At 66.2% G+C, this 57,271-nt stretch carries 50 protein-coding genes and 1 tRNA gene (2 of these 51 only partly in view); 25 read left to right on the plus strand and 26 right to left on the minus strand.

The window, feature by feature from the left end; translation table 11 throughout:
• Positions 1-126, plus strand: the 3' end of a protein-coding gene (locus CRO01_RS02580) for a D-2-hydroxyacid dehydrogenase (protein ID WP_179747376.1). 843 nt of this gene lie to the left of the window's left edge; the window shows 126 of its 969 coding nt (coding positions 844-969); its start codon lies off the left edge, out of view; it ends in the stop codon at positions 124-126.
• Positions 127-131: 5 nt separating this feature from the next.
• Here the strand turns inward: CRO01_RS02580 and CRO01_RS02585 are convergent, their stop codons facing one another.
• From CRO01_RS02585 to CRO01_RS02620, 8 genes are all read right to left on the minus strand, one after another.
• Positions 132-989: a hypothetical protein gene (locus CRO01_RS02585; protein ID WP_097007551.1), complete on the minus strand. Its 858-nt coding sequence runs from the start codon at positions 987-989 to the stop codon at positions 132-134.
• Between the two features lie 60 nt (positions 990-1,049).
• Positions 1,050-2,084 carry an aspartate-semialdehyde dehydrogenase gene (asd, locus tag CRO01_RS02590; protein ID WP_097007552.1) on the minus strand — a complete coding sequence of 345 codons (1,035 nt, stop codon included), beginning with the start codon at positions 2,082-2,084 and terminating at the stop codon, positions 1,050-1,052.
• A 156-nt stretch (positions 2,085-2,240) separates the two neighbouring features.
• Positions 2,241-2,432, minus strand: coding sequence for a 30S ribosomal protein S17e (locus CRO01_RS02595; RefSeq protein WP_097007553.1), 192 nt, complete (start codon positions 2,430-2,432; stop codon positions 2,241-2,243).
• Positions 2,433-2,584: 152 nt separating this feature from the next.
• On the minus strand, positions 2,585-3,214 hold the full coding sequence (locus tag CRO01_RS02600; RefSeq protein WP_375097326.1) for a DUF447 domain-containing protein: 630 nt from the start codon (positions 3,212-3,214) through the stop codon (positions 2,585-2,587).
• Positions 3,211-4,050: a triphosphoribosyl-dephospho-CoA synthase gene (locus tag CRO01_RS02605; protein WP_097007554.1), complete on the minus strand. Its 840-nt coding sequence runs from the start codon at positions 4,048-4,050 to the stop codon at positions 3,211-3,213. The genes CRO01_RS02600 and CRO01_RS02605 overlap by 4 nt, the downstream gene beginning before the upstream one ends.
• Before the next feature lie 30 nt (positions 4,051-4,080).
• Entirely contained in the window at positions 4,081-4,857 is a 777-nt protein-coding gene (locus CRO01_RS02610) for a tRNA-dihydrouridine synthase (RefSeq protein WP_097007555.1), read from the minus strand.
• A gap of 4 nt (positions 4,858-4,861) precedes the next feature.
• Entirely contained in the window at positions 4,862-5,854 is a 993-nt protein-coding gene (gene cofD, locus CRO01_RS02615) for a 2-phospho-L-lactate transferase (RefSeq protein ID WP_097007556.1), read from the minus strand.
• Positions 5,855-5,955: 101 nt separating this feature from the next.
• The gene (locus CRO01_RS02620; RefSeq protein ID WP_097007557.1) at positions 5,956-7,530 is read right to left on the minus strand and encodes a hypothetical protein; all 1,575 of its coding nucleotides are present in this window, start codon (positions 7,528-7,530) and stop codon (positions 5,956-5,958) included.
• A gap of 131 nt (positions 7,531-7,661) precedes the next feature.
• On the opposite strand from CRO01_RS02620, the gene ligA reads away from it, so the two are divergent.
• The gene (ligA, locus tag CRO01_RS02625) at positions 7,662-9,362 is read left to right on the plus strand and encodes an ATP-dependent DNA ligase LigA (RefSeq protein WP_097007558.1); all 1,701 of its coding nucleotides are present in this window, start codon (positions 7,662-7,664) and stop codon (positions 9,360-9,362) included.
• Between the two features lie 138 nt (positions 9,363-9,500).
• Positions 9,501-10,247, plus strand: a complete 747-nt coding sequence (locus CRO01_RS02630; protein ID WP_097007559.1) for an MBL fold metallo-hydrolase — start codon at positions 9,501-9,503, stop codon at positions 10,245-10,247.
• 45 nt (positions 10,248-10,292) lie between these two features.
• Here the strand turns inward: CRO01_RS02630 and CRO01_RS02635 are convergent, their stop codons facing one another.
• A complete protein-coding gene (locus CRO01_RS02635; RefSeq protein WP_097007560.1) occupies positions 10,293-10,553 on the minus strand; it encodes a hypothetical protein in 261 nt (86 codons plus the stop codon).
• Between the two features lie 56 nt (positions 10,554-10,609).
• Complete coding sequence (locus CRO01_RS02640) at positions 10,610-11,311, minus strand: DUF2270 domain-containing protein (protein WP_097007561.1); 702 nt, start codon at positions 11,309-11,311, stop codon at positions 10,610-10,612.
• 163 nt (positions 11,312-11,474) lie between these two features.
• On the opposite strand from CRO01_RS02640, the gene CRO01_RS02645 reads away from it, so the two are divergent.
• The gene (locus tag CRO01_RS02645; RefSeq protein WP_097007562.1) at positions 11,475-12,818 is read left to right on the plus strand and encodes a bifunctional metallophosphatase/5'-nucleotidase; all 1,344 of its coding nucleotides are present in this window, start codon (positions 11,475-11,477) and stop codon (positions 12,816-12,818) included.
• An 84-nt stretch (positions 12,819-12,902) separates the two neighbouring features.
• Here the strand turns inward: CRO01_RS02645 and CRO01_RS02650 are convergent, their stop codons facing one another.
• Both CRO01_RS02650 and CRO01_RS02655 read right to left on the minus strand, forming a co-directional pair.
• Positions 12,903-13,994, minus strand: coding sequence for a DNA topoisomerase IV subunit A (locus tag CRO01_RS02650; RefSeq protein WP_097007563.1), 1,092 nt, complete (start codon positions 13,992-13,994; stop codon positions 12,903-12,905).
• Positions 13,991-16,471 carry a DNA topoisomerase VI subunit B gene (locus tag CRO01_RS02655; protein ID WP_097007564.1) on the minus strand — a complete coding sequence of 827 codons (2,481 nt, stop codon included), beginning with the start codon at positions 16,469-16,471 and terminating at the stop codon, positions 13,991-13,993. The genes CRO01_RS02650 and CRO01_RS02655 overlap by 4 nt, the downstream gene beginning before the upstream one ends.
• A gap of 304 nt (positions 16,472-16,775) precedes the next feature.
• Between CRO01_RS02655 and gyrB the strand changes: the two genes are divergently transcribed.
• The 3 genes from gyrB to CRO01_RS02670 all read left to right on the plus strand — a co-directional run bounded on the left by gyrB (position 16,776) and on the right by CRO01_RS02670 (position 21,456).
• Entirely contained in the window at positions 16,776-18,689 is a 1,914-nt protein-coding gene (gene gyrB, locus CRO01_RS02660) for a DNA topoisomerase (ATP-hydrolyzing) subunit B (protein ID WP_097008310.1), read from the plus strand.
• Between the two features lie 13 nt (positions 18,690-18,702).
• The gene (gene gyrA, locus CRO01_RS02665; RefSeq protein ID WP_097007565.1) at positions 18,703-21,162 is read left to right on the plus strand and encodes a DNA gyrase subunit A; all 2,460 of its coding nucleotides are present in this window, start codon (positions 18,703-18,705) and stop codon (positions 21,160-21,162) included.
• A 108-nt stretch (positions 21,163-21,270) separates the two neighbouring features.
• A complete protein-coding gene (locus CRO01_RS02670; RefSeq protein WP_097007566.1) occupies positions 21,271-21,456 on the plus strand; it encodes a hypothetical protein in 186 nt (61 codons plus the stop codon).
• A 40-nt stretch (positions 21,457-21,496) separates the two neighbouring features.
• Here CRO01_RS02670 and CRO01_RS02675 read toward each other — a convergent pair whose 3' ends face one another.
• The 3 genes from CRO01_RS02675 to rocF all read right to left on the minus strand — a co-directional run bounded on the left by CRO01_RS02675 (position 21,497) and on the right by rocF (position 24,204).
• Positions 21,497-21,973 carry a DUF3093 family protein gene (locus CRO01_RS02675; protein ID WP_097007567.1) on the minus strand — a complete coding sequence of 159 codons (477 nt, stop codon included), beginning with the start codon at positions 21,971-21,973 and terminating at the stop codon, positions 21,497-21,499.
• A 136-nt stretch (positions 21,974-22,109) separates the two neighbouring features.
• A complete protein-coding gene (locus CRO01_RS02680; RefSeq protein WP_179747377.1) occupies positions 22,110-23,237 on the minus strand; it encodes an outer membrane protein assembly factor BamB family protein in 1,128 nt (375 codons plus the stop codon).
• 46 nt (positions 23,238-23,283) lie between these two features.
• A complete protein-coding gene (rocF, locus tag CRO01_RS02685; RefSeq protein ID WP_097007569.1) occupies positions 23,284-24,204 on the minus strand; it encodes an arginase in 921 nt (306 codons plus the stop codon).
• 127 nt (positions 24,205-24,331) lie between these two features.
• Between rocF and CRO01_RS02690 the strand changes: the two genes are divergently transcribed.
• The 3 genes from CRO01_RS02690 to CRO01_RS02700 all read left to right on the plus strand — a co-directional run bounded on the left by CRO01_RS02690 (position 24,332) and on the right by CRO01_RS02700 (position 27,001).
• A complete protein-coding gene (locus CRO01_RS02690; protein WP_097007570.1) occupies positions 24,332-25,000 on the plus strand; it encodes a metal-dependent transcriptional regulator in 669 nt (222 codons plus the stop codon).
• A gap of 111 nt (positions 25,001-25,111) precedes the next feature.
• Positions 25,112-25,645 carry an Rrf2 family transcriptional regulator gene (locus CRO01_RS02695; RefSeq protein ID WP_097007571.1) on the plus strand — a complete coding sequence of 178 codons (534 nt, stop codon included), beginning with the start codon at positions 25,112-25,114 and terminating at the stop codon, positions 25,643-25,645.
• 177 nt (positions 25,646-25,822) lie between these two features.
• Entirely contained in the window at positions 25,823-27,001 is a 1,179-nt protein-coding gene (locus tag CRO01_RS02700; RefSeq protein ID WP_097007572.1) for an NAD(P)/FAD-dependent oxidoreductase, read from the plus strand.
• A 5-nt stretch (positions 27,002-27,006) separates the two neighbouring features.
• On the opposite strand, the gene CRO01_RS02705 is transcribed toward CRO01_RS02700, so the two are convergent.
• Positions 27,007-28,395: a cytochrome P450 gene (locus CRO01_RS02705; RefSeq protein ID WP_097007573.1), complete on the minus strand. Its 1,389-nt coding sequence runs from the start codon at positions 28,393-28,395 to the stop codon at positions 27,007-27,009.
• A gap of 83 nt (positions 28,396-28,478) precedes the next feature.
• Between CRO01_RS02705 and CRO01_RS02710 the strand changes: the two genes are divergently transcribed.
• Positions 28,479-29,129 carry a helix-turn-helix domain-containing protein gene (locus tag CRO01_RS02710; RefSeq protein ID WP_097007574.1) on the plus strand — a complete coding sequence of 217 codons (651 nt, stop codon included), beginning with the start codon at positions 28,479-28,481 and terminating at the stop codon, positions 29,127-29,129.
• A 13-nt stretch (positions 29,130-29,142) separates the two neighbouring features.
• On the opposite strand, the gene CRO01_RS02715 is transcribed toward CRO01_RS02710, so the two are convergent.
• Positions 29,143-29,988: a nucleoside phosphorylase gene (locus CRO01_RS02715; RefSeq protein ID WP_179747378.1), complete on the minus strand. Its 846-nt coding sequence runs from the start codon at positions 29,986-29,988 to the stop codon at positions 29,143-29,145.
• 113 nt (positions 29,989-30,101) lie between these two features.
• Here CRO01_RS02715 and CRO01_RS02720 point away from each other — a divergent pair, with 113 nt between their 5' ends.
• Positions 30,102-30,371, plus strand: a complete 270-nt coding sequence (locus tag CRO01_RS02720) for a PLDc N-terminal domain-containing protein (protein WP_097007575.1) — start codon at positions 30,102-30,104, stop codon at positions 30,369-30,371.
• A 3-nt stretch (positions 30,372-30,374) separates the two neighbouring features.
• Here the strand turns inward: CRO01_RS02720 and cdd are convergent, their stop codons facing one another.
• The 4 genes from cdd to CRO01_RS02740 form a co-directional block, all read right to left on the minus strand.
• The gene (gene cdd / locus CRO01_RS02725) at positions 30,375-30,761 is read right to left on the minus strand and encodes a cytidine deaminase (RefSeq protein WP_097007576.1); all 387 of its coding nucleotides are present in this window, start codon (positions 30,759-30,761) and stop codon (positions 30,375-30,377) included.
• 41 nt (positions 30,762-30,802) lie between these two features.
• The gene (locus CRO01_RS02730; RefSeq protein ID WP_218839112.1) at positions 30,803-31,840 is read right to left on the minus strand and encodes a two-component system sensor histidine kinase NtrB; all 1,038 of its coding nucleotides are present in this window, start codon (positions 31,838-31,840) and stop codon (positions 30,803-30,805) included.
• Positions 31,841-31,926: 86 nt separating this feature from the next.
• On the minus strand, positions 31,927-33,357 hold the full coding sequence (locus tag CRO01_RS02735; protein ID WP_097007578.1) for a phosphopentomutase/phosphoglucosamine mutase: 1,431 nt from the start codon (positions 33,355-33,357) through the stop codon (positions 31,927-31,929).
• A gap of 114 nt (positions 33,358-33,471) precedes the next feature.
• Positions 33,472-33,942 (minus strand): DUF5793 family protein, encoded by a 471-nt coding sequence (locus tag CRO01_RS02740; protein ID WP_097008312.1) that lies wholly within the window; start codon positions 33,940-33,942, stop codon positions 33,472-33,474.
• A gap of 126 nt (positions 33,943-34,068) precedes the next feature.
• On the opposite strand from CRO01_RS02740, the gene CRO01_RS02745 reads away from it, so the two are divergent.
• The 5 genes from CRO01_RS02745 to CRO01_RS02765 all read left to right on the plus strand — a co-directional run bounded on the left by CRO01_RS02745 (position 34,069) and on the right by CRO01_RS02765 (position 39,560).
• Positions 34,069-34,581 carry a DUF7549 family protein gene (locus tag CRO01_RS02745; RefSeq protein ID WP_097007579.1) on the plus strand — a complete coding sequence of 171 codons (513 nt, stop codon included), beginning with the start codon at positions 34,069-34,071 and terminating at the stop codon, positions 34,579-34,581.
• A gap of 106 nt (positions 34,582-34,687) precedes the next feature.
• On the plus strand, positions 34,688-36,373 hold the full coding sequence (locus tag CRO01_RS02750; RefSeq protein WP_097007580.1) for a type II/IV secretion system ATPase subunit: 1,686 nt from the start codon (positions 34,688-34,690) through the stop codon (positions 36,371-36,373).
• The gene (locus tag CRO01_RS02755) at positions 36,373-38,478 is read left to right on the plus strand and encodes a type II secretion system F family protein (RefSeq protein ID WP_097007581.1); all 2,106 of its coding nucleotides are present in this window, start codon (positions 36,373-36,375) and stop codon (positions 38,476-38,478) included. The genes CRO01_RS02750 and CRO01_RS02755 overlap by 1 nt, the downstream gene beginning before the upstream one ends.
• Before the next feature lie 48 nt (positions 38,479-38,526).
• A complete protein-coding gene (locus CRO01_RS02760; protein WP_097007582.1) occupies positions 38,527-39,171 on the plus strand; it encodes a class I SAM-dependent methyltransferase in 645 nt (214 codons plus the stop codon).
• Positions 39,172-39,489: 318 nt separating this feature from the next.
• Positions 39,490-39,560: transfer RNA gene (locus CRO01_RS02765), tRNA-Gly, on the plus strand.
• A gap of 362 nt (positions 39,561-39,922) precedes the next feature.
• On the opposite strand, the gene CRO01_RS02770 is transcribed toward CRO01_RS02765, so the two are convergent.
• Positions 39,923-41,419 carry a TrkH family potassium uptake protein gene (locus CRO01_RS02770; RefSeq protein WP_097007583.1) on the minus strand — a complete coding sequence of 499 codons (1,497 nt, stop codon included), beginning with the start codon at positions 41,417-41,419 and terminating at the stop codon, positions 39,923-39,925.
• Between the two features lie 213 nt (positions 41,420-41,632).
• On the opposite strand from CRO01_RS02770, the gene CRO01_RS02775 reads away from it, so the two are divergent.
• Together CRO01_RS02775 and CRO01_RS17135 are read left to right on the plus strand one after the other, a co-directional pair.
• On the plus strand, positions 41,633-43,168 hold the full coding sequence (locus CRO01_RS02775; RefSeq protein WP_097007584.1) for a TrkH family potassium uptake protein: 1,536 nt from the start codon (positions 41,633-41,635) through the stop codon (positions 43,166-43,168).
• A gap of 148 nt (positions 43,169-43,316) precedes the next feature.
• The gene (locus CRO01_RS17135) at positions 43,317-43,454 is read left to right on the plus strand and encodes a DUF7563 family protein (protein WP_449289583.1); all 138 of its coding nucleotides are present in this window, start codon (positions 43,317-43,319) and stop codon (positions 43,452-43,454) included.
• A gap of 9 nt (positions 43,455-43,463) precedes the next feature.
• On the opposite strand, the gene CRO01_RS02780 is transcribed toward CRO01_RS17135, so the two are convergent.
• The 3 genes from CRO01_RS02780 to CRO01_RS02790 all read right to left on the minus strand — a co-directional run bounded on the left by CRO01_RS02780 (position 43,464) and on the right by CRO01_RS02790 (position 50,107).
• Complete coding sequence (locus CRO01_RS02780) at positions 43,464-43,763, minus strand: PadR family transcriptional regulator (RefSeq protein ID WP_097007585.1); 300 nt, start codon at positions 43,761-43,763, stop codon at positions 43,464-43,466.
• A gap of 228 nt (positions 43,764-43,991) precedes the next feature.
• A complete protein-coding gene (gene malQ, locus CRO01_RS02785; protein WP_097007586.1) occupies positions 43,992-45,485 on the minus strand; it encodes a 4-alpha-glucanotransferase in 1,494 nt (497 codons plus the stop codon).
• Positions 45,486-45,595: 110 nt separating this feature from the next.
• A complete protein-coding gene (locus CRO01_RS02790; protein WP_097007587.1) occupies positions 45,596-50,107 on the minus strand; it encodes a glycoside hydrolase family 15 protein in 4,512 nt (1,503 codons plus the stop codon).
• Between the two features lie 320 nt (positions 50,108-50,427).
• Here CRO01_RS02790 and malA point away from each other — a divergent pair, with 320 nt between their 5' ends.
• From malA to CRO01_RS02805, 3 genes are all read left to right on the plus strand, one after another.
• Positions 50,428-52,362 (plus strand): alpha-amylase MalA, encoded by a 1,935-nt coding sequence (gene malA, locus CRO01_RS02795; protein ID WP_097007588.1) that lies wholly within the window; start codon positions 50,428-50,430, stop codon positions 52,360-52,362.
• A 92-nt stretch (positions 52,363-52,454) separates the two neighbouring features.
• The gene (locus CRO01_RS02800) at positions 52,455-52,856 is read left to right on the plus strand and encodes a fluoride efflux transporter FluC (protein WP_245838488.1); all 402 of its coding nucleotides are present in this window, start codon (positions 52,455-52,457) and stop codon (positions 52,854-52,856) included.
• The gene (locus tag CRO01_RS02805; protein WP_245838489.1) at positions 52,856-53,209 is read left to right on the plus strand and encodes a fluoride efflux transporter FluC; all 354 of its coding nucleotides are present in this window, start codon (positions 52,856-52,858) and stop codon (positions 53,207-53,209) included. Before CRO01_RS02800 ends, CRO01_RS02805 begins: the two co-directional genes overlap by 1 nt.
• 169 nt (positions 53,210-53,378) lie before the next feature.
• Here the strand turns inward: CRO01_RS02805 and CRO01_RS02810 are convergent, their stop codons facing one another.
• On the minus strand, positions 53,379-53,588 hold the full coding sequence (locus tag CRO01_RS02810; protein WP_097007589.1) for a DUF7550 family protein: 210 nt from the start codon (positions 53,586-53,588) through the stop codon (positions 53,379-53,381).
• 114 nt (positions 53,589-53,702) lie between these two features.
• Between CRO01_RS02810 and CRO01_RS02815 the strand changes: the two genes are divergently transcribed.
• The 3 genes from CRO01_RS02815 to hisF all read left to right on the plus strand — a co-directional run.
• Positions 53,703-55,388: a glycoside hydrolase family 13 protein gene (locus CRO01_RS02815; protein WP_097007590.1), complete on the plus strand. Its 1,686-nt coding sequence runs from the start codon at positions 53,703-53,705 to the stop codon at positions 55,386-55,388.
• A gap of 174 nt (positions 55,389-55,562) precedes the next feature.
• Complete coding sequence (locus CRO01_RS02820; RefSeq protein ID WP_097007591.1) at positions 55,563-56,411, plus strand: hypothetical protein; 849 nt, start codon at positions 55,563-55,565, stop codon at positions 56,409-56,411.
• An 80-nt stretch (positions 56,412-56,491) separates the two neighbouring features.
• On the plus strand, positions 56,492-57,271 hold the 5' portion of the coding sequence (gene hisF / locus CRO01_RS02825; protein ID WP_097007592.1) for an imidazole glycerol phosphate synthase subunit HisF. 36 nt of this gene lie beyond the right edge of the window; the window shows 780 of its 816 coding nt (coding positions 1-780); its start codon is at positions 56,492-56,494; the stop codon falls past the right edge of the window.

Raw genomic sequence — 57,271 nt, forward strand, 5'->3', positions numbered from 1 at the left:
ACGCCCCACAACGCGGGCTACACGCCGAACTACTACGAGCGGCTGGCCGACATCGTCGCCGGAAACGTCCGACAGATCGACGAGACGGGCGAGTACGATGATCTAGAGAACGAAGTGTCGCTGTAGGAGATTCACACCGCGAGGTACAACACCAGCACGCCGAACAGACCGGGCATCGACGCCAGCGCGTAGAGTGCGACCGCGTTTTCGGTCCCGTGCCCGACGACAGCGAGCACTGCGGCTAGCCCGAGAAATATCGCTGCCGTCCCGACCAGCGCGATACGCTCGACAGGTGGACGACGATCTTCGGCTTCGACTGGCTCGTCGGGCACCGCGGCGACGGCGGCGTCAGCAACCGCGCTCGGGACGGCGATCAGCCGGGGCTGATCCAAGTCGTTCGGTCCGGGATAAGAGAGCCAGAGGGCGGCGTAGCCGTGCAGGTCGATCCGACGAACGTCGGCCACGGCGTCGAGGTCGACCTCGCGGTCCTGCACGACGAGTCGGCCGGCCGTTGCGTCGAGGGTTCCGTCGGCGTCGATCATCCCGGCGACGCTGGACGTGACTGCTGGAACTAGCATGATCGCCAGAAGTAGCGCCCACGAGCCCGCGTAGACAGCTGAAAGGATGCCGACGGAGCCCAGAACGGCCGCGAGCATCATGGCCGCCCGGTTCAAATCCCCGTACTGGGGAAGATCTGCCGAGAGCGACCGACGCGCATCCCGATCGGAGACGACCGGAAGCAGGTACAAAAGCGAGAACGGACCACCGACCAGCGCCAGCAGTGTGACGAGTGCGAGGACGCCGAATTCGCCCGTTCGGATCGACCGGACGGCCAGCAGTGCGACGAGCGCGGCGAGTACCACCACGAGACCGCCGAAAAACGCCACCTGCAGGTACAGACAGAGCCGTCCGACCGTCGAGACGGTGGCGTCGCCCTGCCACGTCGTGCTGCCATCGCCGTTCCACGTCGTGTTGGCGTCGCCGGACACAGGCGACGCTACGAGTCAGAAATATATCAAGATGACGCCGGTCGAAACGGGACGGCCGACTTAGAGGTAGCCTTCCTCGACCAGCAACTCGCCGTTGAGCACGCTGGCGCCGGCGGCGCCGCGGATCGTGTTGTGAGCTAGGCAGTCGTACTGGACGCCGTCGCTGGTCTCTTGGACAGGGCCGGTTGCGACGCCCTGCCCGCCGGCGACGTTGCGGTCGAGGCGGGGCTGGGGTCGGCTGGGGTCCTCGAAGACCTTGATCAGTTCGTCGGGTGCGCTGTGGAGGTCGATCGTCGGCGCGTCGCGGAAGGCGGCCTCGACATCCTCGGGTGCGGCGTCCTCGCGCAGGGAGGCGAACACGTTTTCGAGGTGGCCGTCGAGCGTCGCCACGCGGTTACACGACGCCGTCACGTCGACATCGTGCCACGAAAGCTCGGCGCCGTCGAACTCGCCGAGCAGCTTGCGGGACTCGGTCTCCATCTTCTCTTCCTCGCCGCCGATGTGGGGCAGGACGTTGTCGATGATCTCCATCGAGGTGACGCCGTCGTAGCCCGCGCCGGAGACGGCCTGCAGCGTCGAGACGTACGCCCGTTCGAGGCCGAACTGATCGAGCTGGGCCAGCGTCGGCACCATCGTGATCGTCGAGCAGTTGGGGTTCTTGATCAGCGCGCCGTCCCAGCCCCGCTCGTCTCGCTGGACCTCGATCAGGTCGAGGTGGTCGTGGTTGACCTCCGGGATGACGAGGGGCACGTCCTCTGCGAGCCGGGAGTTCGAGGAGTTCGAGGAGACGACGTAGCCGTCCTCGACGAACTCGGGTTCGACCTGCTCGCCGACGCTGGAGGGCAGCGACGAGAAGATCAGGTCCACGTCGTTGTCGACCTCGTCGGGGTCGGTCGCCGAGACGGTGATGTCGGCCACGTCGGCCGGGATCGGCGTGTTGACGCGCCACTTCGCGGCATCGCTGTAGGACCGGCCCGCGCTCGACTCGCTGGCGGTCAGGGCCGCGATCTCGAACTGCGGGTGGGGATCGAGTAGCTGGATCAGGCGCTGTCCGACTGCGCCGGTCGCTCCGAGAATACCGACTCGTACTGACATTGTGGTAGGGGTGGTATCGGGGAGCAAAAACGGTTTGGATAGCTCTTCGTCACTGGCCTCGGCGCCCGGACCGATCGGTCGGTGGCCGAGTCGCGGCCGGCCGACAGCGACGCCACTGCTCGGCGTCGAGGACGGCCAGAGAATCGGAGAACCGAGTTACGCTTCGGCGTTGCCGCTCTTCTTGCGCACGATGTAGCCCGCGACGCGGTTGCGCACGTCCTTGGACTCGATGTTGGTCAGCGTGTCGACGCCGTCTTTGTTGTGCTCGAAGTCGGTCGAGAATGCGTCGGGATAGCGCTCCAGCAGCACGTTACCGGTCTTCTTCACGTACCCAGGTTTGATTGGCATGTTCGAATCGTTGTCCGACCGCCGCCTAAAAGGGTTCGATGTTCGACGCACGGTTGCGGCGTGCGACGCCGTCGTCGAGCCAGCACCGACGGGCTATTTCGGACCCAGATCGCGGCGTCGCAGGCGAGAGATCCGACCCCCCGAGGGTGGCGTCACAGCCGATCGCGCCAGCCGGTCCGCTCGGTGAGTAGCTCGAACGCCGCGCGCTCGCGCTCGCCGCCGCAGGTCTCGACGACCTCGGCGAAGTACGCGAGCCGATCGAGCAACGCATCGGTGTCGTAGGCATCGACATCCAGCCGCGAGGCCGCCACGGTCGCCTCGATCACTGCGTAGTAGCCGCGGTTCGTCGTCGGCGTCGCACCCTCCCGACGGCCCGATTCGATCGGCGTCAGCACCCACTCTTCCCAGCGCGTCCCGCCGTCTTCACCGGCATCGACGCGCTCGGCGTCGACGCGAACCCACGCATCGGCGTCGGGGTGAACGGGCTCCTCGCGCTCGTGGATCGTGAGGGCGGCCTCGACGAACAGCATGGGATCGCGGACGAACTGGACGTACCCCGCGCCGCGCTCCTCGAAGTTTCGCCGCGTTCTGGTCGCCCCCCACGTCGTCGCGGTGACAGGGTCGCCCGCGTGCAGGCCGAGCGCGGCGAAGTTCCACAAGTCATTCGGCCCGAGCGTGGCGACGACGGACTCGGTGACGCCCCGAAGTTCGGCGGGCCACGAAGCGTCGCCGTCGGCGTCGTGCTGCTGTTCGGCGTTCGAGTCGGCGTCCGGCACGCTCACACCTCCAGCCCGTCGCGTTCGAGCGCGACAAAGAGCGCGCCAGCCGTCACGTCGGCGGTCGTCCCGGGGTTGATCCCCGATTCGACGAGCGAGTCGGCGAAAGCCCGAACGTGATCCGGCCCGCCCTCGCGGGCCTCCTGTGCCCGGACCATCACGCTTCTGGCGGTCGATTCGCCGTGTTTCTTGGCGACGTGCGTGTCGGGCTCGTGGGCGAGCAGCCAGAGGAACGTCTCGGCCGCCCGTGCGGGGAGCGGCCCGTCGAGCGCCGCGATTCGGTCGGCGGCCTCGAACGTCTGTTCGAATCCGTCGGTCCACTCTCTGGCGATGCCATCGCGGTCGGCGCTTCGCTCCATCAGATCCGCCAGCGTTAGCCCGCGAGTTCGGATCGCCTCGGCGGCGTCGCTCCCGCGGCGCACGTCCAGCGGCTCCATCTCCTCGGGCGGGTCGCCGGCGCGCACGTCGACGTGGTCGAACGCCCGGTAGAAGTCGACGGCGTCCTCGACTGTGGTGGCAGCGACCGTCCCCGCGGCGGCCTCGGGCGTCAGCTCTCCCTCGCCCGCCGTCCGGACGAGTGGCATCGAGAGGAGTAACGCGCCGAACTGGGTGTTGCCGCCGCGCTGGTCGGCCATCCCTTCGACGGCGCGCTCGAAGGCGGCGCCGACGCGCTCGCCGCGCTCGGCGGCGCGAAGCCCGCCTTGGGCGCCGACGGCGCCGGCCAGAAAGTGCTCGAAGCGCAGCCCAGGAAGGTCGCGCTCGCGGTCCACGTTGCCGGGCTTTGGCGTCCCAGCGACTTCGATCAACAGCGCGAGTTCGGCGTTCTGTGCGGCGGTTCGCATCGTCTTCCTGAATCTCGACGCCGCTGGTACTTAGGACTGGGGCTCCGGCGGCCGGTTGTCAGGTCGTTCCTCGGCGTCGCCGTCGAACCACTCGTCGACGGCGTCGCGGACGCGTCTGAGAACGGCTGGCTCGGTGCTCGGACGACCGACGCTGACCGCGTCGGCGCCGTAGCGCAGGTACTCGCGGACCGACGCCCGGTCTCGAACCTCGTTGTTGGCGACGACGAACAGATCGGCGGCGTCGACGACATCCCGGACGACCGCCTCCGAGTCCATCGCGTCGACGTGGATCGCGTCGGCGCCAGCGCTCTCGATCCGGCGGGCTGTCTCGGGCAGGTCGACGCCCTCGACTTCCGCCCGAACCTTCACGCTCACTTGTGCGCCCACATCGGACGCCGCGGCGACGTACTCGCAGAGCCGATCGGTGTCCGCCAGCAGGGCCTCGCCACAGCCGGCGGCACACAGTTCGGATTGGCGGCAGTGGGCGTTGATCTCCACTATGGCGTCCTGCCGCGCACAAATTTCGGCGGCCTCGCGGATCGGTTCTACAGTGGCACTTCGGACGTTCATCGCCGGGGAGAGCGGGGCGTCGTCGAGCGCGGCCAGTTGCTCGTCGACGAACGCGAGGGGATCGTCGGGCAGGAACTCCTCGCGGTCACGGGCGACCAGCTCGCGGGCGGCTTGGCGCGAGCGCTCGTCGAGTGCGACTCCCCCGAGCACGGCGGTATCGGCGTGCTCGGCGGCGGCTGCTGCCCACTCGGCGTCGGATTGGCCGCTCAGGCTCGCCAAGACGACGCGGCCGAACACGGCGCTAGCGGACCTCCTCTAAGGCGGCCTCGACGGCGCTCGTGACGCGCGCGGCGTCCTCCGGGCCGTCGATCGAAATATCGGTCCGGACGACCGGCACGTCGAACTCGGTGTCGTCGTCTTCGTCGACGACCAGCGCGTCGGCGAAGGGGTAGGCCGTCTCCAACCCGGCAGAGCTGGGATCGGCGCCGACGGCCTCCATCAACTGAGCGACCGGCCCAGAGAACGCTTCGCCCTCGATGAACGGCGAGACGGCGACGACGTTGGTCGTCCACAGCGCGTCGCCGAAGCCGGGCACCGCCAGCATCGGCCCGATGCTCGTGACGGGGTTCGACGGCCCGATCACGACGTCGTCACTGAGTGCGTCGAGCACGCCGGGCGCCGGTTCGGCCTTCGAGGAACCCCGGAACTCGACGCTCTCGACCTCCGGTTCGCCGCCGTGGCCGACCCAGAACTCCTGAAAGTGCATCACGCCGTCGGGCGTGTGGAGCAGGCTCGCAACGGGGTCGTCGCTCATCGGCAACAGATCGAGCGTCAGGCCGAACCCCTCGGCCAGCCGTGCGGTGACCTCCGAGAGGCTGTGGCCCTGATCGAGCAGGCTCGTCCGGGTGATATGCACCGCTCGGTCGCGGTCGCCGATCTCCATGAACTCGGCGGCGCCCGAGAAGCGACGCCACTCGGCGATGTCGCGGCCCTCGGTCTGTTTGTCCTCCGGCAGGAACGTCGGTTCGGCGTCGATCCCCATCGCCTCGCCGATGTCGCCCAGCGCGCTGTGGGTCCGGGTGGTGTCGCCTTTGATCCCCCACCAGTCCTCGCGGTCGAGGATGCCACCGCCCTGAAAGAGCAGCGTGTCGACGTCCGGCGAGACCAGCAAACCGCCGAGTTCCACGTCGTCGCCGGTGTTCGCTATCACCGTCGTCTCGTCGGGCGAGAAAGAGCCCCCGGCGCCGTCGAGCAGCTTCGGCGTTCCGGTGCCGCCCGAGAGGAACGTGACCATACCACTCCTACTGGACGGGGGGACTATAGTCCTGACGAGGATTTACGCGGAAACGATCGTCGGGAGACCGTCTGTCCGCGTTTGGTCGTCCTTCGGCGTCGCTACCACTCCCGATCGTCGACCCACTCGGTGAAGCTCCCGCCGATCAGCGAGTCGTGCTGGCGTTCGAGGTAGCGTCGCTGCATGCCGTACACCGCGTCCTCGAAGCTCGCGCCGTCGTCGAGTCGGCGCTTGACCTCCCGGCGCTTCCAGCGCGCCGGCGTCAGTTCGTGGCGGGCGCGCTGTCGGAGCGGCCAGAGGTACTCCTCGATCTCGGTGTCCGAGAGGCCGCGCAGTTCGAGGCCGTCGGCGGCGTGGGCCAACAGGTCGGCGTACAGCGTCTCGGTGTCGGTGGTCTCCTCGCCCGAGTTGGTGATCCACTGGAGGTCGGCGTCGAGCCCGTCGCGCATCGCCGCGTAGAAGTTCTCGCGGGCGACCTCCCAGTCGAGGTCGGCGACGGGGTGTTCGACCCGCGGCAGGCTCTCCATGAGACCGGCGAGGACGGCCTGAAAGGCGATGGCGTCGCTGACGGTCGGCTGGGCGGGCAACGGTCGGAACTCGATGCGGGCGTTGGCCTGCGAGCGCGTCGAGCCGCCGAAGACCGGCCGGACCCAGCGCCAGTAGGTGCCGTGCTTGAGCCGGAAGTGGGCGAACTCGTCGTCGAACCGGTCGCCCTCGTCGACCGGCATCGGCACGATCGTGTCGTCGCGGGCGATCCGGTCGACGGCCTGTTCGACGTGCTCCAGATCGTGGGGGAACCGGACCTTCCCCTCGCCGCGGTCGGCGTTCGGCGGATTGAGCGAGGTCTCGAACGCGCTGATCCGGTGTTCCATCCAGCCGTCCGCGAGGATGTCCTCGGCGGTCGCGTCGGCGTCGTACAGATCCGGCGGGAAGAACGGCGAGTTGACGCCGAGCGCGAGCAGCGGCCCGGCGATCCGCAGCGCGTACCGGAAGTACGTCGGCAGGTCGATCGCCTGGGGTACCTGATAGTGGGGCTGGATCGAGGTGATGAGGCTTTCTGGCATCACTGTGTCGCCCTCCAGCGTGACGTGGGGCGCGTCGATGCGCAACCCGACATCGTCGGCGGCGTCGGTGTTTGCCATCGCGTGATACCGCACCGAGTCGCTCATGTTCGAGGCGATCCGGACGCCCTGATCCTCGACGCTGTCGGTGAGGTACTCGCGGGCGGTTTCGCCCTCCGGCGGGATCGTCCAGAGGCCGTCGCTGACCAGTTGCATCCCCTCGGCGCGGGTGCGTTCTTGGGCGGCCGTGAGCCGGGCGTTGACTTCGGCCTCCTGTGCCGCGAGCCCGTAGGAGTTCAGCGGTTGGGGACTGACCGTCATCTCGGCGTTGTGAAGGCCGAGCTCTTTCTCGAAGCCGATGAGTTCGAGCAGGCGCCGCGGGACGCGCTTGAGCGCGCCGCCGTCCTCGGCGCCGGTCGACCACGGATCGTCGGCTGGGTTCTCGACCGCGTAGAACTCGTACTCCAGCCCGACGATCGCTTGGGAGTTGTCGAAGGTCCCATCGCGCAACTCGGACTTGATCACCTCCGCGTCGGCGTCGACCGCCGACTGGAACTCATCGGGATCGATCGACGACACGTCGTCTACCGCCGCTGCGAGATCGGCCTCCGGCATGGTGTGGGTATCTGTGCGACCGAGTTCCTTGAAACCGACGACTGCGAGAGACGGCGGGCCTTCTCGACCCGCCGCCGGACGCCGACGGCGCTTCGGACGGTTTATTGACCTCACTCGTCTACCGACTGTCGATGGAGTTCCGGGAGTTCGCAGCACGCGCCGCCAGTATCGAGGCCGAACCCGCGGACCTCGAAGTCGTCGGACTGGTCACCGACCTGCTCGACGCCGCCGACGAGGAGCTACCGATCGTCGCGCGATTCGTCCAGGGGCGGGTCGTCCCCGACCACGACTCGACGACGCTGGATGTCGGGCCGAGTTACCTCTACGAGGCGATCGCCCGCGCGGCCGGACAGAACGTCGACGCCGACGACGTCGAGGACGATCTGGCCGAACTGGGCGAGATCGGCGCCGTCGCGGCGAGCTACGACTTCGGCGGCCAGACCGGTCTGGGCGCGTTCGGCGCGGGCGCGGGAGAGGGAAGCGACGATCTCACTGTCAGCGAGGTCGCCGACGAACTCGAAGCTCTCGCCGAGACCGAGGGCGACGGCAGTCAGGACGCCAAGATCGACCTCCTCTTTGGGCTGCTCAATCGCTGCTCGCCCGAGGAAGCCAAGTATCTCGTCCGGATCGTCCTCTCGGAGATGCGCATCGGCGTCGGCGAGGGCGCGGTCAGAGACGCCGTCGCCGAGGCGTTCGACGTGCCGGTCGAGGCGGTCGAGCGCGCGCTGCAGGTCTCGAACGACTACGGTCTCGTCGCCGAGGTGGCCCGCGACGAGGGCGTCGACGGGCTCGCCGAGCTCACGCTGGAGATCGGCCGTCCAGTGCAGGCGATGCTCGCGCAGGCCGGTAGCGTGACCGACGCCATGGAGGACTGGGACGACGCCGCAGTCGAGTGGAAGTACGACGGCGCGCGCGTCCAGTTGCACCACGAACCGGACGGGCTCACCCGCGTCTACTCCAGGAACATGGAGGACGTTACCGACGCCCTGCCGGAGGTCGTCGAGTTCGCCCACGACCGAATCGACGTACCCGTGATCCTCGACGGCGAGGTCGTCGCGGTCGACGACGACGGCAGCCCGCTCGCGTTCCAAAACGTCCTGCGCCGATTCCGGCGCAAGCACGACATCGCGGCGGCCCGCGAGGACGTGTCCGTTCGGCCGGTATTTTTCGACTGCCTGCACGCGGGAGGGGATGATCTGCTCGACGCCCCGCTGGCCGAGCGCCACGATCGGCTCACGGACGTGCTCGACGGCGGCGAGTCGCCCGACGACACCGCGGCCGCTGTCGAGGGGCTCTCGAAGCTCTGGATCTCGGCCGACCCCGACGAGATCGAGTCGATCGACGCCGACGCGCTGGACGCCGGCCACGAGGGGATCATGCTCAAGAATCCCGATTCGACGTACTCGCCGGGACGGCGCGGGAAGAACTGGCTCAAGCGAAAGCCCGACGTGGAGACGCTCGATCTCGTCGTGACCGGCGCGGAGTGGGGTGAAGGCCGGCGCGCGAGCGTTCTCGGCACGTTCTTGCTGTCCGCCAGAACGAGCGGCGGCGAGTACGAGACGATCGGCAAGGTGGCGACGGGGATCACCGACGAGGAACTCGACGACCTGACCGAACTGCTCGAACCCCACATTCGATCGGAGGACGGACAGGACATCGACATCGAACCGGCGGTCGTGTTCGAGGTCGGCTACGAGGAGATCCAAGCGTCGCCGACGTACTCCTCGGGCTACGCGCTCCGATTCCCCCGATTCGTCGGCGTCCGCGAGGATCTCGACGCCGCGGACGCCGACAGTCTCGAGCGCGTCGAGCGACTGGCAGAGACGCAGTAGGACCGAGGCCGCGCTCGGGCCGCTTCGGCGTCACGCCGCACCGCGGGAAGACCTCGGCACGCCGCACCCGCGAACAGACGCCGGAGCGCAACGCCCGCGAACAGAACGCTTGAATCCGGGGGGTGCGAACAACAGTTCATGACGATAAGCCACGGCGACCTGACGATCGACTGGCTCGGCTACGCGACCGTTCGCATCGAGGACGGCGACGGCACCGTCGTCTACCTCGATCCCGGCCGGTACGGTACGCTGACCGGCGAGTGGACGCCGGACACCGAAGGCGTCGGCCATCCGCCCGCGCAGGACTACGACGCCCGCGACGGCGATCTAGTCTGTGTGACCCACGACCACCACTACGACTCCGACGGCGTTCGGCGCGTCGCCCGCGAGGACGCCACCGTGCTCGCCTACGACGCCGTCTACGCACCCGGAATCGGCCGTGACGTCGAGCGACTCGGCGATCTTTCTCAGGAAGTTGTCCGCGTCGACGAACACGAGGACCGACTCGTCGAGGACGTGATCGTCCGGACCATCGCGGCGTACAACGAGCCCGACGGCCCGCACGTCGACGACTCGGGCGAACCGTATCACCCCGAAGGGTTCGGCGTCGGCTTCCACCTGACGTTCGGCGACACCACCGTGTTCTGGCCGGGCGACTCGGACGTGCTCGACGGACACGAAGAACTCGACGTGGACGTGTTCCTGCCGTCGATCAGCGGCAACTTCACGATGGATCGCCACGAGGCCGCCGACCTCGCCGCTGCGCTCGACCCCGATCTGGTCGTCCCGATCCACTACAACACGTTCGCGGGGCTCGAAGCCGATTCCGAGGCGTTCGCGCTCGACCTCGCAGAGCGTGGCATTCCCGTCGCGCTCGACGAGTAACCCGACCGTCCCCGGACCGGTCGCTTCCGGGCCGCAACCGGCGAATCACCCCCAGTCGATCGAGAACCGTCGAACGCCTCTGGACTCGTCGTCGAGTTCCTCGGCGACGTGCTCGCGGAACTCCTCGTAGGTGCCCTCGAAGATGAGTCGCTGGTGGGCGACGCTGCCGCTGGCGTACGTCGAGCGCTCGTGAGCGTCTGCCAGCGATTCGGCGGGCACAAAGTCGCAACTACCAGCGTAGCCGTTCTCCTCGCACCAGTAGATCACGTACAGTTCCTCGCCGGCCTCCTCGTTTGTTGCTGTCATCTCTCGTGTCATTCGTTCGCAATCGGCGTAAACGTATGCGTGAGTGATGGTCGGCGTCACTTCTTGCGCTTCCAGTCGCCGACCTCCTCGTCGTGGAACTCGCCTTTGGCTTTCCGCTCTGTTGGCCAGTAGGCGACCGCCACGACAGTAGCGTAGAACAGGACGACGCCGAGAATCACGTACTCTCCCGGAAGTGCGGGAAGCGCAGCGGCTTCGATCGTCGACTCTTCGCCGGCAAACAGCGTGATCTTCACCAGCCACGCGACGCCGAGGACGGTCAGCAAGGGTCCGTAGACCCGCTTGAGCCGCCGGGAAAGCGCCTCCCGAAACGTGATCTTCAGCGTCGGGCGCCGGAGGTCGTCGCCCATCTCGGTGCGCCAGTCTTCGTGCTCGGCGCCCGACGGATCGAACGCGTTGGCGAACACGTTCTCTTCGAGCAGGCGAACGCGCGAGCGCCACGCGTCGTAGGTCCGGTACCGGCGGCTCTCGAAGACGAGAAACACGCACGTCGCCGCGATGCCGACGAAAAGCAGGTACGCCGGCGTGTTGCGGCCCGAAAAGGTCAGCGTGATGATCGCCGCCATCACCGCGACCGCCCAGTCGCTGGTCTGGTCGATCCGGCGCAACTCGGTGGTCAACTGCGACACCTCGCCCCGGTAGTAGTGGGGCAAGAGCCCGAGAAACCGCTCCTCGTCGGCCGCCGCGGACTGTGCCACCTCGCGTTCGGATTCGTCTTCGGGATCGAAGTCGTCCGGCATAGGAACGATACGACGATCACGACGAAAAACGGCGGGCGAAACGCGGCGTCGTCACGGCGGCCGCCCGACGAGGAGCCGAAAACCTTTCGCAGGAGAGCCAGCACCGTCACGGTATGCTCGACACTGCGAACTCCTCCACACGCGTCCACCCGGTGTCTCGCTCGTGACCCGATTACTCCACTACACCGACCTCGAAGGCGTGTACGACGATCCCGAATCGTTCGGACGACTGGTCGGCTGTCTCGATACCCTCCGCGAGGACGCGCTCGTGGTGGGGGCGGGCGACGACATGGCCCCAAGCGTCTCGACGACGGTGATCGGCGCCACTGCGCCGTCGGCCGCACTCGGGGCGCTCGACCCGGACATCGAGACGTTCGGCAACCACGACTTCGATCACGGCGTCGACTTCGCGCTGACGGTCGCAAGCGAAACGCCCGCAACCTACGTCAGCGCGAACCTCCGCGTCGATGGTCACCGGTTCGGTCACGGTCACGGCGTCGAACCGTGGACCGTCCGGGACGTCGACGGAACGCGCGTCGGTGTCTTCGGCGTCACTACGACCGAACTCGCGGCCGTCTCGGACGGGACGCTCCCGATCGAGGTCACCGACCCGGTCGCGGCGTCGCGTGACGCCGTCGCCGCCCTGCGCGAGGCCGGTGCGGAGGTGGTCGTCTGCCTCGCACATCTCGGGGACGACCAGCAGATCGCTCGGGAGACCGAAGTCGACGTGATCTGTGGCGGCCACGTCGCGCCGGCGCGCTCGGAGCGAATCGACGGCACGCTGCTGGTCCGCCCGGACATCGAAGGGCGATCGGTTTTCGAGATCGACCTCGACGACCGCGAGGCGACGCTGCACGACACCGACGCGTTTCCGCCTGCAGAGCGGGGCGTCGACGCGATTCACTCGTTTCGCCGGGAGGCTGGGCTGGACGAGCCCGTCGCCCGACTCGACGCGCCGGTCGAACTCCCCGAGTACAACGGCGCGGGCGAGACTCGGATCGGGAACTTCGTCGCGGATGCGATCCGGTGGGACGGCGACGCCGATGTTGGAATCTACCACGACGGCGGCCTGCGCGGCGACCGGTTTCCGGCGGGCGAGGTGACCGCGTTCGACCTTGCGAGTACGGTGCCGTTTACCGACTCGCTCTGCATCCTCGACGTTTCAGGCGATCGCCTTCGGGCAGTGCTGCGCCAACTGGACGGCCGCTGTCTCGGCTTGGCCGACGAACGGTCGTGGTTCGGCAACGTCTCGGGAGCGCGGATCGTCCGCAACGCGTCCGACGGAACGCTCGTCGAGGCCACCGTCGACGGCGCTCCGATCGACGACGATCGGCACTACTCGCTGGCGCTCCCCAGCTACCTCTCGACGTCGGATCACGTCATCGACGCCGTCGGCGAGGACGATGTCGTTCGTCGTACCGACGTGCCAGTCTACGAGTCGGTGATCGAGTACGCCCGTGAGTTCGGCGTCGCGCCGGAGGTAGAGGGCCGGATGCGGGAACGGTAGGCGGGGTGTCGGGTCGGTTCTACAGGACACCCATCTCGCTGAGACGCTCTTCTACATCTTCCCGACCCTCGGCTCGATGCGCGTTCAGAGAACGCCCATCTCGCTGAGACGCTCGGGAAGATACGTCTCGGTCACGAAGTCCAACCCGTGGGAGGCGAGTGCCTGCTGCTCGGACTTCTTGCCGATATCCAGTTGGAGCTCGATCTGCTCCTCCCAATAGTCGGTCTGGAAGCGCGGGTCCTCCAGTTCGCTCTCTAAGGCGTTGATGTCCGAGTCGCTGAGCGGGTCGGTCGGCAGATCGTACTCGACGATGTCCTCGGGCTGGACGCCGATGAACTTCGCCTCCGGCGTGGCGAGATACTCCGAGAGATGCGCGGACTTGATCGAGCCGTACGCGACCGAGCCGTAGATCCGGTAGGACCACGGGTCACCGTCAGTGAACACCGTGACCGGCAGGCCGAGCTCGTCGTGGAAGCGCTTGGTCAGCCGGCGCGTGGCGCGGGCGGGCTGGCCGCCGAGGTGGACGACGATCGCGTCGTGCTCGTCGTCGAAGCCGTTCTCGACGAGTCGGTCGCGCATGCCGCCGGTCTCGACGGCCAGCACGAACTCGGCGTCGTTCTCCAGAAACTCGATCGTGTCGGGGTTGTTCGGGATCTGGTAGCCCCCCTGCCCGACGTCTTTCTGACAGTGGATCTCGCGGTCGCCGCGGCGGGTCTGCTCGCGGAGCAGCAGCGGGCCCATCACCTTCGCGCCCGACTCCTCGGGGCGCATGTGGAAGTCCTCGCGTCGAACGTCCGAGACGATCTCTAAGTCCTCGATGAGCTGATTGGACTCGTCCTGATCGGAGAACTGCGCCTCGTTCGAGTCCCACGATTCGGAAAGGTAGTACAGTTCACGCAGGGTCGACGAGCGGTCCTCCTCTAACTGGTTGTCGAGGAACTCGATCGTGTAGATCGCCTTCAGGAGCTTTCGCGCGCCGCGGATGCTGTTGGCCGAGCGGGTGCTCTCGCGCTCGCCGTACACCCACACGTCTTCGTCCTCGTCGAAGACGATGTTGCTCTTCGTCCGGGTCGGGATGGACATCTCGGGGATCTCCCCGCGGTCCATCTGGTCGTAGAACTCCGCCGCCAGATCGATCAGTTTCTCCTGGGCCTCGGAATCGGTGTCGCTGCTCATTGGTTATCGTTGATTGTGAGTTTGGCGTCCTCGACGCCCTCGACGCTCAGATCGAACTCGGCGCCGTCGGCCGTCGCGTACGAAAGCGTCGCTTCGTCGCCGCTCGATACCTCCGCGCTCCACTTGACGAACCACTCGCCGTCCATCTCGACGACGGTCGCGTCGTCGGGGAGGCCGGTCGGCTCGGCCGTCACGATGTCGGTCACGTCGAGCGATTCGTTGGTGCTCGCGTTGTTCTCGACGGTGAGGGTGACCTCGCTGCCCGCACCGTTGGCTTTCACCTCGCGCTCGACGAGCACGTTGTTCATGATGCGCGCGAGCGCATCGTCGAAGTTCGGCTCGTCGTTGTCGGTCACTTCGGCGACTTTCTCGGCCATCTCCGGCAGAATGTCCGCGAGCACGTTCTGCTTGCGCTGGCGCTTTTCGAGCGACCGGCGCTTTTTCAGGTAGCTCTTGAGTTCGCGGGCCGCCTCGCGGATCGCCAGTTCGATCTCGTCTTCGATCTCGGGGACGTTGGCGACGGCGTCTTTCGATTCGCTGGTGAAGGGCACGTTCGTCGACGCGACGTGGACCATGATCACCGCGGGCCCGTTCGGGACGCCGCTGCCGCCCGGCTGGTCGAGGTTGTAGTTGCGCCAGCCGATCTGCTTGATCACGTCCGTCGTCGCGCAGGCGCCGCGCTGGTAGACCAGCGGAACGCGGTTGGCAAAGCGGAGCACGTCGGCTTTCCCTTCGGCTTCCAGTTCGCCGCCGTAGGCGATGCCGGCCTCGACGATGAAGGGGTCACCGCCGTGGACTTCGGCGTCCCGCGTCGCCGCCGCGTAGAAGTCGGCGTCGAACTCCTTCCGGAGTCCGGCCTCGACGAGGTCGGCCTCGATCGGCGCCAGACAGTTCGTCGGCGGCGCCATGATGTCGGTCGTCCGCATCGCCTCTAACAGGTCGCTGGCGGCGTCGCGGTTGTCCGCGAGTTCGCGGACAAGCGGCGGGTCGTCGGGAACGGTTCGAGCGCGCGTCCACAGCGCCTCGATCACGTTCTCTCTGGCCGTGTCGCCGAAGGCAACGTCCTCGTCGGTCTTCTGGAACATCTCGACCGAGCGATCGAGGTACTCGCGCAGGGTGGATCGAGTCACCCGATCGCGGTGGTCTTCTGCCGTCTCGAACTTCTCGGCGAGGCGCTCGGCGACGCCGCGGACCGTCGCGTCGTCCTTCCGGGTGCTGGTCGCCTCGTCGACGATCCGGTAGAGGCTGTCGGCACGGCGTCCGCCCGCGGTCGTGTCTGCGTCGGCGTCCATCGCGTCGTCAGCGGCGTCCTCTCCGGTCGCACCCTCCGTAATTGCCGTCCACGCCGCATCGACCGCGTTCTCCCGGACGGTGTCGCCGAGCGTGACGCCGTGGTCCTCGGCGACCGCCTCGGCCGCGGCGTCGACGGCGTCGACGACGTGGTAGTACGCGACCCGATCGTGGGCGTCGAGCTGCTCGACGACGGCGTCGCCGAACGCAGCGGTGGCCTCGGGGCCTTTCCCGTTGGTCGCCTCGGCAACGGCCTCAGCAACATCGGCGTCCTCACGGGGCCGCGGGAGCGTCCACGTCATCTCCCGGCCGTAGTGCTTGTCGCGGAAGTTGTCGACGACGCTGTCAGCGGTCTTCTTGCCCACGCGTGTGAACTCCTCCTGCAGGAACCCCGACATCGAATGGGAGTCGGTCGCCGCCAGCATCTTCAGCACGGTACCGAGTTCGACACCGTGGGGGTGCGGCCGGATCTCCTCGGTCTCGGCTGGGAGCTCTGCTTCCTCAGCGCGCTCGCCCTTGAAGTGATTCTTGGGCTCCTTGAGTTCGATTCGCGCGTGGGGGTTGACGACCGCGGTGTGCTTGATGTAGTCGTGGAGCTGCTGGCGCGCCCGCATGTTGGCCTCCATCTCCAACTCGATCCGTGTGCCGTGGGTTCGGTCCCACGAGGTCGTCTCGTCGGTCCTGATCTCGGGCTCGTTGGTGTCGGTGTCGATGATCAGCTCGAAGTACTGGGCGTCCGCGGAGCCTTGCGTTCGGCTGGTGATCTTGGCGGGCTTCCCGCTGGTAAGCTGGGAATACAGGACTGCGGCGGAGATCCCGATCCCCTGCTGGCCGCGGGACTGCTCGCGTGCGTGGAATCGAGAGCCATAGAGGAGCTTCCCGAACACCTTGGGGAGCTGTTCTTTGGTGATGCCCGGCCCGTTGTCCTCGACGATCAGCGTGTAGTAGTCGCCGGACTCGCGGATCTCGACGTAGATATCGGGTAGAATGCCGGCCTCCTCGGCGGCGTCGAGCGAGTTGTCGACGGCCTCCTTGACGGCGGTGACCAGCCCTCGGGCCCCGCTGTCGAACCCGAGCATGTGCTTGTTCTTCTCGAAGAACTCGGCGATGGAGATCGACTGCTGGCTTTCTGCCAGCTCCTCTGCGATCCCCTCCTCGTCGCCGAGCGTCGACTGAAACGAGGTCATTACGGATACGAAAGCGCGGTGGGCTTAAAAGCCGTGCGCTACCGTGGTGAAAGTGAAACGCGCGCCGCGTGGCCGCGGATGGACGCCGAATATCGGCGGCCGTTCGACGGCGTCTGCGTGCTGGTAGGCGCCGCCAAAACGACGGCGTGGAAGGCCGTTAGGTCGCCCACTCCGATCGGCACGCTTGCCGATGGGGTAGCTGGTAGCCTCGTCCTTGTAGCGGTACGGTTCGGTTACCTTTTCGCGCGCGAGCGCGCGTACGTGACCTTTATCAACCCGGGTGGCCTACGTCGAGACAGATTTTATGTCCGAGGAAACGGAGTACGGTGCCGGACAAATCCAGGTACTCGAAGGACTGCAGGCGGTGCGTAAGCGTCCGGCGATGTACATCGGTTCTACTGACTCTCGCGGGTTGCATCATCTCGTCTACGAGGTGGTCGACAACTCCATCGACGAGGCGCTGGCTGGTCACTGTGACTCGATCGGCGTGACGATTCACGAGGACGGATCGGTGAGCGTCTCCGACGACGGTCGGGGCATCCCGGTCGACACCCACGAAGAACACGACAAGCCCGCCCTAGAGGTGATCATGACGGTGCTTCACGCCGGCGGGAAGTTCGACAACAAGTCCTATCAGGTGTCGGGCGGCCTCCACGGCGTCGGCGTCAGCGTCGTCAACGCCCTCTCCGGAACACTCGAAGTCGAGGTTCGACGCGACGGCGCCGTCTGGACCCAGCGCTTCGACGCCGGAGAGCCCGCGACCGACCTCGAACGCGTCCGCGACATGGACCCCGAGGAAGACACCGGCACGCAGATCCGTTTCTGGCCGGACGAGGACATCTTCGAGACGACGACCTTCGAGTTCTCGACGCTGGAAAGTCGGCTTCGGGAACTCGCTTTCCTCAACTCCGGCGTCGAGATCACGCTCGCCGACGAGCGCGACGACACCGCCGAGAACTTCCGCTACGAGGGCGGCATCCGCGAGTTCGTCGAGTATCTCAACGAGACCAAGACCGAACTCCACGACGATGTCATCTACTTCGAGGACGCCGAAGAGGGGATTCAGGTCGAGGTCGCACTACAGGCCACCGACGAACTGCAGGGCTCGATCCACGCTTTCGCCAACAACATCAACACGCGAGAAGGCGGCACCCATCTCACCGGGTTCAAGACTGCATTGACCCGGACGGTCAACGACTACGCGACCGACAACGGGCTGCTTGGCGACCTCGACCAGAACCTCAAGGGAGAGGACATCCGCGAAGGGCTCACGGCGGTCATCTCGATCAAGCACCCCGACCCGCAGTTCGAGGGCCAGACCAAGACGAAGCTCGGTAACTCCGAGGTTCGCGGGATCGTCGAGAGCGCGACCCACGACGGGCTCGGCACGTTCTTCGAGGAGAACCCCGACACAGCCGAGGCGATCGTCTCGAAGGCCGTCGAGGCCGCGAAGGCACGCAAGGCCGCCAAGAAGGCCGAGGAGCTGACCCGACGCAAGAGCGCGCTCGAATCGACGGCGCTTCCCGGCAAGCTCGCCGACTGCCAGACCAAAGACCCCGAGGACTCCGAGCTGTTCATCGTCGAGGGCGACTCCGCTGGCGGTAGCGCAAAGCAGGGGCGCAACCCCGAGAATCAGGCGATCCTCCCGCTCGGCGGGAAGATCCTCAACGTCGAGAAACACCGGCTCGACCGCATTCTGGAGAACGACGAGATCCGGAACATGATCACCGCCGTCGGGACGGGGATCGGCGACGAGTTCGACATCGAGGACGCCCGCTACGAGAAGATCGTGATGATGACCGACGCCGACGTTGACGGCGCTCACATCCGAACCCTTCTGCTGACGCTGTTCTACCGACACATGCGCCCGCTGATCGAGGCGGGCTACGTGTACGCCGCCCAGCCGCCGCTGTATCGTATCCGCTACCGGGGCAACACGTACGACGCGATGACCGAGCAAGAGCGCGAGGAGATCATCGCCGAGAAGTGCAACGGCAACCCGACGCAGGTCCAGCGGTTCAAGGGCCTCGGCGAGATGAACCCCGATCAGCTCTGGGAGACGACGATGAACCCCGAGAACCGCGTGCTCAAGCAGATCAACATCGAGGACGCCGCCGCCGCGGACAAGATGTTCTCGGTGCTGATGGGCGACGCCGTCGAGCCGCGAAAGCAGTTCATCAAAGAGCACGCGCCGGAAGCAGAGTGGGTCGACATCTAATGGAGGCATCTACATGAGCTCAGACGTACCCGATCCGAGCGACGTCGACGCCGCCCGCGTAGAGCGGGTTCGCGTCGAAGACGAGATGGAGCAGAGTTACATCGACTACGCGATGAGCGTCATCGCGGGCCGCGCGCTGCCGGACGTCCGCGACGGGCTCAAGCCCGTCCACCGGCGCATCCTCTACGCGATGCACGAGATGGGCGTCTCCAGCAACACGAGCCATCGCAAGTCCTCCTCGGTGGTCGGGGAGACGATGGGTGATTATCACCCACACGGCGACAGCGCGATCTACGACACGCTCGTGCGCATGGCCCAGCCGTTCTCGATGCGCCATCCGCTGGTCGACGGGCAGGGCAACTTCGGCTCGATGGACGGCGACCCCGCCGCCGCGATGCGCTACACCGAGGCCCGGATGAGCCCCATCGCCGAGGAGATGCTCACCGACATCGAGAAAGACACGGTCGACTTTTCGTCGAACTACGACGACCGCCTGCAGGAACCTGACGTGTTGCCGTCGGCGTTTCCGAACCTGCTGGTCAACGGTTCGTCGGGCATCGCGGTGGGGATGTCGACGAACATCCCGCCCCACAACCTCGGCGAGGTCATCGACGCGACCATCGAGCTGATCGACGACCCCGACGCCACGGTCGAGGATCTGATGGAACACGTCAAGGGGCCGGACTTCCCGACCGGCGCGAACGTCGTCGGGCGCGACGCCATCTACTCGGCGTACTCGACGGGCCGCGGACGCGTCCGCGTCCGCGCCGAATACGAGACCGACGACGACCAGATCGTCATCACCGAGATCCCCTTCCAGCAGAACAAAGCGCGCCTCGTCGAGCGCATCGCCGACGACGTCAACGAGGGCAAGATCGAAGGCGTCCGGGACCTGCGCGACGAGTCCGACCGGAACGGCGTCCGGATCGTCGTCGAACTCAAGCGCGGCGCGAACGCCGACGTGGTCGAGAACCAGCTCTTAGAGCATCACCTCGAGAACACGTTCGGCGTCATCAACCTCGCGCTGGTCGACGGCCAGCCCCAAGTGCTGACGCTTAAAGAAACCTTAGAGCACTACATCGACCACCGCCGCGAGGTCGTGCGCCGGCGCAGCGAGTACGATCTGGCTGAAGCCGAAGACCGGGCCCACATCCTCGAAGGCCGGCTGACGGCGCTGGAGAACGCCGACGACGTGGTCGACATCATCCAAGACGCCGAGGACCGCGACGACGCCAAGGCGGCGCTGCGAGAGGCCTACGAGTTCTCGACCGAGCAGGCCGACCACATCGTCCGGATGCAACTGGGCAGTCTCACCTCGATGGAGGCCGCCGAGATTGAGTCCGAGTACGAGGACGTGCAGGACCGCATCGAGCACTTGGAGACGATCCTCGGCGACGAGGACGAACTGCTCGCGGTCATCAAAGACGAACTCCGCGACATCAAAGACGAGTACGCCGACGACCGTCGGACGAGCATCCTCGAAGATCAGGGGACGGTCACCCACGAGGACCTCATCGCCGAGGAGGAGGTCGTCGTCGTCGTCACGGAAGACGACTACGTCAAGCGGATGCCCGTCGAGCAGTTCGACTCGCAGGGGCGGGGCGGCAAGGGCATCATCGGCGCCGACGTGAAGGAGGGCGACCGCGTCTCGAAGGTGTTCCGGGCGAACACCCACGACTACCTGCTGTGCTTTACGAACCACGGGCAGGTCTATCGCCTGAAGACCTACGAGATCCCCGAGATGAGCCGCACGGCCCGGGGCAAGTCCGCGATCAACCTGATCGACCTCGACGACGGCGAGGAGATCACCGCCGTCGTCGCCACCGACGAGTTCGAGGACGGCGAGCGCGTGACGATGGCCACCCGGAACGGCTACGTCAAGCGCACCGCCGGCGAGGAGTTCGAGAACATCCTCTCGACGGGGATCATCGCCGCCGACCTCGAAGACGGCGACGAACTGATCGACGTGGAAGTCACCGACGGCACGAAGGATCTGGTCATCGCCACCGAGGGCGGCATGACGATCCGGTTCGACGAGTCGGAAGTGCGCTGTATGGGCCGGAACGCCCGGGGCGTCGGCGGCATCAAGCTGCAGGACGACGACAAGGTCGCCGGCCTCGTCGCGACCGACGAGGACGACGACAACGCCCTGCTGACCGTGACCCGAAACGGGTTCGGCAAGCGAACCGCTCTCGCCGAGTACAGCACGCAGTCCCGGTACGGAATGGGGCTGATCGACATCAAGACCGGCGAACGCAACGGCCCGGTCGCCACGGTGAAGTCGGTCGCCGCCGACGACAATCTCGTCCTGATGAGCGAGAACGGCCAGATTATGCTCACCCGGGCGGCGGACGTGTCGACCGTCGGCCGCAACACGATGGGCGTGACGGTGATGGACGTCGACGCCGACGACGCCGTCGCAAGCGTCGACGTGCTGCCCGCCGGTTCGCAGCCTGACGACGACGAGGAGTAGCGCGAAAGATCGCCTTTCTGACCTTCTAACGGCTCGAAACGCTGTCTACCACGGTGACGATCGTTTTTATCAACAGTTATTTGGACTGTTGGAAGCGAAACAGACGACATGGCCGAGACGACCGCAACCGACGGCGACAACGCCGCGCTGGCCTACACGATCGCCGGGATGGCGCTCGTAACGATCGGCGGATTCGTCGATTCGACGCTTCAGTACGGATTGCTGGTTGGTGGGGTTCTTTGCGCCGGGGTCGGCGTCGTCGTAGCGTGGCAGGAACACCGAGACGAGGACTGAGTCGACGCCGCTGCGCTGGCTGGCGCTCGGTCTCGGAGCGCTACTGACGCGCTCGTTCGATCGCCGCCGCCAGTTCGTCGGCGCGCTGCGAGCCGATCAACAGCGGCTTCCCGTCCTGTCGTTCGATCCGAACGCCGTCGGAGCCGCTGACGTTGTACGCCCAGCCATCTGCACTCCAGCGAACACCCCACCCGCCGTACTCGCCGATCGGGCTGTACTCGACGGCCTCCACGCGTTCGATCGCGTCGATCGGGACGTGTCGAGGCCGGAGATGAAACGGAAAGAACCGTACACTGATGCCGTCGTCGCGGACTGCTGTGGTCAGCGTGGCGACTGCAAACAGCGCCAGCACAGCCACCACCACTGTCAGGCCAACCACGGCGCCGGCGTCGGAAACGCCCCCCGGGTAGAGGCTACCGCCGACGACCACCGCTACGGCCAGCAAGAGCCCCCAGAGCCACGGCTGCCTGAACCGCTGGGTCTCGTGGAAGTAGCTCTCCGTGGTGCTCTCGTTCATGCTAATATATTCCTCTTCTTACACTATCTTCGTTTCGGTACGTCGACCCACACGTGGCGGCAGTCGACGACAGAATTCGCCTTCCGGGAGCTCTGGCGACGAGTTCGATCGGAGATCGGCGCCACGAAGCGGCGTCTCAGTCGAGCGCGTCGCGTTCGAGGGCGAAGATCCGATTGCCGCCGGGGACGACGACCGTCTCGTCGTACACGATCGGCCGTGCGTCGGCCATCCCCGGCGGCGTGGACGACCAGCGGACCGAGCCCGACGCCGCGTCGAAGACGATCAGTTCCTTCTGGTCGATCCACGCGTACACGCGGCCGTCGGCGACGCGAAGCCGCGTGGCGTCGACTTCGGCGTCGAAAGTGTGGGTCCAGCGGGACTCGCCGTCGGTGTCGAACGCGTGGACGTACGAGCGCTCGTGGTCGTGGGAGATGCAATAGACACCGCCATTCCGAACGACCGGCTGCTCGAAGACCGCCTTGGCCTGTCCGGTCCACGACACCTCGCGGGCGTCGAGGTCGATCGCGTACAGTCTGTTGCGGTCGTACTCGCCGACTTGGCTTCGTCCCGAGGCGACGTACAGCGTGTCGTCGGCGACGACCGGGGCGGTCTGTAGCTGGAGGCTGCCGATGTCGAGCGTCCAGCGCGTCGTCCCGTCGGCCGGATCGACGGCGACGATCCCGCTGCGTTCGTCCATCTGAAACCAGACGGCGAAGTAGAACGTACCCCCGTGCTCGGTCGGGCCGTAGAAGCTGTCGTTGATATCGTCGGACAGAGTCCGCCGCCAGACGCGCTCGCCGGACTCGGGGGCCAGCGCGTACAGCTCGGAGCCCCTGTTGCAGTAGAGTCGCTCGCCGAGGCGGAGGATAGTCATCGCACCGTTGGGATTGTTCCGTTGCCACCGGCGCTCGCCCGTCTCGCGGTCGAACGCGAAGGTCCCGCGACAGCCCGAAACGTAGGCGCGCTCGTCGTCGAGCGCCAGCGGCGGCGAGTAGCAAATCTGTCCCTCCGGCTTAGGCAGCGTTGTGCTCCACTGCTCCTCGCCGGTCGCCGGGTCGAGCGCGTTCAGCGACTTCGTCGACTCGACGTACAGCGTGCCATCACGAACCGCTCCGTCGATCGATGTGCCGACGGTTTTGACCCACTGGGCCCGATCGTTCCGGACGGACCACAACTGCGCCCGTGCCCTGAAACAGCCTGCGAGCCCGGCTGCGAGCCCGCCCGCACAGACACCGAGATAGCGCCGTCTGGAGTGGTTTCTCACGTGTGGTTGCTCGTGCCGGTACGTACTTAGCAACTACGACGCACGTTCAAAGGATCCGCTTTCCGAGCGCGCTGGCGGCCAGTTCCGTCGCCAGTTCGGCCGTCTCGTTGTGCTGGTCGAGGATCGGGTTGACCTCGACGAGTTCCATCGACCGGAGGTCGGCGCCGTCGGCGGCGTCGCGGGCCGCGACCCGCTCCATGGCGGCGTGGGCTTCGCGGTAGCTGACGCCGCCCCGGACCGGCGTCCCGACGCCGGGAGCCTCGCTGGGATCGAGCCAGTCCAGATCGAGGCTCACGTGGAACCCTTCGACGCCGTCGGTTGCGATGTCGAGTGCGTCCTCGACGACTCGCGTCAGCCCGCGGGCGTCGATGTCCGACATCGTATAGACGCTGACGGCGCTGTCGCGGAGCGCTTCGGACTCGCGCTCGTCGACGCTTCGGAGGCCGACGAGCGCGACGTTCTCCGCGGACAGCCCGGCCGAGCGCGCCCACGGGTGGTCGTCGAACGATCCCCTGCCGAGGGCGGCCGCCAGCGGCATCCCGTGGACGTTGCCGCTGGGCGAGGTCGCCGGCGTGTTGAAATCGCCGTGGGCGTCGAACCAGACGGCCCCGATTTCGGCGTCCCGGCCCGATCCCGCGAGCGTCCCGATAGCGATCGAGTGATCCCCGCCGAGCGTGAGCGGTGTTTGGCCCGCCTCGATACAATCGGCCACTTCGTCGGCGAGTCGCTCCGAGACTTCCCTGATCTCGCTCAGGTACTTCGCGTCGCCCTGGGCGACGCCGTCGTCGGGGGCGCGCTCCCCGGCCCGGGCGGCAAACAGGTCGCCAACGTCGCTCACGTCGACACCGGCGTCGGAGACCGCCTCGGCGAGATCGCCGTACCGAATCGCCGACGGCCCCATGTCGACGCCGCGGCGGTTTGCGCCGTAGTCGGTCGGCGCACCGATGATCCGCACTGTGGGACTCATGACAGCAGCTACGTGCAGGGTGCGTTTATCAACTGGGGTTCGATCGGCCCCACCGACCCTCGCAGCCGAGCGGCGTCGATCCGACCGCGGTAGATATACAAGTCCGCCTTCCCTACTCGCTGATGCGATGATGCTCAGCGACGTGATGGAGGACTACCTGAAGGTCATCTACCACCTGCAGGGCGAGCGTGACGGGCGAATCCGCACCTCCGAGATCGCGGACTACCTCGATGTCACGTCGCCGACGGTGACCAGCATGATCGACAAGCTCGAAGAGCGGGGGCTGGTCGACCGCGAGAAGTACAAGGGCGTCGAACTCACGCCCGAAGGCGAGACCGTCGCGCTGGAAGTCGTCCGCCATCACCGGCTGCTCGAATCCTATCTCACCGAGCAACTCGACTACGACTGGAGCGAGGTCCACGAGGAGGCCGACCGGTTGGAACACCACATCAGCGAGAAGTTCGAGCGCCGACTCGTCGAGGCGCTGGGCGATCCGCAGGTCGATCCCCACGGCGATCCGATCCCCAACGAACAGCTCGATCCACCGGAGACGACCGAGAATCGCCAATTGACAGAGTTCGAGGAGGGCGACCGCGTCGTCGTCGAGCGGATCAGCGACCGAGATCCGGAGGTTCTCCGCTACCTCTCGGATCGTGGCATCGACACGGGCGTCACGCTGCGTATCGACGAGATCGCCCCCTTCGGGATGATAACCGCCTGTCCGAATGGTCGGGATACTGAGGTGTCGTTACCGGAAGACGTCGCCGTCGACGTTCACGTTCACGACGCCGTCTGACAGTTTTCACCGACCGAGCGGTCAGAGCTTGTGAGTGGAACTCAGTATCACACGTGCGAAATGTGGTGATAGTCGCCGGATTTAAGACGTTCACCGACGAATCGTTCACTAATGTCATCCATCGAGCTTACACCGAGTCAGAAGACCATCCTCACTGCCCTCATCAACCTCCATCGGGAGGACGAAGACGCAGTGAAAGGCGAGGACATCGCCGAGGAGGTCGACCGTAACCCCGGCACGATCCGCAACCAGATGCAGAGCCTCAAAGCGCTCCAGCTCGTCGAGGGCGTCCCCGGCCCGAAGGGCGGCTACAAGCCGACCGCGACCGCCTACGAGGCGCTGGACATCCAGCGCATGGACGAGCCGGCGTCGGTGCCCCTGTCCCACGAGGGCGAGCCCGTCACCGAGGGCAACGTCGAGGGAATCGACCTCAGCAGCGTCCACCACCCCGAACTGTGCCGCGCGGAGATCCACTTCCAAGGCTCGGTGCGGGACATCCACGAGGGCGACAGCGTCACCGTCGGCCCGACGCCACTCTCGAAGCTCCAGATCGAGGGAACCGTCGACGGCAAGGACGACACCGCCAACATCCTGATCCTGAAGATCGACGACATGGTCGCGCCGGCAGAAGAGCCCGAGCACTGACCACCTGCGACGTGCGGTCGACGCCGCGGTCAGCGCGTCGATAGCTCTCTTTCGATCTTCTCGCGTCGACGCAGTTTTGCTCGTAACGATTTGCTTCGATAGCTCCTGTGAGATACTCTCTATCACACGGGTGAGCGTTTCAAAGCCTTTGTATCACAGGGTTCCAGAGTAGGAGTCATGACAGACACGGTCGTCGTTCTCGGCGCAGGATACGCCGGCGCTGGCGCGGTCCAGCAACTCGAAGACGAACTGAACGGGAGCACGGAGATCGTCTGGGTCTCCGACACCGACTACCATCTGGTGCTCCACGAGTCCCACCGCGTCATCCGGGATCCCTCGATCCAGCACAAGATCACGATTCCGGTCGAAGAGATCAAATCGCCCGCGACGACGTTCGTCGAGGGCGAGGTGACGAATCTCGATGTCGACGACCGCGAGGTCGAGCTGGCCGACGGCGATACCATCGACTACGACTACGCGCTGGTCGCGCTGGGCAGCCAGACGGCCTACTACGGCATCCCCGGCCTCGAAGAGCACTCCTTGACGCTCAAGAGCCTCGACGACGCGCTGGAGATCCACGAACAGGTCAAAGCAGCCGCCCAAGACGCGACGCGCAGCGACCCCGCCGAAGTCGTCATCGGCGGCGCCGGCCTCTCGGGCATCCAGAGCGCGGGCGAGGTCGCCGAGTTTCGCGACAAGCACAACGCGCCGATCGAGATCACGCTCGTCGAGGCGCTCGAAGAGATCTTCCCGCCGGGCTCCGACGAGATCCAGCGCGCGCTCCGGGAGAAACTCGAAGCCGCTGGCGTGAACATCCTCACCGACGACCCGATCACCGAGGCGACCGCCGACGCGATCGAGTTCGACGAGCGCGACGCGATCGACTACGACGTGTTCGTCTGGACCGGCGGCGTCACCGGCCGCGACGCGATGGCAGGTGCGGAACTGGACAACGAGCACAACCGCATCAACGCCGCCTCGACGTTCGAGACCAGCGACGAGCGCGTGTTCGCCATCGGCGACTCGGCCGTGATCGACCAAGGCGAGAACCCGGCACCGCCGACCGCACAGGCCGCTTGGCAGGCCGCCGAAGTCGCCGGCGAGAACCTCGCTCGCGCGATCGACGGCCGCCCGCTCAAGACGTGGGCGCACAAGGACAAGGGGACGGTCATCTCCATCGGCGACGAAGCCGTCGCCTGTGACGTCGACCCCGGCTTCGGCGCCGGGCGCCTGTTCGAGCCGATCGGCTCCTTCGGCGGCCTCCCCGCCGAGACGCTCAAGAAGGTCATCGCAGCGCGCTGGATCGCCGACCTCACGTCGTGGAACCGGGCCCGGAAGGCCTGGGACGCGCTGTAGCCGACCTACCGTTTTCGTACCCGAACCGCTACTTCTCCGGGATCGAGCGTCACGCTCATCGTCGGATCGAGCGACTCGGTAACGCGCTCGAACTCGACGCGCTGTGCTAGCGTCGCCAGCGCGAGCTGGAGTTCCGTCATCGCAAAGCGCATCCCCAGACAGTGGCGCGGCCCGCCGCCGAAGGGGAAGTACGCGTACTCCGGTCGGTCCCGATCCGCCAGCCAGCGCTCGGGATCGAACGTCTCGGGGTCGGACCACCAGCGCTCGTCGCGGTGGATGCCGTAGGCAGATAGCTGCAGCGTCGCGTCCTCCGGGATGCGATACCCGCCGAGCGTGAGCGCCTCGTGGGGCTCTCGGTAGAGAATCGTGATCGGCGGGTACAGCCGCATCGCCTCGTTGACGATCGCCTCGGTCACGTCGAGGCTGGGCAGGTCGAGAAACGTCGGGTCGCTGTCGCCGAGTTCGCGCTCCAGTTCGGCGTCGAGTCGCTCACGCACGTCGGGGTGGCCGGCCAGCAACCAGCAGGCGTAAGTCAGCGACGTGGCGGTCGTCTCGTGGCCCGCGAACAGGAACGTCACGAGTTGGTCGCGGACGACGTTCGGCGCCATCCGCTCGCCGTCCGGGTACTCCGCGCGGGCGAGCGTCGAGAGAAGGTCGTCCCGGTCGTCGGCGTCGCGGCGCTCGTCGACCAGTCGCTCGATCAACTCGTTCAGATCGTCCATCGCCCGCTCGTAGCGCCGGCCCGACGGCGAGGGGAGCCACGAGGGAAGCACCGAGTGGAGCGCGAACGTCGTCGGATCGGCGATGTCGGCCAGCGCGAGCGTCGCCTCGCGGACGACGCCGGCGCGCTCGTTGTCGAGATCGAGATCGAACAGCGCCTCGGTCAGGACGCCGAGCGTGAACGTCGAGAGCGTCTCCCGGAGTTCGACGACCTCGCCGTCTCGCCAGTCCGCCGCCAGCGCGTCCGTCTCGTCGACCATCGTCTCGGCGTAGGACTGGACCTGCGCGGGCGTGAACTCCGACTGGAGCAGTTGGCGCTGGCGGCGCCACGTCTCGCCTTCAGAGAACGCGACGCCGTCGGGCGCGATGAGTTCGCCGAAGGCGGTCTCGAAGTCGCCCTTGCTGAACTCGTCGTTGCGACCGACCAGCACCGACTCGACGATGTCGGGGTCGAACACCGCGACGAACTCCTCGCCGAGCGCTCGGTAGGAGACGACATCGCCGTGTTCCTGAAGCGTGTCAAGAAAGTCGATCCCCTGCCGGACGTACGTCAACGTGTTCCCGACCAGCGGCGCGCCGGATCGGCGCGGCGGGGCCGTCGGCTCGGGGGCCGGTGTGGCGGCTGTCGTCCCGGTTCGACGGTCCGCGTCGGTCTCGGCTGAACGTTCTGCCATCACTCGTTGGTTCGGGCCACAGTGCCGTCGGAATTCCCGCGAAGCTCTGAATGTTTTTAAGTAACGACGCCGATACTCCGCGCGTGCAATCGGCAGATCTGACGCTCACGCTCCCCGAGTCGATGCAGTTGCCGACGCCGGACTACGAGGGGTACGTCGACCGGGAGGAGGTGCTGTCGTGGCGCGTCGACCCCGTCGAGGGCGTCGTCGGCTTCCTCTCGTTGGTGGCCGGCGATCGAGAGCGATGTGTCGAGGTCGCGACCGATCTCGACGCCATCGATCGGTTCGATGTCGCGCCGATCGACGACGAAACGTTCTACGCCTACGCCGAGATCGACCTGCGGGACGCCGACGCGTCGCTGATGGCGCCGTTCGACGACGGCGGGCTCGTGGTCGTTCCGCCGATCGTCTACGAAGATTCGTCGACCGTCCGCGTGACCGCGCTGGGGACCGACGACGCGCTCTCGGGACTGCTCGATCGGTTTCCGGACGGCGTCGGCGTCGAGGTCGAGCGCGTCGGCGATCACGACCGCCTCTCGGGGTCGCTCGCCAGCCGACTGACTCGGCGGCAGTTCGAGGCGCTCTCGGTCGCCCGCGAGTTGGGCTACTACGAGGTCCCCCGCGAGGCACCGCTGTCCGCGGTCGCCGACGCGCTGGGGTGTTCGGAGAGCGCGGCGTCGACGCTGTTGCGAACCGCGCAAGCCAATCTCGTCGACGCTGCGCTCGCCCGGTAACGTAGTCTGCGGCCTACTCCAACGAGAGTCCGGCGTGCCACTGGTCGACGCCAGCCTCGCGCTTTGTCTCGTCCATCTGTGCCAGTAGTTTCACCGCGAGCGTCGCCGTCTCGGCGGCCCGGTTCTCGCCTTCGGTGCGGAACTCGCCGGTCTCCCGGTTGGCGTAGACGGTACAGATGGCGCCGGCCCGCAGGCCGTAGACGTTCGCCAACGTCAAGATCGCGCTGGCTTCCATCTCGATGTTTGCGACGTTGGCGTCTCGGAGATTGTCGACGAGTTGGTCGCTGCCGGCGGCCTCGAACCCACCGAAACCGGGTCTACCCTGCCCCGCGTAGAAGCTGTCGGCGCTCATCGTGATGCCGGTGTGGTACTCGTAGCCCAGTCGCTCAGCGGCCGCGATCAGCGCCGAGACGACCTCGTGGTCGGCCGCCGCCGGGTAGTCCTCGCGGACGTACTCGTCGCTGGTGCCCTCCTGTCGGACCGCGCCGGTCGTGATGACCAGATCGCCGACCGCCATCTCGGGCTGGATTGCGCCGCAGGAGCCGACGCGCACGAGCGTGTCGGCGCCGACGCGGGCTAGTTCCTCGACGGCGATGGCGGCCGAGGGCGAGCCGATGCCCGTCGACGTGACGCTGATCGGCGTCCCCTCGTACCGACCGGTGACGGTTCGGTACTCGCGGTGGTGTGCGACCTCCTCGCTCTCGTTCCAGAACTGCGTGACCTTCGGGACGCGCTCGGGATTCCCCGGCAAGAGCACGGCGTCGGCAACGTCGTCGGGGCCGACTTCAAGATGGTACTGTTCGCCGTCGTTGGGGTCCTCGCTGTCGCCAGCCACCTCCGTGCCGTCTCGGTCGCTCATGTCCGGGGGATTCGTCGGCCGGGGGTAAATATGCCGTCGCTGCGTGGGTAGATGGTTCGCGCTCGCCGACAGCCGGGACAAAGTATTTACAATTGCGCTGACGTGTTCACAACATGGCAGCTGGTGGTCTCGCCCTGTTGATGATCGTCCTGTTTTTCATCTTCTCGATCATCATTCCGTTTTGGGTGTACAGTGACGCACAGCAAAACAGCTCCTACAGCGCCGTGCTGTGGGCGCTCGTCGCCTTCTTCGGCGGACTCCTCGGCCTCCTGTTGTACCTGCTGATCGGTCGTGATCGGACCGGTGGGCGAGGTGGGAATCACGGTGGAAACGACGGCTGGAACGACAACGAGCGTTCCAACGAGCCCGACCTCCGTCGCTGAGACTCAGTCCAGATCGTCCCGCGAGATCGTATCCGGTAGTAGCTCGCCGAGGGTGTACTCGGCGACGGCGTCGCCCTCGTCACAGCACACGCGCAGGTCGTCGTCGCAAAACTCCGTCAGCGACTGGCGACACATGCCGCAGGGCGTCTGGCCGTCCTGCTCGCTCGTGCTGACCGCGATCGCGTCGAACTCGCGGTGGCCCTCTCGGATCGCTTCTGCGAGTGCGACCTCCTCGGCGTGGAGACTGTTCGAGAAATTGGCGTTTTCGATGTTACAGCCGGTGAACACTGTTCCGTCGGCGGCCCGCAGCGCGGCGCCGACGAGATACTCGGAGTAGGGTGCGTACGATGCCGTGCGGGCCTCGCGGGCGGCTTCGATCAGGTCGTCCATAGGCGCCGTTGGGCGTCGGGCGAAAAGTACCCGTCGGCGGCTCAGTCCAGAAAGTCGATGCCGCGGAGTTCGAAGCGCGCGCCGCCGTCGTCCGACTCGCTGATCTCGATGGTCCAGCCGTGCGCGCGAGCGATCTGCTGGACGATTTCGAGACCGTAGCCCGTTCCGTCCTCGCGGGTCGTATAGCCCCGTTCGAACACGTCGTCGCGGTCCGATGCCGGGATGCCGGGGCCGTCGTCGGCGACGAACAGTCCGCTGTCGTCCGGAAGCCGCCCGACGCGCACCGACGCCTCCGGGCCGGCGTGGGTGACGGCGTTTTGCAGGAGGTTCCCGAACAGCTCCCGCAGTCGGCTCTCGTCGGCTTCGATCCGGCCGATATCGTCCTCGACAGTCAGTTCGGCCGCTGATTCCATCCCGACAGCCCACGCCGCGTCGACACAGGCTTCGACATCGACGGGCGCAGTCTCGCCGACGAACGCGCCCTGCTTGGAGAGTTCGAGCACGTCGTCGACGATCTCGTCGATTCGATCGAGCGATTCGACGACGTAGCGAAGCTCTTCGGCGTCGTACTCCTCGGCGGCCAGTTCGGTGTACCCCTGTGCGACCCCGAGCGGGTTTTTGATGTCGTGGGCCAGAATGTCGGCGAACTCGTCGAGGCGCTCGTTCTGGTTTTTGAGTTGATCTTCCCGCTGCTTCCTGTCGCTGATGTCGCGGACGATGCCTGTGAAAAGCTGTTCCCCATCGTGGCTGTGCTCGCGCAGGCTGATCAGGGTCGGCACCTCGTGACCGTCCTTATGGAGCGCCGGCAGTTCGATTCCGTCCCAGTCGATGTTTCGCTCCCCGGACTCGACGTAGGACTGCAGCGCCGCCGCGTGGACGGGCTGGAGACGTTCGGGAATGATCCGCATCTTGGAACTACCGATCAGCTCCTCGGGAGAGTATCCGAGCAGATCCTCAATAGCCGGGTTCGCATAGACGATTTTGCTGTCCGCGTCGATCGTAATCATCCCCTCTGACGCGTTCTCGACGAGCGTCTGGTAGAACTCGTCGGGCCGAACTGGCAGTGATGTCTCGTCCACGGAACTACTCGGTTGCATCTGTAGGCGCCAGATCAACATAATACCTTTGTCAGATGCTGGCAGTCGTCGACACCACTGTCGATCGATCACTGGGCGTCGTCGACAGCCCGCTCGACGGCGTCGACGGCGTCCGCGACCAGCGCGTCGACATCCTCGCTTTCGGCGTACACGCGGACGTACGGCTCGGTCCCGCTCGGGCGTACGAGCACCCACGAGGCGTCGGGCTGTTCGATCCGGACGCCGTACTCCGTCGAGACAGTTCCGTCGGGGAACTGCTCGGGCAGCGCGGTCTCGAGCCGGTCCATTGCGGCGTCTTTGGCCTCGTCGGGGCACTCGACGCTGACTTTCCGGTAGGGCCGTTCCGTGACCGGGCCACGCAGCGCAGCGACGCTGCCGGCTTCGGCGACGAGCCCCGAGAACACGGCGGCGCTCACGACGCCGTCGATCCAGCCGCCAAAGTGGGGATGGATGTGCTTCCACGGCTCGGCCGCAAAGGTAATCTCGGTGTCGGCGTCGCCTGCTGCCCGTTCGCGAGCGATCCCCTCGTGGAGCGCGCCCAGCCTGACGCGCTCGGTTCGACCGCCTGCCGCCCGAACCAACTCGTCGATGCGGGCGGACGCGTTGGGCGTCGTTACGACCACCGGATCCTCGGCGGCCGCGTCCACGACGTAGTGCTCGGCCAGCAGCGCGAGCACGGTGTCCTCGTGGACAACGTCGCCCTCGCTGTCGACGATCACGATTCGATCGGCGTCGCCGTCGTGGGCGATGCCGAAATCGAACTCGCCGTCGGCGAGAAACGCCCGGAACTCCGTGAGCGTCTCGGGCGTCGGCTTGCTCTCCCGGCCCGGGAAGTGGCCGTCGACGTTGGCGTTCAGCGTCACCACGTCTGCGCCCAGTTTCCGGAGTACTTGGGGCGTCGCCAGCCCGGCCATTCCGTTGCCACAATCGACGGCGATCGAGAAGCCCGACAGCGGCGTCGCGGCGTCCCCACGCGATCCCGAGTAGTTCGAGCCGTGACCGAACGTGTCGCGAGCGTACGCAGCGACGGCGTCGCGGTAGCGCGAGAGCACGTCGGCGGACTCGGCGTTCCCCCACTCCGTCCACGGCGCGGGGTCGGGCTCGCCGTCGACCAGTCGCTCGATCCGTCGCTCGGCGTCCCGATCGTACTCGACGCCGTCCTCGAAGATCTTGATGCCGTTGTCGGTCGGCGGGTTGTGACTCGCGGTGATCATCACACCGCGACGCCCACGCGAAGCGTAGGCCAGCGCGGGCGTCGGAACGACGCCGACGCGTCGGCAGTCGACGCCTGCGCTTTCGAGGCCGGCCTCCATCGCGGCCGCCAGCGCGTCGCTCGTCTCCCGCCCGTCACGTCCCAACACGACAGTGGGATCCCGCGACGCTTCCTCGACGGCGTCGACGGCGTCGTTGCCGACCGCACGTCCGACCGCGAGGGCCAACTCCGGCGTCACTCGATCCTGCGCCGACCCCCGGATACCGGCGGTCCCGAACAGACTCATACGTAACCGACCGCCCCCGACGACCGTAAAGCCACCCGAACGTACGCGGACTCGACCGGTGATGACGCCGCTACGAAACCAACAACAGTGAGAAACGAACGCGGTCGACGCCGACTACAGCTCGACGCCGCTGGGGATGAGACTGTGGTTGCGCAGCAGGTTCCCCTCGTCGTTGTAGACGAGGAACGTGCGCTTGTCGTAGGCGACGAGTTCGTCGCCGTCGAGTCGGATCCTGACCTCGTAGCGGCCGTCGGAATCGGGGTCGTGCTCGCCGTAGCGCCGTGCCGCCCGGATGAACTTGAGCACGTCGTCGGCGTCCTCGTTGAGTTCGAGCACGAAATCGCCGGTGATCCGGTTTGTGACGCTGACGACGCCGGCGGCGTCGCTGTCCAGCGGCCCCTGCAACCGGAAGGCAACGTCGGTCTCTTCGGCGTCGAGGAGTTCGTCGTCGATTCCTGTGAGGCGCTCTCGGAGCGTCGTCGCGGGGCCCTCGAAGTCGATCCGTACCGTCGGCTTTGCGGGCTCGCGGTCGTCTTCGACCCAATCAATATTGCTGACTTCCAGCGTGAAGTAATCGCGCCTCATTACCTGTACGACGAGGTAGGGACTCACGGGCAATGAACGTAACGCCTGCCCCAACGGCACCGTCAGTTCGGACGACGGCGGCGAGACGGTAGTTTTTACCCTGCGGGGTTCGCGGGCGTTTGATGTATGGCTTGGGTGCGCTCGGAGTACGCCGGCGAGTTGGCGGTCGTAGCCGCGTGGTTGGCGGCGGTATTGCCTTGGAACGTGACCTACACCGGCATTCCCGGGACCGACCTCTCGGCGCTGTTTCTCAGGTTCCCCTTCCTGCAGACCCGCTACATCTTCGGGTTACCCAGAGACGACCAACGGTTGTTTTACGACCCCGTCGCTGCCCTCGATCAGGTGTCGGGCGTCTCCGAGATGCTGTACTACCTCTGGATCGCGGGCGCCGCCGTCGTCTTACTGGCGGTTCTGCTCTCGTTCGCCATGTACGCCGCCGAGGATGCCGTCGAGGAGCTGTCGCCGGTCCATCCAGTGCGCGCGATGGGCGGGCTACTCGCGCTGGCGACGGCGTTTCTAACGGCGGCCACCGTTGCGATCGCCACTAACGGCGACTTCGGCGGCGGGATTCCGATTCCGGTCGGTCTCGTCGTGCTGGGTTCGCTCGCCGCCGTCCTGTTGCGCGCGGAGCTGGTCTAATCTCTATCGTCAGCCCGTCCAATTTAAGGGATCTGACTACATTGGGACGTGTAGATGCGAGGCCGGTCGGTGCGGCAACGCCGACTGCCACCGCCGAGAGAGCACAATGACCGACGAAGACCAGGACGGACGACGCCGAATTCCGCTGGGAGCGAGCAACCCCGGGAGCGCCGAGACCGCGACGGAATCGCGCGGTGACCGGCTCAAGCGGCGGCTACAGCGCGCGATCGAGCTACTGCAGGGGTCGACCGTCCCCGGAGAGCTGTACGCGCCGGAACGCCACGGCGACATCGTCTCCTTCGACGGGCTGGACGGCTACGAGGAGGTCGAGCGCTACTGGGTCAACGCCCCCTTCGCGTTCGTCTCGATCAACTACGACAGCGAGGCGAAAGACCACCTCTACTACGTCGTCGAACCCGAGTTGAGCCCCGACGAGTACGAGCTGCTGGAACTGCTGTTCGAGGACATCCGTGACCCGCTGGTCTATCGGTCCGACGTGCGCGACGAGGACGTCGAGTCGGTGCTCCGTGACGAACTCCGCGAGCACCTCGAAGGCTACGGCGCCGAAGTCGACGTAGCGACGTTTTACCGGCTGTTCTACTATCTCTACCGGTCGTTCCGGGGCTACGGCAAGATCGATCCGATCGTCAACGACCCGCACATCGAAGACATCTCGTGTGACGGCTACGACCTGCCGATCTTCGTCTACCACGACGAGTACACCGACATCAAGACCAACGTCTCCTTCGAGCAGGAAGCCCTAGACAACTTTGTCGTTCGACTCGCCCAGCAGTCGGGACGCCACATCAGCGTCGGTGAGCCGATGGTCGAGAGCACGCTACCGGACGGCAGCCGTGCCGAACTCGCGCTCGGCGAGGAGGTCACGCCGCGCGGGTCGGCGTTCACGATCCGGAAGTACTCCGACGAGCCATTCACTCCGATCGATCTGATCAAGTACGGCACCTTCAACGTCGAGCAAATGGCCTATCTCTGGCTCGCTATCGAGCACAACAAGTCGCTCGTGTTCGCGGGCGGGACGGCCTCGGGGAAGACGACCTCGATGAACGCCATCTCGATGTTCATTCCGCCGCGCTCGAAGGTGCTCTCGATCGAGGACACCCGCGAGCTGACGCTGTATCACGGCAACTGGCTCTCCTCTGTGACCCGGGAGCGACTCCACGAGGGCAACGACATCACGATGTACGACCTGCTGCGATCCGCGCTTCGGCATCGCCCCGAGTACATCGTCGTCGGCGAGGTCCGCGGTGAGGAGGCGATCACGCTGTTCCAAGCGATGAACACCGGCCACACGACCTACTCGACGATGCACGCCGACTCGGTCCAGACCGTGATCAACCGACTGGAAAACGAGCCGATCAACGTTCCCCGGGCGATGGTCCAGTCGCTCGACGTGCTCTGCGTGCAGACGCTGACGCGCTTCGACGACGAGCGGGTCCGCAGGAACAAGACGGTCGCGGAGATCGAGGGGATCGATCAGCGAACCGGCGAACTCGATTACTCGACGACCTACTCGTGGAACGGCGACGACGACAGCTTCAACGAAAACGGCAGCAGCGTCGTGTTAGACGAGATCCGTGACGACCGCGCGTGGAGTCAGGCGGAGCTGCTCTCTGAGCTCCGTGACCGGCAGCAGTTCCTGCGATATCTCCGGGACAACGACGTGACCGACTACCGGCGCTTCACGGCGCTCGTCAACGAGTACTACGCAGATTCCGAGGCGGTGATGGACCGGATCGACGAGGAGGCCGCCGCGACGCCGCCGACCGACTGATGGCGCCGTACGACCTCGTTCCGGTAACGATCGCGGTGCTCGCAGTCCTCCCTGCGGCGCTCGCGCCGCTGAGCACCCGCATCGGCCGGATCGTCTCTCGGCTCTCGTTGCTCGCCTTCGGTGACCTCGTCCACCGCTCTCGCTCCAGCCAGCAACTGCGGAAGCGGCGGCTGCGCGCGGCTCACGTGCCGATGACATACCGCCTGTACGCCGCCCGAACGCTGCTGTATGCAACCATCGGCGCCGTCGTGGGTGCCGTCGCGGGGCTGTACCTGCAGTGGGGCGTCGCCCGTCTGCTCACCGTCGCTCCGGAAACGGTCCGGGCACAGGTTCCCGGCACGTTCGCGTTCGTTGCCGGGGCGTTCGGCCGGCCGCTGCCGACGGGGCGGACGCTGCTGGCGATCCAACTCGGCTCGATGATCGCGGTCGCGGCTGTCGGCGCCGTGACGACGTACTATCTGCGCTGGTGGTACCCCTCCCAGATCGCCGACAGCCGACGCAGCGACATCGACGAGAACCTCCCGCAGACGATCTCGTTTATGTACGCACTCTCCCGAAGCGGGATGGAACTGCCGAAGGTGCTCCGGATTCTGGCCGCCCACGAGCACGTCTACGGCGAGCCTGCCGCCGAGATCGGCGTCGCCGTGCGCAACATCGATATGTTCGGCAAGGACATGGTGACCGCAATTCGGACCATGGCCCGCCGGACGCCGAGCCCGAAGTTCAAGGAGTTCGCCGAAAACCTCGCGAGCGTCCTCCAGAGCGGCCAGAGCCTCGCTGAGTTCCTCGAACAGCAACACCAAGAGTACCAGCAGGAAGCCGAAGATCAGCAGGACAAACTGCTCGAAGAGCTCGCTACGCTCGCTGAAGTGTACGTCACGACGCTGGTCGTGTTGCCGCTGTTTCTGATCACGATTCTCGTCGTCGTCGGCATCACGGTGACGAACACGCTGACGCTGCTCCGCGGGGTCGTCTACGTCCTCTTGCCTGTCTTGAACGTCGGCTTCATCCTCTATCTCCGGTCGGCGATGGGCGGGACCGTCGGCAACGGTCAGTTCGATCCGTCGCTCGATCCGACGGTCCGACTCGACGGCATCAGACGCACCGAGAGCCGCGCTGCGCGATCCGACGGCGGCGTCTCCGTAGGCGAGTCCCAGCAGGCGGCGAACCTCGAACGCCTCCAACTGTACCGACGGCTCAAGTGGCTCCGAGAGAGTTTCGGGCACCCAGTCCAGACGATCATCGAACGGCCGACAGCACTGCTGTGGGCGACCGTTCCCATCATCGGGTTGCTGACGCTGGTGCGCCTGTACGCGTCGGTTCGGCTCGGCATCCCGCTCGTGCTGGTGATCGACGACTTCCTGCTACAGGCGACGCTGTTTGTCGTCGGAACGTTCGCCATCGCCTACGAGGCACACAGCCGCCGGATCGATACGATCGAAGCCTCGGTGCCGGACTTCCTCGATCGGCTCGCCAGCGTCAACGAGGCCGGCATGACGGTCGTCGAGAGCCTCGACCGGGTGCGAAAGAGCGACCTCGGCGCGCTCAACCCCGAACTCGACCGCGTCTGGGCCGACATCCAGTGGGGCGCCGACGTGGAGATGGCGCTGCGACGGTTCGAGCACCGCGTCAGGACCCGGACGATCTCTCGGGTCGTCACGCTGATCACGAACGCGATCAACGCCAGCGGCGATCTGGCCCGCGTGCTCCGAATCGCGGCGACGCAGGCCAAGTCGGACCGGCGACTCAAGCGAGCGCGACGAACCGAGATGCTGACCTACGTCGTCGTCGTGTACGTCGCCTTCGGCGTGTTCCTGCTGATCGTCGGCGCGCTCGACACCGTGTTGATCCCCAACCTGCCCGACGACAGCGTCCTGCCGGAAGCCAGTGGCGCGGCCGGTCAGTTCGCAATCACGCAGGTGCTCGAAGACCTCGGATCGATCAACGAGTCGGCGTACACGTTGATCTTCTTCCACACGACGACGCTGCAGGCGCTGTTTTCTGGCCTGATCGCCGGCCAGATGAGCGGCGGCCGGTTGGCTGACGGCGCCAAGCACGCCTCCGTGTTGCTCTCGATCGCATACCTCACCTTCCTGTTCATCTGAACGGCCCGAACCGCCGCGGTTTTTGTCGCCGCCCGCTTCCCCTCGGACATGGACCGGGCGCCCGAACGAGTGCGCGACACGTACGACGACATCGCAGAGCACTTCGCGGCCACCCGCGAGTACGCTTGGCCCGAGGTCGAGGAGTTTCTCGACGACGCCGACGGCGCGCTCGGTCTCGATATGGGTTGCGGTAACGCCCGCCACGCAGAACAGATGGCCGAGCGAGTCGACCGAGTCGTCGGCGTCGACATCAGCCGCGGCCTGCTCGAAACCGCCCGCCGGCGTCGTACGGAGCGCGGCTTCGGCGTCGATCTGGTGCAGGGCGACGCGGGCTCGCTCCCGATCGCCGACGGCGCCGTCGATATTGCCGTGTACGTCGCAACCCTGCACCATCTCCCCGACCGTGCGGCGCGACGCCGAAGCTTAGACGAGCTCGCCCGCGCACTCGCGTCGGACGGTCGCGCGCTCGTCTCGGTGTGGAGCACCGCCCACGACCGCTTCGACCGCACGGAGGGGTTCGACACGACGGTCGACTGGACGCTTCCGGACGGCGAGACGGTCCCTCGCTTCTATCACGTCTACTCGCCCGAGGAGTTCAAATCGGATCTGGACGCCAGCCGACTGGACACCGAAGACGTGTTCGTCTCCAGTGGGAACTGCTATGCGGTCGTCGCAAAAGGGAAACACCCTTAACCACTGCCCGAAAATCAAAGAGTGCACGCTGGTGTGGGCTAAATGGCCCACTTGGGATTGCGGTCGCGCGATCCCCCGGGCGATCGTTCGATCGCCCGGTTTCAACAACACGTCACAGCACGTGCCAAAGCACGTCGTGACGAACGCGCCGGTGGTGAGCAGACCAACGGTCTGCGAACCTCAGGCGGGTATGCGAACGAGCGCCGGTGTTGAGACGGACGCAGTCCGTCGATGCACGGGGCGCGAACGACGTGAGCGCGCCGGTGGTGAGCAACCCTTCGGGTTGCGAACTACGGTGCGAGTGAGCAAAGCGAACGAGCGCCGGTGGTCTAGTGGCAGGACCTGAGCCTTCCAAGCTCATGGCCCGGGTTCAAATCCCGGCCGGCGCACTCCCTGCGGTCGCTTGCCGGCCGACGTTCACCTCGCTGCGCTCGGTGAACTCCCGGCCGGCGCATTTCTGCGACGAACGGACGTGAGGAGCGGATGCGCCACGGTGGAATTTGAACTACGCAAACGCGAGCGGTAGCGAGAATTTGCATCGGGTTCAAATCCCGGAGCGGCGAAGCCGCTCCGACCCTCGTGAACGCATGGCGTTCACTCGGTCCCGGCCGGCGCACTCCCTGCGGTCGCTTGCCGGCCGACGTTCACCTCGCTGCGCTCGGTGAACTCCCGGCTGGCGCATTTCTGCGCGACGCCGACTGCCGAGCCGCGGCACCGACCCACTGCACGGCTGCGCTTCGACGCCGACGAGCTACGACCGCCAGTACGACGGCGTCAACAGCACCAACACCGGAATGATCTCGATGCGGCCGACCCACATCAGGACGATCATCGCCACTTTCGTCGTCTCGGGGAACACCGCGTAGGTCTCGAAGGGGCCGGCGACGCCGAACCCCGGACCGATATTGAAAAACGTCGCCGCCGCGGCGCCCATCGCCTCGAACTCGCCGAGTTCGAAGCCGGCGCGTGCGCTGTCGAAGACGAGAAAGACGGTCGTGACGATGAAAAAGACGAGGCTGATCAGCGTGTAGGCGTAGATGTCACGGACCGTCTGCTCGTCGACCACCTCGCCGCTCAGACGGACCGGCCTGACGACCGAGGGGTGGCTGGCGACGAACAGGTCGCGCCGGAACCCCTTGACGACGATGAGCCAGCGCAGCGCCTTGATCGAGCAGGTCGTACTCCCGGCCATGCCGCCGATGAACATACAGATGAACAGGAGATGCTTGGCCGAGGACGACCAGAGGGTGAAGTCGGTGCTGGCGTAGCCCGTCGTCGTCGTGATCGAAACGACCTGAAAGACGCCGTGACGGAGCGTCCGCTCGATGTCGCCGGCGAAGGTGCCGTCCGAAAGGAGGATCACAATGACGCTGAAGCTAAAGAACGTCAGGACACCGAGATAGAAGCGAAACTCGTCGCTCTCGGCGAGACGCCCGACGTTGCCCTGCAGCACAAGATAGATGAGCACGAAACTGGTCGCGCCCAGCGCCATGAATCCAGCAACGGTCCACTGGACGATCGGAGAGAACGCACCGAGGCTTGCCGGGCGCGGCGAAAAACCACTGGTCGAGAGCGTCGTCAACGCGTGGGCGACGGCGTCGAACAGCGTCATGTTCGGGGCCACACCGAGCAGGTGCAAGAGATAGAGAATCACGACGAGGAGCACCGTTAGCCCGACGTACAGTCCCCAAATCAGTCGGGCAGTATGTGAAATCTTTGGCGTGAGCCGGTTGACGTTCTGCATCTGGGTTTCGGTCTCCATCAGTTGGGCACCGGCGACGCCGAGCTGGGAGAGAATCGCCGTGGCGAGGATGAGGATGCCAAGCCCGCCGAGCCACTGGATGAGTTGGCGCCACAACAGCGTCGCGCGAGAGTGGACCGAGAAATCGACAATCACCGTCGCACCGGTCGTCGTGATGCCGCTCATGCTCTCGAACAGCGCGTTCACGGGATGGGCGAGTGCGCCTTGTCCGGCGACGACAAAGGGAATCGCGCCGACGAGGGCGACGGCGAGCCACGTGAGCGCGACCATGAGAAACGCCTCCCTGTGGCCGAGATCTCGCTCGTCCGACAGACGCTCCAAGAGACTGCCGACGACGATAGTGACGCCAATCGTCACGAGAAACGGGACGGCGGCGGCGTCGTCGTAGACCGCGAGCGCAAGCGGGATCAAAAGCGGCACCGAGAGCCATTTGAGGATCGTCCCGACGAGGCTACAACTGACGCGCCAGTCGACGCGGATCGTCATAACTGTAGTCCGAGAACTCGCTCCCGGTCCGGGCCAGCTCGGTCGCCGCGGCGTGTCTGCTCGGTCATCCGGCGTTCGCAGACATTTCCCGAAGACTCTTGAGTGTGTTCGTCGGCGCCGACACGGAGGCTCCGTTCGACCAGCGACGAGTGGTGGTTGCCGGCGCGGCGCGATTGAGAGGCTTTTTTGTCGCTCTGTGGGTACGTCGATGCGATGCCGAGCCACGTCGACTCCCGATCGGCATTCAGTCTGGTCGGGACCGTTCTGAAGTACATCTCCGTGCCGTTTGCCGTCCCGCTAGTCGCCGCGCTGTGGTACGGGGAGGACCCGCTGCCGTTCGTGGCGGCGATTCTGGTTACCCTTGGAGTCGGCGCCGGACTCGAACGGCTGCATCCGGACCCCGACCTCGGCCACCGCGAGGGGTTCTTGCTCGTCGGCGCGACGTGGCTCGCGGTGCCGCTGGTCGGGACGATTCCCTACCTCGTCGCCGGTGAGGGAACGGTCGCCCAGCCGGTCTACGCACTGTTCGAGAGTATGAGCGGGTTTACGACGACCGGTGCGACGGTGCTCGGAGATATTTCGGTCGAGCGTCACGGCTACGCGATGATGCTGTACCGACAGCTCACGCAGTGGCTCGGCGGGATGGGGATCGTCGTGTTGATGGTCGCCATCCTTCCCGAGCTGTCGGTGGGTGGCGCGCAGCTGATCAAAGAGGAGGCGCCGGGCTTCGAACTCGAACGGCTCAAGCCCCGGATCACCTCGACCGCGCGCGTCCTGTGGACGATCTACGCCGGTGCGACCGTGCTCGCCGCCGCGGTGTACTACGGACTGCACCTCGTCGGCGTCGCCGACGAGATGACGCTGTACAACGCCGTCGCTCACGCGTTGACGACGATGCCGACCGGCGGCTTCTCGCCGGAGGCTCGAAGTGCGGAAGTGTTCTCACCCGCGATCCAGTGGGCGATGATCCTGTTTATGATCGTCGCCGGGACGAACTTCGCGCTGCTGTGGCACGCTCTCGACGGCGAACCCGGGGAGCTGTTCGGTGACTCGGAGTTCCGGACGTACTTGACGGCGCTGGGCGGCGTCGGCACGCTCATCGCCGCGCTCCTGTTTACCGGCACCGGGATCGACGTGACGCCGGATCGAGTCGCGCCGATCGTCGGCGCGATCGAACCCGCGCTCCGGCAGGCGGTGTTTCAGGTCGTCGCCATCGTCACGACGACCGGGTACGCGAGTATGGACTTCAACGCGTGGAGCGCGCCCGCACAGACGATCCTGCTGTTTGCGATGTTTCTGGGCGGCTCGGTCGGCTCCGCAGCCGGCGGAATCAAGATCGTCCGGTGGTACGTGATCTACCGATTGGTCGACCGCGAGGTGTACACTACAGTCCATCCCGAGGCTGTTCGGCCGATTCGCGTCTCGGGCTCGGTCGTCGAGGAAGATACCGTCAAAGGGCTAGTCGGATTCACCCTGCTGTTTCTGCTGCTGTTTGCGTTCTCGACCGTACTCCTGTATCTGGACACCCTTCGGACGGCGGAGCTGACGCTGAACGGTCTGGAGGCGATGAGCGTCACGATGGCGACGCTCGGCAACATCGGCCCCGGGTTCGGCCCTGTCGGTCCAATGGACAGTTACGCCAAGTTCTCCGCCGCCGGGAAACTGTATATGGTGTTTCTCATGTGGATTGGCCGTCTGGAGATCATCTCCGTCTTGGTGTTGTTGACGCCGACGTTCTGGCGCCGATAATCCCGGGCTGTCCGCGTTGTAAGCTCGACGTACACCCGGAAAGGTCGCATTAGCGTTGCAGTCCCGTCTGGTTCGTCGGACCGTTCAGCACTGTTCGTTCTCTACCCGGTCAGTAACTAAGCGGATCGCACCCACTGTGTGGAGTCGTATGCCGACGTGTAACAACTGCGGCGCGTTCGTGACGCGGGACTTCGCACGCGTGTTCGGGGACAATCAGCAAAACGTCAGCGCTTGCGTCGAGTGTACGACGGGGCGCGATCTCAAGTCGGGAGCGGCAATACAGTAGCGGCGTCGATCAGTTCGCTTCGGCGGTTTCGAGCACTTCGTCGACGTACTGGGCCTCCCAGTCGCGTCGCGCCTCGATCTCGCGGCGACCGCGCGCGGTCAGCGAGTAGTAGTTGGTCCGCCGGTCGAGTTGTCCCTTCTCGGCCAGCCCCTTTTCGACCAGCGTGTCGAGGTTGGGGTAGAGTCGGCCGTGGTGGATCTCCTTTTCGTAGTACTCCTCCAGTTCGTCCTTGATCGCGAGCCCGTGTGGTTCGTCGAGCCCGGCGATGACGTACAGGAGGTCCCGTTGGAATCCGGTCAGATCGTACATCGTTCCATCTTCATTATACTATACAATAAGTGTTAAGTCTGTCGTTCGGCCATCGGATCCGGCATTGGAAATAAGAATCTTTTGGCCTAGTGTAGAGTATAAAATAGCTGGGCTACCCGCAGGACCCCCGTTCTGCTCATCACACCTTGCTCCTCGATTGGAGGAAACGGGTGCCTGCAATCGTGACAACTCTCAGTGAAGTGGTGGGATTTTCGACGTTTCGGAGAGTTACGCCTGTCGGCCGGCCGCTTCGGTCAGGTCGCGGAGTCTACCGACGGGCAACTCGTCCAGTTGTTCGGGCGTGCAACGCCACTCCCAGTTCCCGTCGGTGGTGCCGGGGGAGTTGAACCGCGCCCACTCGCCCAGATCCAGCAGATCCTGCACGGGTACGACAGCCAGTATCGAGTCGGAGTGCCACGCGGCGTCGATCAGTTCCCAGTTAATCTCTTCGCCGTCGGCGCCGAGGTAGTAGTGCAAGCAGTCCCGTTGCTCGTCGGAGAGATTGTCGTACCAGCCCCGAACGGTGTTGGTGTCGTGGGTTCCTGGGTACGCGACGGTGTCTTCCTCGTAGGTGTGGGGCAGGTAGGTGTGGTCCTCCGTGCACCAGTCGCCGTACTGCAGCACCTTCATACCGGGCGCGTCGATGTCGCGCCGGAGCTGGTCGATTTCCTCGGTGACGAACCCGATGTCCTCGGCGATGATCGGCAACTCGCCGAGCGCGTCCTCGATCCGGCGGAAGAAGTCAAGCCCCGGCCCCTCCCGCCACGAACCGTCGCCGGGATCGGCGTCTGCCGGGATCGCGTAGTACTCCTCGAACCCGCGGAAGTGGTCGACACGAACCACGTCGGACAGTTCAAGCTGCCAATCCATCCGGTCGATCCACCAACCGTAGTCGGCGTCCGCGACGGCGTCCCAGTCGTACACCGGCATTCCCCACTGCTGTGGCGGGTTGTTCCCGTCGGCGGGGACGCCGGAGATCAGCGCCGGCTGGCCCTCTTCGTCGAGTTCGAACAGTTCGGGGTTGGCCCAAACGTCGGCGCTATCTTGGGCGACGTAGATCGGTAGGTCGCCGACGATGTCGATCCCACGCTCGCTGGCGTAGGCGTGGAGTTCGTCCCACTGATCGACGGCGAGGAACTGCAGGAACTTCCGATAGCGAACTTCATCGGCCAGTGTCTCGCGGTACTCTTCGAGCGCCTCGGGCTCGCGCGAACGAACCGGATCGGGCCACTCGGTCCAAACGACGCCGTCGAAGTGATCCTTGAGTGCGCGAAACAGTGCGTACGTATCCAGCCAGTCGACGCGCTCACAAAACGTCTCGAACGCCGACTCGATCTCCTCGGGGCGCTCCTCGTCGAAGCGTTCGTAAGCCGATCGGAGCAGTGGGCGTTTGAACTCGGCGACGGCGTCGTAGTCTACGCGGTCCTCGGGGAACGACTGCTCGGGCGCAACGTCGGCTTCGTCGAGCAGGCCGCGCTCGACGAGGTCGTCGAGGTCGATCAACAGCGGCTCGAGCGCGAACGCGGAGTAGGCCTGATAGGGCGAGAAACCGTGTACTTCGGCGACCGGGCTGAGCGGGCACAGTTGCCAGAGCGACTGGCCAGCCTCGGCGGCGGCGTCGACGAACTGCTTGGCGGGCGCACCGATCGACCCGATACCGTGTCGACTCGGCAGCGCCGTCGGATGAAGATAGACTCCACTTTGTCTCTGAAAGCGGCTCATACCATTTGTTCGGCACCGCCCGTTGTAAGGATGGTGCAATGGGATGGAAGATAAATGAACGCCACGTGGCAACGTGACGAACTGTCACGCCGCCGAGAATGGTCGGTCCGCTAGTCGAACCGGACGCTGGTGAGCGTGGTGCCGACCGCGGCGAGTTCGTCGGCGTCGGTCGCGGCGATCACCGACACCGACTCCGTTCCGGGCCGAACCTCGACAGTCGCCTCGAAGCGCTCGTCCTCGACGGTGGCGAGCGTGGTTCCGTCGGCGGTCCAGAGGACGACCTCGTCGCCGCGAGTCGTTCCCGCGACGGTCGCTTCGCCGTCCGAGAGTTCGACATCATCGACCGACAGCGGCGGGCCGTCGGGGTCGATGTCGCGGTAGCGACGCCGGACGAACGCAGGCGTCTCGACGGGCTGGCCGGCGTCGACGGCGTCCGCGAGCCGGACGAACTGGGCCATGCTCCACGCCAGCGGTGTCGCGGCGCCGGTGCCTTCGCCGAACTCCCAGTCGAACTCGGTGGGGTACTCGCGGTCCCAGACCTGTTCGGGGATCATCCGTCCGTCGTTGGCGAAGCGCTGCATCGTCTTCAGCAGTTCCGCGGGAGCGTGCTCGCCGGTCTCGGTGCCGGCGACGAGTTCGTACTCGGCACGCTCGCCGGTGAAGATCGGCCAGAGCCGCCCCGAGCCGTTGCGGTCGATCGACCACGGGCCGCCCTCGTCGGGTTCGGTCTCGCCCATCTCGCCGTAGCCGTCGCCGTTGTACCGGTACCAGCCGGGGCCGTTGGGCGTCTCGACGCGGATCGTGTCGTCGGCCACGTCGATCGAGTTCTCGATCAGTTCGTAGTCGGGGTCGCGGATGCCCAGCCGGACGAGTTCGAGGAAACCGCCGTCGATGATGTCGCGCTCGTCGAGCGTCGGGCCGTTGTTGGCCAGTTCGCGCTTGACGCCGCTGTCGGGGTCGCCGTTCCGCGAGACGCGGATGTAGTACGGCGCCCGGTCGTGTTGGTCGGTGCCCTCGTAGGTCGCACACCAGCGGTCGACGCCGGTGCGCCAGTAGTCCGCGAAGCCGAGATACGCGATCGCGTCGGCGCGGCGTCCCTCTGCGGCCGCCAACGGCGCCGCGCAGGTCACGCCCGCGATCTCGGCGGCGATCGTCGACGGCGAGTAGCCGGCCTCCTCCTCCCAGCGCTCTTGGCCGCTGCGGGGACCGGAGCGCAGGAGGTACTCGACCGATCGGCGGACGTGCTCGTAGTCGTAGCTCACGTCGTCGAACCCGACGCCGTGGCGGTTCCAGAGCTGGTAGGCCATCACCGAGGGGAACGCGACGTTGTCGAGCTGTTCGCCGCCCCAGCGGATGCGGCCGTCGAGGAACGTGTTCTGCGAGATGAAGCCGTTGGGCCGTTGCTGGTACTCGTAGATGTACTCGGTCGCCTCCGTCGCGCTGCGCAGGTCGCCGACGGTTTCGAGCGCCGTGAAGACCTGATAGAGGTCCCGCGCCCACGTGAAGTTGTAGCCGAAGTCCCGCGGGTCGCCGGCGTCGACGTTCTCGCCCCACGGCACCGACGGGCTGGCGATGCCGGCGCCGAGGAACGTCTTGTCCTCGACGGCTTTCAGCACCATGACCGCGGCGCGGTACTGGTTAGCGAGTTCGGGGTCGTCGGAGACGGATGCGGGTAGCTCGATGGCGTCGAGATACTCCCGCCAACCGTCGACGTACTCGTCGCGGATGCCGACGTAGCCCCGCGAGAGCGCGCGCTGGGCCTCCGCCAGCGCCAGTTCGGTGTCGGCGTTCTCGGCGAACCCGAGCGCGACGGTGTCGGCGATCGAACTCGTCGCGTTGCCGACCCGGCCGACGAGCACGCTGTGGCCGGGCCCGGCTTTCGGCTCGCTCTCGGTCGTGGCGCCCTCGCCGAACAGCGCGGAGAGATGCTCGGCGCTGGCTTCGCCGACGGTCGCCCAGTCGAACGAGCGATGCGAGGCGATCGCTGCGGCGACTTGGTAGGGCTCGCCGTTGGGGTCGACGAAGGAGGGATCGTGCGCGGCGCCGGTGTCCCACGCCGCCAGCGCGTAGCCATCGCCGTCGTCGACGATTTCGGCGCTCTTGTCGTCCATATACCCCGAGAGCGCGGCGTCGCCGACGACGTACACGTCGTACTGGTTGCTGTCGGTCGCCGCGAAGTTCACGTCCATCACGATCGACTCGCTGCCGGGGTCGGTGACGTACTCGACGACCAGTTCCCACTCGTGGCCGTCGGACCCGGTCTCGGTGATCGTCTGGCGGAAGACCGGCGACTCCGAGCCGACCATCGTCGTCGAGCGCTCGATCGACTCGATGGCGTCGTCGGTGCGCTCCTCGTTGTGGGTCCGGGCGGTGTAGCTCGACTCCTCGTCGGCGTCGACGACGAGGAAATCCACAGTCCTAAAGTTCATCAGGTCGACTCTCGGGAACCGCGGCTCGGTCATCGCACCCTCGGTGAGCGTGAACCAGACCCGCGAGGAGTTCGACTCCCAGTGGTCGGCCGCGGTGCCGACGCCGTAGGTCTCGCCGGTCGTCCACGTCGAGTGGGCTGCCGGACCGCTGGGCTGAGTGAGGTCGGCGTCGGCCGACAGCGCGCCGTTCTCGTGGAGCCGCGCCACGACGGCCGAGCGCAGGCCGTGGGCCCACGCGAACGGCGTCGCGCTGTCTGGCGTGCCGTCGTCGAAGGCCTGTTCGGACAGATACCCCTCGGCACCGGCGAGTTGGCCGCCGGGCTGGATCAGATCGAGCAGCATCCGCGCGCGCTCGAACGCGGCGTCGACGGGCGACTCGTCTGTCGACGTTCGGGCGCCGTACTCGTCGATCAGCCCGCCGAGGTCGGCGTTGGCCGAGGCCGCCCAGCCGACCGCGAGCGGCCAGAGCTTCGACTCGTCTTGGCCGCGCTTGCGCCAGCCATCGCCCTCGAACCGGACGAGACCGAGCAGTTCGCCGTCGGCGTCGTACCGGGAGAGCCCCTCGACGGTGGTGGCGGTGTGCTCGACGAGCCGGTCGATACGCTGTTGGTCCAGCGTGTCGTTGGCCGCCGCGTACTCGCGGTGGGCACACACGAGTGCGAGCGTGCTAACGTCGAGCGTGTCGTCGCCCGGCGCACGCTCGAAGACGCCGCTGTCGTGCCAGCGCTCGCCGATGGCGTCGTACACCTCGTCGGCGCGGTCGCTCGCACGCAGACGGAGCGTCTCGTCGACCGGCGCGCGGGCGATCGCCGACAGCGCGAGCAGCATCGACGCCGCGGTGTGGGTGAATCGTCCGGTGTCGCTCTCCCAGACGTCTTGGCACGGCTTCGGGAAGCCGTCGTCGGCCAGCAGCTCCTCCAGCGCGTCGAGACCGTCCTCGATGGTGCCCGTGATTCGAGCGACCAGATCGGTGTCCGGCGAGCCAAGCCGGAGGTAGCGCGCGAGGTACGCCAGCACGCTCGCGGTGCCGTCGGCGGGGTACTGGACGCCGTCATCACCGGTGATGCGACCGTTACCCCAGCCCGGTGCGAGCCGGCCGTTGTGCGCCCAGACACGCTGGGCCCAGGTGCCGTCGGACAGCTGAGCGTCGGCGTAAAACCGGGCGCTGGCGGCGTGTTGCTCCGAGAGGTCGATGCCGAAGTTCGAGTCGACGGTCAGCAGGTGCCGTGCGACTTCGGCGTCGTCGCGGAACCAGCTGTAGCCGTAGCCGCCGGAGTAGACGTGATGCGGGTCGAACTCGGGCCCCTTGATTCGGGCGCCCGTCGGCGCGGTCAGCAAGGAGAGCGTGCGCAGATCGGAGACGACCGTTTCGCGGTGGGGAACGTCGGGTACGTCGAACTGGTTGCGCGAGACCGCTCGGTTCCGGATCGCGCGGTCCGTCTGGTAGTGGTCCGCGAACGCGTGGACGTGTGCGAGCGCGTCCGAGCGCGAGGTCTCCCCGTGGTCTGCAACCAGCGACACGAGCGTCGTCTGTGCGAGGCTTCCCTCGGCGTCGAGGGGGACTTCGGCGACGATCGTATCCGAGAGGTCGTCGGTCGAACCCTGCCCGGTCGGCAGCACGGTCGGGTCGTCGGCCAGCAGTTCGTCGAACCCTTCTCGGCGCTGGCTGACGACACGAGAGAAGCCGGTCGAAGCGGTGAGGTAGTCGTGTTCGGCGTCGTGAAACACCTCGACGACGTCGTCGTGCTGTAGGTGCCCGACGCTGCTGGTCTGGCCGTCCGGTGCGAACGCCACGGCCGCGACCAGACTCGGGCGCTCTGGTACGTCGCCCCGAAGCTCCAGATGGGTCAGGTGTGCCTTTTCGAGGGTGTAGTCGTACTGGTGGATCGAGTAGTTCTCGGCCTGATGGCGAGTAACCACCATCGTCGTCTCGCCCTCGTAGGTCTGCCGGGTGGTCTCCAGCTCGTCGAACCACGTCACGTCGTCGCCGACGCGGATACCGTAGCGCGAACTGTCGATCCCGTGCATGTCGAGCGTCGATCCGGAGTAGTCTCTGACCGCTCCGGACCGGTCGACGAACACCAGTCGCCCCTCGTCGCCGGAGAACAGCCCATCTGTCGAGAGGCGTTCGCCCGGGTGTGAGTCATCGTCTCGGTCCCGCTTGTACTCGTTGATGGCAATACGCATAGTCATGGTATCGAAGACCAGAGCCCCCGCCTCGAAAGATGGCGGAAATCGTTCATCACGTCTCTAGGATTGTCCAGAATATAAACCTGCCTATGCCACCAACACACCGATTGACACCGCGAGAACGCCGTAGCAACGCTGTTTCGGTTGTAAACTGTGTCCCGGGATCGGAGCGGCGGCTCGACAGCCGAAATAATTTTTTCTTGATATAATAGCAGTCATTCACTAAGACCCGCCACAACACACCCACGAGAGTGTCTAACACTCAGGTACGTCGAACGGAACCGGGAAATAAAAGTCGGTTCCCACAGAACGCTTAGATGACAATGCACCATCCAGGGCCCCCTCGATTCGAGGCAGTCGGTTCGACGATCGATCTCGCTCCGCGCGATCCCAACCCGGCCGGTAGTTACCGCTGGCACATCGCCAACGCACCCGAGACCAGCACTGTGACGCTCGGTGACGACGCCGTCGAGCAGTTCACACCCGACAAGCCCGGCACCTACACCGTCGCACTCGACGCGCCCGACGGCACGCACCACCTGACGATCCGGGCGTTCCCGGCGTCGTACGCACCCCCCGAGCCCGACCCGACCCAGTCCGGCTCTGGCATCTCCGGCTCCGGCTTCCAGTCTGGATCGGGCTTCCAATCCGGCTCTGGCTTCCGCTCGGGCTCTGGAATCGGGTCGGGGACGACCGCAGCGGGCTACGACAGCGGCGGCCGCCCGCGCGTCCAACTGTTCGCTCGCGTCGACGGCGACGAGGTCGTGTTCACTGCCGAGGCCGAGACGCCGCCCAGCAGCGACGCCCCCGGCGAGCATCTCGACGTGGAGTTCCACGCCGACGACCGCGACGCCCTCGACACCGACGACCTGATCGTCGACGGCCACGAGGCCCGCGTTTCCGTCGACGCGCTCGGCGAGTACAGCCGCGTTCACGCCGTCGCGCTCGGCGAGACGTTTAGCGTCGCCGATACTATCGGCGTCTCGGTGGACGACGGCGTCGAGATCGAACGCTTGAACGAACCGCCGGAGTGGGGCAAGGACGTGACGCTGTACGAAGTGTACGTCCGGACGTTCACCGGCGGCGAGGCCGCGACGTTCGAGGCCATCGGCGATCGACTGGAGTATCTGGCCGAGATGGGCGTCGACTGCGTCTGGCTCTCCCCGGTGCTCCAGAACGACGACTTCGACCACGGCTACAACATCACCGACTTCTTCTCGATCGCCGACGATCTCGGCACCCGAGAGGAGTTCGAGGCGTTCGTCGATCGGGCCCACGACCACGGCATCAACGTGCTGTTCGACCTCGTGCTCAACCATTCGGCCCGCGAGCACGAGTACTTCAAGCGCGCCGAGGACGGCGACCCGGCCTATCGAGACTGGTACGAGTGGACCGACGAGGAAAACGACGTGCCAGGAACGTACTTCGACTGGCCCTATATCGCGAACTTCAACTACGACAATCTGGAGGTGCGCCGCCATCTGCTCGACGCCGTCGACGAGTGGGCGCCGATCGTCGACGGGTTCCGCTGTGACATGGCCTGGGCCGTCCCGACGAGCTTCTGGAAGGAGGTCCGCGACCGCGTGAAGTCCCACGATTCGGAGTTCCTGCTGCTCGACGAGACGATTCCCTACATCGCCGACTTCCACGAACTCTGCTTCGACGTTCACTTCGACACGACGCTGTATCACAACCTGCGCCAGATCGGCAACGGCGCCGCCGACGCCGAGACGATCCACGACGCAATCGACAACCGCGCAGAGACCGGCTTCCCGGACCACGCCGGCTTCCTGCTGTACATCGAGAACCACGACGAGACGCGCTACGCCGAGGACTGCGGGCGCGAGCAGGCCTTCGCCGCCGCCGGCGCGATCTTCACGCTGCCCGGCGTTCCGCTGCTGTACGCCGGCCAAGAGATCGGCGAGGAAACCCGCCGCGAGAAAGTCGAGTGGGCCGCCGCCGACGAGGAACTGCGCGACCACTACCGGACGCTCATCGAGACGCGCGAGGACCACCCCGCGCTGGGCTATCACGGCAGCTACGACCCCGTCGACTTCGAGGCGAGCCACGGCGGCGTCGTCGCGTACGCCCGCGAGGCCGAGGGCGAGCGCGTCGTCGTCGTCCTGAACTTCGGCCCCGACACCGAGTCGGTCGCGCTCGACGCCGACGTGGAGACGACCGACCTCGTCACCGGCGAGGACGTGAACGCGCCCGACGCCGACATCGAGGTCGACGACGTGGTCGTCCTGCGCGCCTGAGGGCGGTCCAAAGCAGCGCAGTCCCCCGGCCCTGACCGCACCGTGACGATTGGGAACTTCTTTTTCGGCGCCCGACAAACGCAGGGACATCCGTGTCCCGACGGCAGCACCTGATCCGACTGGAGACGATCCTCCTGATCGCCGTCGGCGGGTTCGCCGGGTCGAACCTGCGGTACTTCGTCGAGCAGGTCGTCCCCGCCTCGCTGGCCGCGACGTTCGCCGTCAACGTCGTCGGGAGCTTCGCGCTCGGCCTGATCGTCTACGAGAGCGCCCGAATCGGCGCGTTCTCCGATCAGGCCCGGTTCGTGTTCGGGACGGGCTTTCTGTCCTCGTTTACCACCTACAGCACGTTCGTCGTCGGCGTCCTGACGGCGACGCCGGCGCTCGGAATGGCGTATCTGCTCGCGAGCTACGCCGCCGGTATCGCCGCCGTGCTGGCCGCGCGAGCGTCGGTGCGGTCGCTGGGAACACCACAATCAGAGGAGGTGGTCTAGTGGACCCCGCCTTCCTCGTCGGGACGGGTGGCGCCATCGGCGCCGTGGCGCGCTATCTCGTCAGCGAGTCGCTACCGGCCGACCGGTTCCCGTGGGCGACGCTGGTCGTCAACGTGGTCGGGAGTTTCGCGCTCGGCCTCGTCGTCTTCGGCGGCGTCGGCGGCGACGCCGCGTTGCTGGTCGGCACCGGCGCCTGCGGCTCGTTCACGACGTTCTCGTCGTTCTCGGTCGCCGCCGTCCAGCTCTGGGAATCGGGCGAGCGCCGGCTCGCGGCCGCCCACGCGATCGGGAACTTCGTCCTGTGTGCTCTGGCGGTCGGCATCGCAGCGGTTGTGGTAGCAGCGCTGCTGTAGTTTAATTATCCCATCACCGAACGATTTATTATCTGTAGCTGTGTGAGATACTATCGGGGAGAAACTGGCTCCCGGGGCGTCGCGGAGACGACGCGGCGGGTAGCCACGCGGTGCGTGTTCGGCGACGCCGCTGTCGGGCTGGTTTTGACGAGCAGAAAAACGAGAACGCTCAGGCCAGCAGGAACGGGACCACAAAGGCGAGGAGCAGTCCCACGACGGTGACGGCGGCGCCGATGCCGACATCCCGCATCGTGTAGGTACTCTGGGGAGCGGTCGTGCGCGCTTCGGCGGGGGACTTTTCGCCCTCTTCGTACTCCGAGTCGGGCGCCTCGACGGTCTCCTCGTCAGTGCCGTGGTCGTCGGCTCCGTGGTCGCTCATGTCCGAACCGTTGCTCGCGGTGTGACTTAAGCAGTGCTGTCTACGCTGCCCGTAACCGCTCGATCGGCCGACGTATCGGGTGCCTTTTGCGTCTGCGCGGCCGAGCACCGGGAAATGACCGGAACGGACGCCGACATCGACCGCGAGTGGTGGAAAGAAGCGGTCGTCTATCAGGTGTACCCGCGCAGTTTCAACGATTCGGACGGCGACGGGATCGGCGACATCCCCGGGATCGTCGAGAAAGTCGAGTACCTCGACGATCTTGGCGTCGACGTCGTGTGGCTCAATCCCGTTTACGAGTCGCCGATGGCCGACAACGGCTACGACATCGCCGACTACCAATCGATCCATCCCGAGTTCGGCACGATGGACGACTGGGAGCGCCTGCTGGAGGAGCTCCACGACCGGGATATGCGTCTGATCATGGATCTGGTGGTCAACCACACCTCCGACGAACACGAGTGGTTCCGCCAGTCACGCGAGGGCGACGCCGAGTACGACGACTACTACCACTGGCGCTCGGGCGATCACGAGGACGACGTGCCGAACAACTGGGACTCGTTTTTCAGCGACTCGGCGTGGTCCTACGACGACGAGCGCGGCGAGTACTACCTCCACCTGTTCGACGAGAAACAGCCAGATCTCAACTGGCGCAACGAGGACGTTCGTGACGAAGTTTTCGAGATGATGAACTGGTGGCTCGAAAAGGGCATCGACGGGTTCCGCATGGACGTGGTCAACCTGATCTCCAAGACCGAGGGGCTCCCCGACGGCGACCCCGAGAGCGGCCTGACCGGCGAGGACCACTTCGTCGACGGCCCCAACATCGAGCAGTACTTCGAGGAGATGTACGACCGCACCCTCGACGGCCGGGACGTGATGACCGTCGGCGAGATGATCAACGTCGACGCCGACCGGGCGGACGAGTACGTCGGCGAGGAGGGGTTCTCGATGCTGATTCACTTCGAGCACATGGGCGTCGACACCGGCGACGGCGGGAAGTGGACGCTCGCCGACCTCGATTTGCACGAACTCAAGCGGATCATCACCGACTGGCAAGAGACCCTCGACGAGGACGGTTGGAACTGCCTGTACCTCTCGAATCACGACCAGCCTCGCGCCGTTTCGCGGTTCGGCGACGACGGCGAGTACCGCGTCGAGTCCGCCAAGATGCTCGGGACGTTCCTCTTTACCCTGCAGGGGACGCCCTTCGTCTTCCAAGGCCAAGAGATCGGCATGACCAACGCCGACTGGGAGCGCGAGGAGATCCGCGACGTGGAAGCCGAAAACCACGTCGAGATGGCTCTGGATGACTGGGCCGACTCCTACGAGGACGTTCGACCGCAGATCGAGGCGCGCAGCCGCGACAACGCCCGGACGCCGATGCAGTGGACCGACGGCGAGAACGCCGGCTTCTCGGAGGGCGACCCGTGGATCAAGGTCAACGAGCGCCACGACGAGATCAACGTCGAGGCCGCCCGCGCCGACGACGAGTCGATCTGGCACTACTACCGCGAGCTGATCGATCTGCGCGACGACCGTGATATCTTCGTCTACGGCGATTACGAACTTCTCCTGCCCGACCACTCGGAGGTCTTTGCCTACCGCCGGACGCTCGGCGACGAGGAACTGATCGCGGTGTGTAACTTCTTCGGCGGCGAGCCCGAGGTCGACCTCGCAGAGATCGTGGGCGACCGCGACGCCGACTTGCTCGTGAGCAACTACGACCCCGAGGACGCCGCCGTCGACGAGCCCTTCGCGCTGCGGCCCTACGAGACGCGCGTGTACGACCTGTCCTGAGGCTCCGAGCCACCCGTTCCGGCGTGACGCCGCAGCGTCGTCGGCGTCGCTCCGCCTGCGGAACAATTTCGTTCGTCCACTCGGTGCCGGTACTGTCGCCACCACTGGCCGGGAAAGACACATACCGAGCGCGGTCGAACCCACGGCCACGCAGCCGAGACGGGGACGCCGACCATGGCAACCGAAACCGAGACCACGGGAGTCCGCCAGTACGGCCGCGACGCCGTCACGCGGGACCTACTGGTCTTGCTCGCGGTCCCGGCCTGCCTCGTGGCGATCCACGCCCTCGGTTCGGCGTCGCTGCGGGCCGACCTCGCGCTGGACCACGCCGATCCCGAGCTCGCGGAGTTTCTGACCGCCGCCTACGTCCACGCGACGCCGCGGCACCTCTGGAACAACGTGCTCGGCTTTCTGGCCGGGGCGCCGATGGCGTACATGCTCTGTCTCCGCGCGGGGCGACGCCGCTGGTTCCACGCGACCCTGGGTTCGATCCTCGTCGTCGTCCCCGTCGCGGTCAACGCCGCGAACTACGCCACGCTGGGGCTGTGGTACGCCGGTCCGCCGCCGACGACCAGCGGATTCTCGGCGGTCGTCGCGGCCACCGGCGGGTTCGTGTTCGTCGCGCTGGTCGCGTGGTTGGCCGACCTGTACTCCCGATCGACGGCGACGTTCGTCGGCGCGCTCGTACTGTTAGCGCTCGTGACGACGTTTTACTCCGTGCACGTCGACGCGCTCGATCCGATGCTCGTCGGACTGCTCGGCGTCAGCGCCGTGCTGTGTCTGCTCGCGCTCGCCGTCGGGAGCGACCTGTCGATCCGCGCGGACGCCGACCTCGCCCGGCACGTCGCCGTTCGAGCGGTGCCGGTCGCGCTGGTCGCGCTGTTGCTGGTCACGTTCGTCGTCGGCCTGTTCCCCCGCGAAACGGTCCGTGAGGGAATGTTCGTCAACGTGTACGCACACGGCGCTGGGTTCGTTCTCGGCGCCGCGATCGCCGCCGGACTGGCGCCGCTGGTCGAGGACTGACGCCTTCGGAGTAGTAGCCCGCCGCGAGATATCGCGGTAACGGTCCCTTTGTATACCCCGAGCGAGTAGTTCCGCTCAGAATGGGTCTCACGAAACGGATCATCCCCTGCATCGACGTGGACCTCGACGACGAGGGCGACCCGGCGGTCTACACCGGCGTCCACTTCGAGGACCTCGAATACACCGGGGATCCGGTCGAGATGGCCAAGCGGTACAACGAGGCCGGCGCCGACGAGTTCGTCTTTCTGGACATCACGGCCAGCGCCGACGGGCGCGAGACGATGCTCGGCGTCGTCGAGGACGTCGCCGACGAAGTGTTCATCCCGCTCACGGTCGGCGGCGGCATCCGGACGCGCGAGGACATCAAGGAGACGCTCCGAGCCGGCGCGGACAAGGTCTCGATCACGACCGGCGCGCTCGAACGCCCCGAACTGATCAACGAGGGCGCGGCCGCCTTCGGCAGCCAGTGCATCGTCATCAGCGTCGACGCCAAGCGCCGGTTCGACGAGGGCGGCGAACACTACTTCGATGTCGACGGCGAGTCCTGCTGGTTCGAGTGCACCAAGAAGGGCGGCCGCGAGGGCACCGGCATCGACGTGATCGAGTGGGCCAAAGAGGCCGAGGACCGCGGCGCCGGCGAGCTCTTCGTCAACTCGATCGACAAGGACGGCACCAAGGACGGCTACGACGTTCCGCTCACCGACGCCGTCTGTGACGCCGTCGACACGCCAGTTATCGCTTCCTCGGGCTGTGGCGGCCCGGAGGACGCCTACGAGGTGTTCACCGAGGCTGACGCCGACGCGGCGCTCGCGGCGTCGATCTTCCACTTCGACGAGTACTCGATTCAGGAGGTAAAGGAA

Source organism: Natronoarchaeum philippinense, assembly GCF_900215575.1.
In the GTDB taxonomy this organism is placed as follows: domain Archaea; phylum Halobacteriota; class Halobacteria; order Halobacteriales; family Natronoarchaeaceae; genus Natronoarchaeum; species Natronoarchaeum philippinense.

Coding starts and splice junctions, on each gene's coding strand:
- CRO01_RS02700 (WP_097007572.1), top strand. CDS start 25,823: ATGACAGACACGGTCGTCGTTCTCGGCGCAGGATACGCCGGCGCTGGC.
- CRO01_RS02630 (WP_097007559.1), top strand. CDS start 9,501: ATGACGATAAGCCACGGCGACCTGACGATCGACTGGCTCGGCTACGCG.
- CRO01_RS02635 (WP_097007560.1), bottom strand. CDS start 10,553: ATGACAGCAACAAACGAGGAGGCCGGCGAGGAACTGTACGTGATCTAC.
- CRO01_RS02675 (WP_097007567.1), bottom strand. CDS start 21,973: ATGAACGAGAGCACCACGGAGAGCTACTTCCACGAGACCCAGCGGTTC.
- CRO01_RS02605 (WP_097007554.1), bottom strand. CDS start 4,050: ATGCGAACCGCCGCACAGAACGCCGAACTCGCGCTGTTGATCGAAGTC.
- cofD (WP_097007556.1), bottom strand. CDS start 5,854: ATGGTCACGTTCCTCTCGGGCGGCACCGGAACGCCGAAGCTGCTCGAC.
- CRO01_RS02815 (WP_097007590.1), top strand. CDS start 53,703: ATGACCGGAACGGACGCCGACATCGACCGCGAGTGGTGGAAAGAAGCG.
- ligA (WP_097007558.1), top strand. CDS start 7,662: ATGGAGTTCCGGGAGTTCGCAGCACGCGCCGCCAGTATCGAGGCCGAA.
- CRO01_RS02740 (WP_097008312.1), bottom strand. CDS start 33,942: ATGAGGCGCGATTACTTCACGCTGGAAGTCAGCAATATTGATTGGGTC.
- CRO01_RS02775 (WP_097007584.1), top strand. CDS start 41,633: ATGCCGAGCCACGTCGACTCCCGATCGGCATTCAGTCTGGTCGGGACC.
- CRO01_RS02640 (WP_097007561.1), bottom strand. CDS start 11,311: ATGCCGGACGACTTCGATCCCGAAGACGAATCCGAACGCGAGGTGGCA.
- malQ (WP_097007586.1), bottom strand. CDS start 45,485: ATGAGCCGCTTTCAGAGACAAAGTGGAGTCTATCTTCATCCGACGGCG.
- CRO01_RS02770 (WP_097007583.1), bottom strand. CDS start 41,419: ATGACGATCCGCGTCGACTGGCGCGTCAGTTGTAGCCTCGTCGGGACG.
- CRO01_RS02655 (WP_097007564.1), bottom strand. CDS start 16,471: ATGACCTCGTTTCAGTCGACGCTCGGCGACGAGGAGGGGATCGCAGAG.
- CRO01_RS02695 (WP_097007571.1), top strand. CDS start 25,112: ATGTCATCCATCGAGCTTACACCGAGTCAGAAGACCATCCTCACTGCC.
- CRO01_RS02780 (WP_097007585.1), bottom strand. CDS start 43,763: ATGTACGATCTGACCGGATTCCAACGGGACCTCCTGTACGTCATCGCC.
- CRO01_RS02690 (WP_097007570.1), top strand. CDS start 24,332: ATGATGCTCAGCGACGTGATGGAGGACTACCTGAAGGTCATCTACCAC.
- CRO01_RS02715 (WP_179747378.1), bottom strand. CDS start 29,988: ATGAGCGACCGAGACGGCACGGAGGTGGCTGGCGACAGCGAGGACCCC.
- cdd (WP_097007576.1), bottom strand. CDS start 30,761: ATGGACGACCTGATCGAAGCCGCCCGCGAGGCCCGCACGGCATCGTAC.
- CRO01_RS02720 (WP_097007575.1), top strand. CDS start 30,102: ATGGCAGCTGGTGGTCTCGCCCTGTTGATGATCGTCCTGTTTTTCATC.
- asd (WP_097007552.1), bottom strand. CDS start 2,084: ATGTCAGTACGAGTCGGTATTCTCGGAGCGACCGGCGCAGTCGGACAG.
- CRO01_RS02810 (WP_097007589.1), bottom strand. CDS start 53,588: ATGAGCGACCACGGAGCCGACGACCACGGCACTGACGAGGAGACCGTC.
- gyrB (WP_097008310.1), top strand. CDS start 16,776: ATGTCCGAGGAAACGGAGTACGGTGCCGGACAAATCCAGGTACTCGAA.
- CRO01_RS17135 (WP_449289583.1), top strand. CDS start 43,317: ATGCCGACGTGTAACAACTGCGGCGCGTTCGTGACGCGGGACTTCGCA.
- CRO01_RS02745 (WP_097007579.1), top strand. CDS start 34,069: ATGGCTTGGGTGCGCTCGGAGTACGCCGGCGAGTTGGCGGTCGTAGCC.
- CRO01_RS02820 (WP_097007591.1), top strand. CDS start 55,563: ATGGCAACCGAAACCGAGACCACGGGAGTCCGCCAGTACGGCCGCGAC.
- CRO01_RS02760 (WP_097007582.1), top strand. CDS start 38,527: ATGGACCGGGCGCCCGAACGAGTGCGCGACACGTACGACGACATCGCA.
- CRO01_RS02750 (WP_097007580.1), top strand. CDS start 34,688: ATGACCGACGAAGACCAGGACGGACGACGCCGAATTCCGCTGGGAGCG.
- CRO01_RS02755 (WP_097007581.1), top strand. CDS start 36,373: ATGGCGCCGTACGACCTCGTTCCGGTAACGATCGCGGTGCTCGCAGTC.
- CRO01_RS02705 (WP_097007573.1), bottom strand. CDS start 28,395: ATGGCAGAACGTTCAGCCGAGACCGACGCGGACCGTCGAACCGGGACG.
- malA (WP_097007588.1), top strand. CDS start 50,428: ATGCACCATCCAGGGCCCCCTCGATTCGAGGCAGTCGGTTCGACGATC.
- CRO01_RS02620 (WP_097007557.1), bottom strand. CDS start 7,530: ATGCCGGAGGCCGATCTCGCAGCGGCGGTAGACGACGTGTCGTCGATC.
- rocF (WP_097007569.1), bottom strand. CDS start 24,204: ATGAGTCCCACAGTGCGGATCATCGGTGCGCCGACCGACTACGGCGCA.
- CRO01_RS02790 (WP_097007587.1), bottom strand. CDS start 50,107: ATGACTATGCGTATTGCCATCAACGAGTACAAGCGGGACCGAGACGAT.
- gyrA (WP_097007565.1), top strand. CDS start 18,703: ATGAGCTCAGACGTACCCGATCCGAGCGACGTCGACGCCGCCCGCGTA.
- CRO01_RS02595 (WP_097007553.1), bottom strand. CDS start 2,432: ATGCCAATCAAACCTGGGTACGTGAAGAAGACCGGTAACGTGCTGCTG.
- CRO01_RS02650 (WP_097007563.1), bottom strand. CDS start 13,994: ATGAGCAGCGACACCGATTCCGAGGCCCAGGAGAAACTGATCGATCTG.
- CRO01_RS02670 (WP_097007566.1), top strand. CDS start 21,271: ATGGCCGAGACGACCGCAACCGACGGCGACAACGCCGCGCTGGCCTAC.
- CRO01_RS02735 (WP_097007578.1), bottom strand. CDS start 33,357: ATGAGTCTGTTCGGGACCGCCGGTATCCGGGGGTCGGCGCAGGATCGA.